50 protein-coding genes and 3 pseudogenes (1 of these 53 running past the window's edge) are annotated in these 57,671 nt (G+C 67.3%); 28 read left to right on the forward strand and 25 right to left on the reverse strand.

Annotated elements, in window-relative coordinates:
• On the forward strand, nt 1-5,256 hold a 5,256-nt coding region (locus tag B8W69_RS19415; protein ID WP_133058014.1), incomplete at its 5' end, for a non-ribosomal peptide synthetase.
• Between the two features lie 11 nt (nt 5,257-5,267).
• Here the strand turns inward: B8W69_RS19415 and B8W69_RS19420 are convergent.
• Nucleotides 5,268-6,185 carry a DMT family transporter gene (locus B8W69_RS19420; RefSeq protein WP_085291415.1) on the reverse strand — a complete coding sequence of 306 codons (918 nt, stop codon included), beginning with the start codon at nt 6,183-6,185 and terminating at the stop codon, nt 5,268-5,270.
• A gap of 112 nt (nt 6,186-6,297) precedes the next feature.
• Entirely contained in the window at nt 6,298-7,191 is an 894-nt protein-coding gene (locus tag B8W69_RS19425; RefSeq protein WP_085291416.1) for an oxidoreductase, read from the reverse strand.
• 185 nt (nt 7,192-7,376) lie between these two features.
• On the opposite strand from B8W69_RS19425, the gene B8W69_RS19430 reads away from it, so the two are divergent.
• From B8W69_RS19430 to B8W69_RS19470, 9 genes are all read left to right on the forward strand, one after another.
• Nucleotides 7,377-8,369 carry a diacylglycerol/lipid kinase family protein gene (locus B8W69_RS19430; protein WP_085291417.1) on the forward strand — a complete coding sequence of 331 codons (993 nt, stop codon included), beginning with the start codon at nt 7,377-7,379 and terminating at the stop codon, nt 8,367-8,369.
• A 429-nt stretch (nt 8,370-8,798) separates the two neighbouring features.
• Nucleotides 8,799-12,050, forward strand: a complete 3,252-nt coding sequence (locus tag B8W69_RS19435; protein ID WP_085291418.1) for a thioester reductase domain-containing protein — start codon at nt 8,799-8,801, stop codon at nt 12,048-12,050.
• A gap of 204 nt (nt 12,051-12,254) precedes the next feature.
• Nucleotides 12,255-13,163 carry a metal-dependent hydrolase gene (locus tag B8W69_RS19440; RefSeq protein ID WP_085291419.1) on the forward strand — a complete coding sequence of 303 codons (909 nt, stop codon included), beginning with the start codon at nt 12,255-12,257 and terminating at the stop codon, nt 13,161-13,163.
• Nucleotides 13,164-13,165: 2 nt separating this feature from the next.
• Nucleotides 13,166-14,086: an alpha/beta fold hydrolase gene (locus tag B8W69_RS19445; protein ID WP_085291420.1), complete on the forward strand. Its 921-nt coding sequence runs from the start codon at nt 13,166-13,168 to the stop codon at nt 14,084-14,086.
• 2 nt (nt 14,087-14,088) lie between these two features.
• Nucleotides 14,089-15,171, forward strand: coding sequence for a PDR/VanB family oxidoreductase (locus tag B8W69_RS19450; RefSeq protein WP_085291421.1), 1,083 nt, complete (start codon nt 14,089-14,091; stop codon nt 15,169-15,171).
• A 32-nt stretch (nt 15,172-15,203) separates the two neighbouring features.
• Complete coding sequence (locus B8W69_RS19455; RefSeq protein WP_085291422.1) at nt 15,204-16,400, forward strand: cation:proton antiporter; 1,197 nt, start codon at nt 15,204-15,206, stop codon at nt 16,398-16,400.
• A 3-nt stretch (nt 16,401-16,403) separates the two neighbouring features.
• The gene (locus tag B8W69_RS19460) at nt 16,404-17,690 is read left to right on the forward strand and encodes a hypothetical protein (protein WP_085291423.1); all 1,287 of its coding nucleotides are present in this window, start codon (nt 16,404-16,406) and stop codon (nt 17,688-17,690) included.
• Nucleotides 17,691-17,735: 45 nt separating this feature from the next.
• Nucleotides 17,736-18,026 (forward strand): YiaA/YiaB family inner membrane protein, encoded by a 291-nt coding sequence (locus B8W69_RS19465; protein ID WP_085291424.1) that lies wholly within the window; start codon nt 17,736-17,738, stop codon nt 18,024-18,026.
• A 128-nt stretch (nt 18,027-18,154) separates the two neighbouring features.
• Complete coding sequence (locus tag B8W69_RS19470; protein ID WP_085291425.1) at nt 18,155-19,471, forward strand: acyltransferase family protein; 1,317 nt, start codon at nt 18,155-18,157, stop codon at nt 19,469-19,471.
• Between the two features lie 51 nt (nt 19,472-19,522).
• On the opposite strand, the gene B8W69_RS19475 is transcribed toward B8W69_RS19470, so the two are convergent.
• Nucleotides 19,523-20,188 carry a response regulator gene (locus B8W69_RS19475; RefSeq protein WP_085291426.1) on the reverse strand — a complete coding sequence of 222 codons (666 nt, stop codon included), beginning with the start codon at nt 20,186-20,188 and terminating at the stop codon, nt 19,523-19,525.
• Complete coding sequence (macS, locus tag B8W69_RS19480; RefSeq protein ID WP_085291427.1) at nt 20,178-21,338, reverse strand: MacS family sensor histidine kinase; 1,161 nt, start codon at nt 21,336-21,338, stop codon at nt 20,178-20,180. Before macS ends, B8W69_RS19475 begins: the two co-directional genes overlap by 11 nt.
• A 141-nt stretch (nt 21,339-21,479) precedes the next feature.
• Here macS and B8W69_RS19485 point away from each other — a divergent pair, with 141 nt between their 5' ends.
• Nucleotides 21,480-22,454, forward strand: a complete 975-nt coding sequence (locus tag B8W69_RS19485; protein WP_085291428.1) for an Acg family FMN-binding oxidoreductase — start codon at nt 21,480-21,482, stop codon at nt 22,452-22,454.
• A 9-nt stretch (nt 22,455-22,463) separates the two neighbouring features.
• Here the strand turns inward: B8W69_RS19485 and B8W69_RS19490 are convergent, their stop codons facing one another.
• The gene (locus B8W69_RS19490; protein WP_085291429.1) at nt 22,464-22,880 is read right to left on the reverse strand and encodes a pyridoxamine 5'-phosphate oxidase family protein; all 417 of its coding nucleotides are present in this window, start codon (nt 22,878-22,880) and stop codon (nt 22,464-22,466) included.
• A gap of 219 nt (nt 22,881-23,099) precedes the next feature.
• Between B8W69_RS19490 and B8W69_RS19495 the strand changes: the two genes are divergently transcribed.
• Complete coding sequence (locus tag B8W69_RS19495; protein WP_085291430.1) at nt 23,100-23,768, forward strand: response regulator; 669 nt, start codon at nt 23,100-23,102, stop codon at nt 23,766-23,768.
• A gap of 59 nt (nt 23,769-23,827) precedes the next feature.
• Nucleotides 23,828-25,477: a sensor histidine kinase gene (locus tag B8W69_RS19500; protein ID WP_085291505.1), complete on the forward strand. Its 1,650-nt coding sequence runs from the start codon at nt 23,828-23,830 to the stop codon at nt 25,475-25,477.
• A 28-nt stretch (nt 25,478-25,505) separates the two neighbouring features.
• Here B8W69_RS19500 and B8W69_RS19505 read toward each other — a convergent pair whose 3' ends face one another.
• Both B8W69_RS19505 and B8W69_RS19510 read right to left on the reverse strand, forming a co-directional pair.
• Nucleotides 25,506-26,189 (reverse strand): PAS and ANTAR domain-containing protein, encoded by a 684-nt coding sequence (locus B8W69_RS19505; protein WP_085291431.1) that lies wholly within the window; start codon nt 26,187-26,189, stop codon nt 25,506-25,508.
• Between the two features lie 131 nt (nt 26,190-26,320).
• Nucleotides 26,321-26,770, reverse strand: coding sequence for an Hsp20/alpha crystallin family protein (locus tag B8W69_RS19510; protein ID WP_085291506.1), 450 nt, complete (start codon nt 26,768-26,770; stop codon nt 26,321-26,323).
• A 140-nt stretch (nt 26,771-26,910) separates the two neighbouring features.
• On the opposite strand from B8W69_RS19510, the gene B8W69_RS19515 reads away from it, so the two are divergent.
• Complete coding sequence (locus B8W69_RS19515) at nt 26,911-27,276, forward strand: MerR family transcriptional regulator (protein ID WP_085291432.1); 366 nt, start codon at nt 26,911-26,913, stop codon at nt 27,274-27,276.
• 65 nt (nt 27,277-27,341) lie between these two features.
• On the forward strand, nt 27,342-27,878 hold the full coding sequence (locus tag B8W69_RS19520) for a DUF1360 domain-containing protein (protein ID WP_085291433.1): 537 nt from the start codon (nt 27,342-27,344) through the stop codon (nt 27,876-27,878).
• A gap of 21 nt (nt 27,879-27,899) precedes the next feature.
• Here the strand turns inward: B8W69_RS19520 and B8W69_RS19525 are convergent, their stop codons facing one another.
• Nucleotides 27,900-29,210: an NAD(P)/FAD-dependent oxidoreductase gene (locus tag B8W69_RS19525; RefSeq protein WP_085291434.1), complete on the reverse strand. Its 1,311-nt coding sequence runs from the start codon at nt 29,208-29,210 to the stop codon at nt 27,900-27,902.
• Between the two features lie 310 nt (nt 29,211-29,520).
• Between B8W69_RS19525 and B8W69_RS19530 the strand changes: the two genes are divergently transcribed.
• A complete protein-coding gene (locus tag B8W69_RS19530; protein WP_085291507.1) occupies nt 29,521-30,228 on the forward strand; it encodes a GAF and ANTAR domain-containing protein in 708 nt (235 codons plus the stop codon).
• Nucleotides 30,229-30,268: 40 nt separating this feature from the next.
• Here the strand turns inward: B8W69_RS19530 and B8W69_RS19535 are convergent, their stop codons facing one another.
• Entirely contained in the window at nt 30,269-31,423 is a 1,155-nt protein-coding gene (locus B8W69_RS19535) for an NAD(P)/FAD-dependent oxidoreductase (RefSeq protein WP_245843305.1), read from the reverse strand.
• Nucleotides 31,424-31,497: 74 nt separating this feature from the next.
• On the opposite strand from B8W69_RS19535, the gene B8W69_RS19540 reads away from it, so the two are divergent.
• From B8W69_RS19540 to B8W69_RS19555, 4 genes are all read left to right on the forward strand, one after another.
• Nucleotides 31,498-32,679, forward strand: coding sequence for a zinc-dependent alcohol dehydrogenase (locus tag B8W69_RS19540; protein ID WP_085291436.1), 1,182 nt, complete (start codon nt 31,498-31,500; stop codon nt 32,677-32,679).
• A gap of 92 nt (nt 32,680-32,771) precedes the next feature.
• On the forward strand, nt 32,772-34,922 hold the full coding sequence (gene glgX, locus B8W69_RS19545) for a glycogen debranching protein GlgX (protein ID WP_085291437.1): 2,151 nt from the start codon (nt 32,772-32,774) through the stop codon (nt 34,920-34,922).
• A 226-nt stretch (nt 34,923-35,148) separates the two neighbouring features.
• Complete coding sequence (locus B8W69_RS19550; protein WP_085291438.1) at nt 35,149-36,903, forward strand: sensor domain-containing diguanylate cyclase; 1,755 nt, start codon at nt 35,149-35,151, stop codon at nt 36,901-36,903.
• Between the two features lie 92 nt (nt 36,904-36,995).
• On the forward strand, nt 36,996-37,763 hold the full coding sequence (locus B8W69_RS19555; RefSeq protein WP_085291439.1) for an SDR family oxidoreductase: 768 nt from the start codon (nt 36,996-36,998) through the stop codon (nt 37,761-37,763).
• On the opposite strand, the gene B8W69_RS19560 is transcribed toward B8W69_RS19555, so the two are convergent.
• From B8W69_RS19560 to B8W69_RS19570, 3 genes are all read right to left on the reverse strand, one after another.
• Entirely contained in the window at nt 37,760-38,731 is a 972-nt protein-coding gene (locus B8W69_RS19560; protein ID WP_085291440.1) for an aldo/keto reductase, read from the reverse strand. The genes B8W69_RS19555 and B8W69_RS19560 overlap by 4 nt on opposite strands.
• 94 nt (nt 38,732-38,825) lie before the next feature.
• Nucleotides 38,826-39,845: a sensor domain-containing protein gene (locus B8W69_RS19565; protein ID WP_085291441.1), complete on the reverse strand. Its 1,020-nt coding sequence runs from the start codon at nt 39,843-39,845 to the stop codon at nt 38,826-38,828.
• A 143-nt stretch (nt 39,846-39,988) separates the two neighbouring features.
• Nucleotides 39,989-40,234, reverse strand: a complete 246-nt coding sequence (locus B8W69_RS19570; RefSeq protein ID WP_085291442.1) for a hypothetical protein — start codon at nt 40,232-40,234, stop codon at nt 39,989-39,991.
• A 162-nt stretch (nt 40,235-40,396) separates the two neighbouring features.
• On the opposite strand from B8W69_RS19570, the gene B8W69_RS19575 reads away from it, so the two are divergent.
• Both B8W69_RS19575 and B8W69_RS19580 read left to right on the forward strand, forming a co-directional pair.
• On the forward strand, nt 40,397-40,957 hold the full coding sequence (locus tag B8W69_RS19575) for a hemerythrin domain-containing protein (protein ID WP_165762651.1): 561 nt from the start codon (nt 40,397-40,399) through the stop codon (nt 40,955-40,957).
• 67 nt (nt 40,958-41,024) lie between these two features.
• The gene (locus B8W69_RS19580; RefSeq protein ID WP_085291444.1) at nt 41,025-41,693 is read left to right on the forward strand and encodes a UdgX family uracil-DNA binding protein; all 669 of its coding nucleotides are present in this window, start codon (nt 41,025-41,027) and stop codon (nt 41,691-41,693) included.
• A 16-nt stretch (nt 41,694-41,709) separates the two neighbouring features.
• On the opposite strand, the gene B8W69_RS19585 is transcribed toward B8W69_RS19580, so the two are convergent.
• The 4 genes and pseudogenes from B8W69_RS19585 to B8W69_RS32025 all read right to left on the reverse strand — a co-directional run bounded on the left by B8W69_RS19585 (nt 41,710) and on the right by B8W69_RS32025 (nt 46,375).
• Nucleotides 41,710-43,503, reverse strand: a complete 1,794-nt coding sequence (locus B8W69_RS19585) for a thiamine pyrophosphate-requiring protein (RefSeq protein ID WP_085291445.1) — start codon at nt 43,501-43,503, stop codon at nt 41,710-41,712.
• 517 nt (nt 43,504-44,020) lie between these two features.
• Complete coding sequence (locus B8W69_RS19590; protein WP_085291446.1) at nt 44,021-45,076, reverse strand: DNA topoisomerase IB; 1,056 nt, start codon at nt 45,074-45,076, stop codon at nt 44,021-44,023.
• Nucleotides 45,077-45,205: 129 nt separating this feature from the next.
• Entirely contained in the window at nt 45,206-45,604 is a 399-nt protein-coding gene (locus B8W69_RS19595; protein ID WP_085291447.1) for a heme-binding protein, read from the reverse strand.
• Between the two features lie 230 nt (nt 45,605-45,834).
• Nucleotides 45,835-46,375: pseudogene (locus B8W69_RS32025) on the reverse strand (hypothetical protein).
• A gap of 191 nt (nt 46,376-46,566) precedes the next feature.
• On the opposite strand from B8W69_RS32025, the gene B8W69_RS19605 reads away from it, so the two are divergent.
• Entirely contained in the window at nt 46,567-46,851 is a 285-nt protein-coding gene (locus B8W69_RS19605; RefSeq protein ID WP_085291448.1) for a DUF3349 domain-containing protein, read from the forward strand.
• Between the two features lie 4 nt (nt 46,852-46,855).
• Here B8W69_RS19605 and B8W69_RS19610 read toward each other — a convergent pair whose 3' ends face one another.
• Genes B8W69_RS19610 through B8W69_RS19630 form a run of 5 tightly spaced genes read right to left on the reverse strand, consistent with a single transcriptional unit; the run spans nt 46,856 to nt 50,748 of the window.
• A complete protein-coding gene (locus tag B8W69_RS19610; RefSeq protein ID WP_085291449.1) occupies nt 46,856-47,620 on the reverse strand; it encodes an endonuclease/exonuclease/phosphatase family protein in 765 nt (254 codons plus the stop codon).
• A 59-nt stretch (nt 47,621-47,679) separates the two neighbouring features.
• Complete coding sequence (locus B8W69_RS19615) at nt 47,680-48,306, reverse strand: SAM-dependent methyltransferase (protein ID WP_245843307.1); 627 nt, start codon at nt 48,304-48,306, stop codon at nt 47,680-47,682.
• Nucleotides 48,303-49,076, reverse strand: coding sequence for a PIG-L deacetylase family protein (locus B8W69_RS19620; RefSeq protein WP_085291450.1), 774 nt, complete (start codon nt 49,074-49,076; stop codon nt 48,303-48,305). The genes B8W69_RS19615 and B8W69_RS19620 overlap by 4 nt, the downstream gene beginning before the upstream one ends.
• On the reverse strand, nt 49,073-50,026 hold the full coding sequence (locus B8W69_RS19625; protein WP_085291451.1) for an acyl-CoA dehydrogenase family protein: 954 nt from the start codon (nt 50,024-50,026) through the stop codon (nt 49,073-49,075). Before B8W69_RS19625 ends, B8W69_RS19620 begins: the two co-directional genes overlap by 4 nt.
• Entirely contained in the window at nt 50,023-50,748 is a 726-nt protein-coding gene (locus B8W69_RS19630; RefSeq protein WP_085291452.1) for a glycosyltransferase family 2 protein, read from the reverse strand. The genes B8W69_RS19625 and B8W69_RS19630 overlap by 4 nt, the downstream gene beginning before the upstream one ends.
• A 91-nt stretch (nt 50,749-50,839) precedes the next feature.
• On the opposite strand from B8W69_RS19630, the gene B8W69_RS19635 reads away from it, so the two are divergent.
• Complete coding sequence (locus tag B8W69_RS19635) at nt 50,840-51,415, forward strand: nucleotidyltransferase family protein (protein ID WP_085291453.1); 576 nt, start codon at nt 50,840-50,842, stop codon at nt 51,413-51,415.
• Here B8W69_RS19635 and B8W69_RS19640 read toward each other — a convergent pair.
• From B8W69_RS19640 to B8W69_RS19650, 3 genes and pseudogenes are all read right to left on the reverse strand, one after another.
• The gene (locus B8W69_RS19640; protein WP_085291454.1) at nt 51,412-51,669 is read right to left on the reverse strand and encodes a DUF7218 family protein; all 258 of its coding nucleotides are present in this window, start codon (nt 51,667-51,669) and stop codon (nt 51,412-51,414) included. The two genes, B8W69_RS19635 and B8W69_RS19640, sit on opposite strands and share 4 nt — an antisense overlap.
• Before the next feature lie 74 nt (nt 51,670-51,743).
• A pseudogene (locus B8W69_RS19645) lies at nt 51,744-51,950 on the reverse strand (hypothetical protein); the annotation flags it as partial.
• Nucleotides 51,938-52,087: pseudogene (locus tag B8W69_RS19650) on the reverse strand (catalase); the annotation flags it as partial. The pseudogenes B8W69_RS19645 and B8W69_RS19650, both read right to left, overlap by 13 nt.
• A 73-nt stretch (nt 52,088-52,160) precedes the next feature.
• Between B8W69_RS19650 and B8W69_RS19655 the strand changes: the two are divergent.
• Genes B8W69_RS19655 through B8W69_RS19665 form a run of 3 tightly spaced genes read left to right on the forward strand, consistent with a single transcriptional unit; the run spans nt 52,161 to nt 55,822 of the window.
• Nucleotides 52,161-53,177: a chemotaxis protein CheB gene (locus B8W69_RS19655; protein WP_085291455.1), complete on the forward strand. Its 1,017-nt coding sequence runs from the start codon at nt 52,161-52,163 to the stop codon at nt 53,175-53,177.
• On the forward strand, nt 53,170-53,928 hold the full coding sequence (locus B8W69_RS19660; protein ID WP_181447443.1) for an STAS domain-containing protein: 759 nt from the start codon (nt 53,170-53,172) through the stop codon (nt 53,926-53,928). The genes B8W69_RS19655 and B8W69_RS19660 overlap by 8 nt, the downstream gene beginning before the upstream one ends.
• A 52-nt stretch (nt 53,929-53,980) precedes the next feature.
• The gene (locus tag B8W69_RS19665; RefSeq protein ID WP_085291456.1) at nt 53,981-55,822 is read left to right on the forward strand and encodes a CheR family methyltransferase; all 1,842 of its coding nucleotides are present in this window, start codon (nt 53,981-53,983) and stop codon (nt 55,820-55,822) included.
• Here the strand turns inward: B8W69_RS19665 and B8W69_RS19670 are convergent.
• A complete protein-coding gene (locus B8W69_RS19670) occupies nt 55,819-56,727 on the reverse strand; it encodes a chemotaxis protein CheB (RefSeq protein WP_085291457.1) in 909 nt (302 codons plus the stop codon). The two genes, B8W69_RS19665 and B8W69_RS19670, sit on opposite strands and share 4 nt — an antisense overlap.
• Nucleotides 56,728-56,917: 190 nt before the next feature.
• Between B8W69_RS19670 and B8W69_RS19675 the strand changes: the two genes are divergently transcribed.
• On the forward strand, nt 56,918-57,671 hold the 5' portion of the coding sequence (locus tag B8W69_RS19675) for a glycosyltransferase (RefSeq protein WP_085291510.1). 455 nt of this gene lie beyond the right edge of the window; the window shows 754 of its 1,209 coding nt (coding positions 1-754); the start codon lies at nt 56,918-56,920; its stop codon lies beyond the right edge, outside the window.

The following is a 57,671-nucleotide window of genomic DNA, read 5'->3' on the forward strand; positions in this document are numbered from 1 at the left end:
CGGCCCGCGCCGGAAGGCGTGGTCGGCGAGTTGTATGTGGCCGGCCGTGGCGTCGCCACCGGGTATGCCCGCCGGGCATCGTTGACCGCGTCGCGATTCGTGGCGTGCCCGTTCGCGGGGCCGGGAACGCCCGGCGTCCGCATGTATCGCACCGGTGATCTGGTGCGGTGGCGCGCAGATGGGCAGCTGCACTATGTGGGGCGTGCCGATGAGCAGGTCAAGATCCGCGGCTATCGCATCGAGCTGGGCGAAATCCGCACTGCGCTGGCCGGTTTGGCCGGCGTGGACAGTGCAGCCGTCGTCGTCCGTGAGGACAGTCCCGGCGACAAACGTCTCGTGGGGTATGTCACCGGCACCGCGGACCCGGCCGTCGCACGCGCCGAACTTGCCAAGCAGCTGCCGGCCTACCTCGTTCCGGCCGCGGTCGTGGCGATCGATGCGTTGCCGTTGACGGTCAACGGCAAGCTGGACAGCCGCGCCTTGCCGGCGCCGGAATATCGCGACTCCAGGTACCGCGCGCCGGGCAACGCCATCGAGGAAGTCCTGGCCGACGTCTACGCCGACGTCCTGGGACTGGACCGCGTCGGCGTCGATGACTCCTTCTTCGACCTGGGCGGGGATTCGCTGACCGCGATGCGCCTGATCGGCGTCGTCAACAAAGTCCTGAACACCCGCCTGGGCGTGCGCACCCTCTTCGACGCACCCTCCGTCGCCCAGTTGGCTCCGCGGGTCCGGACGGACGGCGGCGGACTGGAGCCGTTGGTGGCCGCCGAGCGGCCCGCCGTCATCCCGTTGTCATTCGGCCAGAGCCGGCTGTGGTTCCTCGACCAATTCCATGGCCCTTCACCGGTTTACAACATGGCAGTGGCGTTGCAGCTGACTGGGCGACTCGATGTCGACGCCCTGAGCGCGGCGCTGGCGGACGTGGTGGCCCGCCATGAATCGCTGCGCACCGTTTTTCCGCATAGTGACGGCGTGCCATACCAGGAGGTGGTGGCGGCCGAGCGTGCCGACTTCGGCTGGGAGGTGGTCGATGCCGCCGCGTGGTCGCGCGCCCGACTGGACGAGGCCGTCGGCGCCGCGGCGCGTCACACGTTCGAGCTGGGAACCCACATTCCGTTGTTCGCAAAGCTTTTCCGCGTCGCCGCGGACGAGCACGTCCTGGTCGCGACCGTGCACCACATCGCGGCCGACGGCTGGTCGGTGGCCCCGCTGGTGAGTGATTTGGGGGCCGCTTATGCCGGCCGGTGCGCGGGCCGGGCCCCCGGGTGGGCCGCATTGCCCGTGCAATACGCCGATTACACACTGTGGCAGCGCGACCAGTTCGGCGATCTCGAGGACAGCGGCAGTCCCATCGGAGTCGAGCTGGCATATTGGCAGGAGACGCTGGCGGGGATGCCCGAGCGGTTGCAGCTGCCCGCCGACCGGCCCTACTCCTCGGTTGCCGACTACCGCGGGGCGAGTGTGGCCGTGGAATGGTCGGCGGAATTGCAACAGCGGGTCCGCGCGGTTGCTCGTCAGCACAGCGCCACCAGCTTCATGGTCATCCAGGCGGCCCTTGCCGTACTGCTCTCCAAAATCACTGCGACCAATGATATTTCGGTGGGATTTGCCGTCGCGGGCCGTAGTGATGCCGCCCTCGACCAGCTGGTGGGCTTTTTCGTCAACACTTTGATCCTGCGTGTTGACGTGGACGGAGACGCCACCGTCGCCGAGCTGTTGACCCAGGTTCGCACCCGCAGCCTGGAGGCTCTCGAACACCAGGATGTGCCCTTCGAGCTACTGGTGGAGCGGCTCAACCCGATCCGGTCGCTCAGCCATCACCCGCTGGTCCAGGTGTCGATGACCTGGCAGAACCTGCGTGAGCACGGCAACGACCCGACCGCGGACCTGGACCTGGGCGACCTGCGGGTCACCCAGCTGCCCCTTGAGACCCGCACCGCCCGCATGGATCTGACATTGTCGCTCGGCGAACGCTTCACCGAGGACGGCGAACCCGACGGCATCGGCGGCGCGGTGGAATTCCGAACCGATCTGTTCGACGCGAAAAGTGTTGAGGCGCTGGTAGGCCGGTTGGAGCGGGTGTTGGTGGCGATGACGGCCGATCCGTCGGGGCGGCTGTCCTCGGTGGACGTGCTCGATTCCGCCGAGCGAGCGCGGCTGGACGTGTTGGGGAATCGGGCGGTGTTGAGCGCGCCCGTGGAGGGGGCGTCGATTCCGGAGCTGTTCGCCGCGCAGGTGGCTCGTACCCCGGAGGCGGTGGCGGTCAGTTGCGCCGGTACTTCGATGACGTATCGGGAGTTGGACGAGGCTTCTCACCGATTGGCGCACTTGCTGATCAGTCACGGCGCCCGTCGTGGTGAGTGCGTGGCGGTGTTGTTCGAGCGCTCCGCGCAGGCGATCGTGGGGATTTTAGGGGTGCTCAAGTCGGGCGCGTCGTATTTGCCGATGGACCCGGCGGTCCCCGACGCCCGCATCGAATTCATGATCGGTGATGCCAGGCCGGTGGCGGCGGTGACCACGGCGGGGTTGGCCGATCGGTTCGCCGGGTCCGGAGCGCGAGTCATTGATGTGAATGACCCTACGGTACAAGCCCAGCCGTACTCCGGGTTGCCGATGCCGGAGGCCGAGGACATCGCTCACGTCATTTACACCTCGGGCACCACGGGGGTGCCCAAGGGGGTGGTGACCACGCATCAGAACGTGACGCAGTGGTTGGGGTCGTTGCACGTGGGGCTGCCGTCGGGCCCGGGCCAGGTTTGGTCGCAGTGGTATTCGTATGCCTTCGATGCCTCCGTGGAGGAGATCTGGGGCGCGCTTTTGCACGGGTCGCGGTTGGTGATCGTGCCTGAGTCGGTAGCCGCGCTACCAGAAGACTTGCAGGCCTTGTTGATTGACGAGCAGGTCACCGTCTTGCATCAGACCCCCTCGGCGGTCTCGGCGCTGTCGCCGCAGGTGCTGGCGTCGTCGGCGTTGGTGGTTGCCGCCGAGGCGTGTTCGGCCGAACTGGTGGATCGTTGGGCGCCGGGTCGGGTGATGACCAATGCCTATGGGCCGACCGAGACCACGATGTGTGTGGCGGTCAGTCGACCCCTGAGCCTTGGGGCGGGCACACCGCCGATCGGTGCGCCGGTGCCCGGGGCGGCGTTCTTCGTCCTCGATCCGTGGTTGCGGCCGGTGCCGGTGGGCACCGTCGGCGAGCTGTACGTCGCCGGGCGCGGGCTCGGTGCCGGTTACCTGCGCCGGGCCGGGTTGACCGCATCGCGGTTTGTCGCCTGCCCGTTCGGCGCAACCGGACAGCGGATGTATCGCACCGGTGATGTGGTGCGCTGGGGCCCCGATGGACAGTTGCAGTACCTCGGCCGCATCGACGAGCAGGTCAAGATCCGCGGGTACCGCATCGAGCTCGGCGAAATCCAGGCGGCGTTAAGCGGTTTGGATGCGGTGGATCGGGCCGTGGTGATCGTGCGTGAGGATCGTCCCGGTGACAAGCGCCTGGTGGGTTATGTCACCGAGTCGACCCCGGGGGCGCTCGATGTGGTCACCGCGCGGGCCCAGCTGCGAGAAGGGTTGCCGCCCTACATGGTTCCGGCCGCCCTGGTGGTGATAGATGCGTTGCCGCTGACGGTCAACGGCAAGCTGGACACCCGCGCCCTGCCGGCACCGACCTACCGTGACGTCGACTACCGCGCCCCGGGCAACGACATCGAAAACCTGCTCGCCGACACCTACGCGGAAGTTCTGGGCCTGGACCTTGTCGGGATCGATGACTCCTTCTTCGACCTCGGCGGCGACTCCCTGTCCGCAATGCGCCTGATCGCCACCCTCAACAAAACCCTGCACACCCACCTGACCGTGCGCACCCTCTTCAACGCCCCGACAGTCGCCGGCCTGAGCCGGCACCTGGGCGAGCACGCCGACGATCCGCGCTTCGTGTCCGTGCACGGCCCCGAGGCCACCGAGGTGCATGCCGGTGATTTGAAGCTGGACAAGTTCATCGATGCCGCGACGCTGGCCGGTGCGTCGTCGTTGCCGGGGCCCGGCGCCGCGGTGCGCACGGTCTTGTTGACCGGCGCAACCGGCTTCCTCGGGCGGTATCTGGTGCTGCAGTGGCTCGAGCGGCTGGAACTGGCCGACGGGATGCTGGTCTGCCTGGTGCGGGCGGCCTCCGACGACCAGGCCCGCGCACGCCTGGAGAAGACCTTCGACAGCGGCGACCCGCAGCTGCTGCGATACTTCCAGGAGCTGGCCGCCGATCATCTCGAGGTCATCGCCGGCGACAAGGCCGAGCCGAACCTGGGCCTCGACGAACAAACCTGGCAGCGGCTGGCCGAGTCCGTCGATCTGATCGTGGATCCCGCTGCCGTGGTCAACGGCGCGCTGCCCTACAGCGAGTTGTTCGGGCCCAACGTGGTGGGCACCGCCGAGCTGATCCGGCTGGCTCTCACCACCAAACTCAAGCTCTTCACCTATGTGTCGACAGTAAACGTGGGCGATCAGATCGCGCCTACGGCGTTCACCGAGGACGCCGACATCCGAGTCATCAGCCCCAGCCGCAAGAACGACGGCAGCCGCGTCAACGGCTATGGCAACAGCAAGTGGGCCGGTGAGGTGTTGCTCCGAGAGGCCAACGATTTGTGCGGGCTGCCGGTCGCGGTGTTCCGCAGCGGAATGATCTTGGCGGGCACCACTTATGCGGGCCAGCTCAATCTGTCAGACATGGTCACCCGGATGGTGCTCAGTGTGGTGGCCACCGGTGTCGCGCCGCGCTCGTTCTATCGGCTTGACGCCCAAGGTGATCGGCAGCGCGCGCATTACGACGGCCTGCCCGTGGAATTCGTCGCCGAGGCGATCGCCACGTTGGGCGCTCAAGTTGTCGAGGGGTTTGAGACCTATCACGTGATGAATCAGCACGACGACGGTATCGGGCTCGACGAGTACGTCGACTGGCTGATCGAGGCCGGCTATCCCATCGAGCGCATCGATGACTTCGGCGAGTGGCTGCGCCGGTTTGAGGCCGGGCTGCGTGCCCTGCCGGATCGAGCGCGCGAGCATTCGATTCTGGGGGTGTTGCTGTCGACGAATTCGCTGCAATTGCAGCCGGCGGAGCCGATCTCGGCTTGCGTCGTGTCGACCGATCGGTTCCGTGCCGCGGTGCAAGACGCGAAAGTGGGTCCCGATAACGACATTCCGCGCGTCTCGCCGACCGTCATCGTCCAATACGCCACCGGCTTGGAGCTACTCGGTCTGCTGTAGGCGCCGGCCGCTCAGGCTTGGGAGGGGGCCTTCGGCCTCGCGCTGGCCTTCACGTCACGCCCCGCCCCGGCCGACATGGAGGCGGCCTCGCCGCGAGCCAAGCCGACCGTCGCAACGATCACCACGACGAGCGTCACCGCGAGGACGAACCACTCCCAGCCGCCGGCTTCCAACGTCTCAGCGAGCACGACGATGCCGAGGATTCCACCCACCACGGGCTTCGCCACGATGATCGTCGGCAGCGAGGCGGTGAGCGCGCCGGCTCGATAAGCCGATTGGTGATAGATCATTCCGGCGCCCCCGCAGAACACCAGCGCGTACAGCTCGAAGGTTTGCCACACGTGGCCGGGCTGGTGCTCCAGGATGTCGACGACGCCCTTCATCAGGACCGCGAACACTGCCAAAAAGGTGCCCGCCACCGCCGCCAGCAGCAGCGCCGCGACCGGGCGATCCGCCCAGATACGCGCGCCCAGCAAACCCAGCAGCAGCAGGGGGCCGATCACCACGGCCACCACGATCCACGTGTGCAGCGGCGCCCGCTGCTGGCCGCCGGTCGGGTCGCCGACCGCGATGAGCACGGCCAGCGCCACCGCCAGCACCAGCGCCCAGCTCCACTCCCGCCGGGTGATGGGGTTACCGGTCATCCGCGTGTAGATCGGCAGGGCGAACAGGAGCGCCGTCACCTGCAACGACATCACCAGCAGAACCGAGCCCTTGTCCAGAGCGGCGGCCAGCAGCACGTAGCTGCCGATATCGCCCAAACCGCCCAGCCACCAACGCTTGTCGCGCAGCAGCATGCCGAACAACGTCAGGTGGCCCACCCGTTTGTCGGTGACCTCCTGCGCGGAACGTTGCCGCACCACGTTGCCGATCGCGGACGCCAGCGCAGCGCACAGGGCGAGAATGGCCGCCAGATGCACGTCCGACATGCCATTACCTCCTCGCTGGGTGCGGTTGCGCTACCCATCCAATCTAGCCGCGCCCCGCGCGGTGGGCGCGCCACAGGGTTGCCGGGGCCAGGGGCGAGGCTGCCGGGACGCCTCAGAGCGGAAATTTCGTCCCGGTGAGCCGCTCGGACAGCTCCCAGAGGGCGGTGGCGGTGCCGGCGCGCTTTGCCGGCCAGTTGCGCCACGTCGGCTGGGTGCGGCCGTACAGTCCGAATCGCGGGCCGACGAAGGTGTCGCCCGGCAAATCCTGCGACACCGCGTACAACGTCTGACGGGCGCCGAAGTCGGCGTCGGTGGACACGATCCGGTCGACCGCCAGGACCGCCGCGTCGCCCAGCTTGCGGCCGGAATTTCCCTGCAGGTTGGTGTGCGACCAGCCGGGGTGCGCGGCCAGCGCGCGCAGCGATGTGGGGACGCCGTCCAAGCGCCGCTGCAGCTCCTTGGTGAACAGCAGGTTGGCCAGCTTCGACTGGCTGTAGGCCAACCAGGCCGAATACGGTCGGGACTGAAAGTTGAGATCTTTGAGGCTGACGTAGCCGAAGTGGTGCATCAGCGAGGACACCGTCACCACGCGGTCGGTCAGCTTGGGCAGCAGCAGGTTGGTCAACGCGAAGTGGCCGAGGTGGTTGGTGCCGATCTGGCCCTCGAAGCCGTCGACGGTGACCGCGTGCTTGGTGGCCATGATGCCGGCGTTGTTGATCAAGACGTCGACGGATTCGATGTCCTCGGCAAAGCGCCGCACCGAGGACAGGTCCTGCAGGTCGAGCCGGCGCACCTCGGCTGTCCCGGCCGTCTTTCCGGTTGCCGACCCGGTCATGCGCGCGGCGGCGGCCCGGCCCTTGTCGGTGTTGCGGACGGCCAGGATGACGTGGCCGCCGACCCGAACCAACTCGCGGGCGGTGACCTCGCCCAGCCCGGCGTTGGCCCCGGTGATGATGACGGTTCGTCCGGCGAACGAGGGCAGCTTCGCTGCGGTCCAATCGGGCATGGCAAACACCCTAACTTCGCAATTACGACGGGGGTCCTCGGGCCGCGGCGCCGTGCGGCTGTGTGCGGGAGCATTACTGGTGCACTGGTACGCCCGGGTATCGTGCCTGGGATGACCAGCGAAATCCCACCCGAACGGTTGCCCGGCGGGCGGATTTTTGTCGGGTACGCATCGGGGATCGCCGGATGTATCTAGGCGTCATCGTCAATCCGAAAGCGCGGAAGAATCGCGCCGCTTCCGCCGACCGCATCGCCGAACTGCGTCGCATCGTCGGCTCCCGCGGCGAGGTGCACGAGACCAACTCGATCGAGGAGCTTCGCGACGCCATCCGGCAGCTCGCGCCACGGGTCACCCATCTGGTGGGCGACGGCGGCGACGGCGCACTGCACTGGTTGATCAACGAGATCGAGCGCTGCATCGGCGATCCGCAACGCTGGCCCGCGTTCGTCCCAACCAATGGCGGCAGCGTCAACGCCGTGGCACGCAAGGCCCGGGTGCGCGGGCGGCCCGAAGCGATCATCCGTGCGCTGACGGCCGCCGCCGAGGCGGACCGACCACCACCCGTAGTGAGCCTGGACACGTTGGTGCTCGACGGTGACACCGCCGACGGCGCGGCGTTTCACCGGCTCTGCTTCGGGCTGGCGGCCGGGGGCGTCGGAAACCGGTTCTACGACCGGTATTACGACTCACCCGATCATGGTCGGCTGGCCGTCGCCCGGGTGATCGGCCGCAGCTTCGGCGACTACATCACCTCCAAGGTCGCCCCCGGCCGCGTGAAGACGCCGAATTACGCCTCGATCCTGTTCACTCCGACGCGAGCGCGCGTGGTGATCGACGGCGACGAGGTCCCCTCGCGCACGCACAGCCTGCTGCACGCCGGCGCGATCGACCTGCGCATCGGTGGCCCACTTCGGTTGTTCCCCAAGGCTTCCGAGCCCGGTGCGCTGCATTTTCAGGCCGGAAACCTGCGGCCGTCCAGGATTGTGGCGCAGCTCCCGACGGCCCTGACCAACGGCATGCTGCGCGGCGAAGGGCTACGCGACGTCATCGGCCACGAGATGATCATCGAAGCCGAGGACGAGCCGCTGTCGCCCATCATCGACGGCGAGCGTTTCCTCGGCATCGTGAAATTGGTGGCCCGCGCGGGCCCGCGCATCCGCATCGCCCACCCCGCGTAGCCGGCTACGGCCGGCGCGCGGATCGGCGCCGACGGCCCCGTAGACATCGTCTGAAATTGGCGTTTTTCGCTTTGCGATGACGTCAATGGGTGTGACGAAGATAAAGGTGTTGTTTTGGGTACGGCCGCGCGCTTGTCCGGGAATAGTAAATGCGTGAATTCGTAGATACGTAGTTCAGTATTTCATGCCGAAGATCGGCCGTAATGCCTGGTTATCGGCCACTGAGATACTGAAGTACGTATGCGCGTAGATCAGCATCCGCGCAATTAATTTTGACTTCTAAGTTTATCCTGTGAATGTAGTGTGCGACGGCCATTAATGTCGCTCGAGGCTTTGCTCAGGGCGGGTGTGCGGCGCTACATTGGATTTATATTTACGACGGACGTCATTCTCGGGCTATCCCGACCTGGAAGGGGGATCACTCCTACGATGGAGACGCTGATCGATTACCTGCAGATGTGGGAAGCGCAGAGGCCGGACCAGACCCTTTTCCGGTTTGTCGACGCCGACGGCCGCGAACTCGAGCACTACACCTACCAGGCCTTCGCCGAACGCACCCGCGAGCTGGCCGCCTACTTGTCGCAGGAAGCCGGCCTCAAGTCAGGCGATCGTGCGCTGCTGGTTTACCCGCCCGGTCTGGAGATGATCGCGGCGCTTTATGCGTGCGCGCGCATCGGGGTGATCGCCGTTCCGGTCAGCCCGCCCTTGCCGATGTCCTTCGATTCCGGGCTCGCCAAGCTCAGCTTCATCGCCCGCGACTGCCAGGCCGCGGCCGTCCTCTCGACGAAACAGTTCGAGTACGACTTCCGCCAGCTGCTGGGCCAGCGTGACGGCGAGCAGGTCTGGACGGGCGGGTCCCACGCCGGCCTGCCGGACCTGCCGTGGTACGCGACCGACGGCGCGCAGGACTTCGGCGGCGCGCCCGTCGCGGACACTCCCGGCGAGGTGCTTTTCCTGCAGTACACGTCGGGCTCCACCAGCGACCCCAAGGGCGTGATCGTCACCCACGCCAACGTCATCGCCAACGGGTTCGCCTTCACCGGCGACGTGGTGCTGGCCTCGTGGCTGCCGCAGCACCACGACATGGGGCTGATCTCGGCCTACATGTTCATCGTGCTGCTGGGCGGGTCGACGCACGCGATGTCGCCCCTGGACTTCCTTGCCCGGCCGTCGTCGTGGCTTCGGCTCATCAGCGACGTGCGCGCCACCCATACACCGGGCCCCAACTTCGCGCTCGAATACTGCCTGCGCGAGGACAAGCTGCCCACCGCCGAATTGGCCGGCGTCGACCTGAGCAGCCTCGAATGCATCGTGGTGGGCGCAGAGCCGCTGCGCGCCAACACCTTCGCCCGCTTCCGGGAGCGGTTCGCCGAGTGCGGCCTGCGGCCCGAGGCGCTCACCGGCGCCTACGGGATGGCCGAATCCACCCTGATCGTGTCCATCCGCGGCCGCCAGACCATCGCGGTGAACAAGCGTGGGCTCGAGAAGAACGTCGCTCGCGTCGAAAAGGCGATGCCGGAGAACAGCAACCAGGTCCCGTTGGTCAGCTGCGGCAAGCCCATCGAGGGAACCCTGGTTCGCATCGTCGATACCGAATCGTGGCAGGCGTTGCCCGAAGGGCGGGTCGGCGAGGTCTGGCTGGCCGGGCCCTCCAAGGGTGCCGGTTATTGGAACCGTCCGGAGCTCACCGCGGAGATGTTCGGCGCCCGCGTCGCAGGCGATGACGAGCACACCTATCTGCGGACCGGCGATCTGGGCTTCCTTTACGAGGGCGAGCTGTTCGTCTGTGGCCGCAGCAAGGACCTGATCATCGTCCGCGGCGTCAACTGCTACCCCTCCGACATCGAAGCCGTCGTCGAGCGCACCGCCGCGCACGTGCGTAGCGGCTGCGTCGCCGCCTTCTCGGTCGAGCACGACGAGTCCGAAGCGCTGATCGTTGTCGCCGAGGTGCGCGATGAGCACAACCTTCCGGACGCCAAGGCGATGGCGCGTGCGATCCGGCGACACTGCCACATCGACCCGCACGCGATCGTCTTCGCACCGCCGCGAAGCATCCCCAAGACCACATCGGGGAAGATCCGGCGCGCATCGACCCGTCAACTGTGGCTGGACGAAAAGCTGCCCGCCTTCTCGAGCTGGATCAACCAGTCGGCCAACCGGACTCACGATGGTCTGGCCGGCGGTCCGCTGGAGCGCTTCCGCCACCTCATCGAGAGCTACGACCTCACCGGCGACGAGGACTGCTCGTTCGCCGATCTCGGCATCGACTCGCTGGCGCTGGCCGAACTCCGCACGGACCTGCAGGCGCTGCTGGAAGAGAACGGCGCTGGCGATCTGGCCGAAGAGGTCAACACCCGCCTGTTGCAGCGGCTGACCGTGTCCGAATTCTTCGGGCTGATAAGCCAATTCGGCGAGGGGTCCGGGCAGCCGCTCGACGCCCTGCGCCAGGCGCTGGATCAGATCTCCGCCGAGTACGAGGCCAACGAAGCCGCCCAGATGCGCGCCGACGCGGCACTGCCGCTGCCGGAACTGGCGCCCGCGCGGCCGGGTGAGCCCACCGACCTCCTGCTCACCGGGGCGACCGGATTCCTCGGGCCGTTCCTGGTGAGCAGCCTGCTGACGCGCACCTCCTACACGGTGCACGCACTGGTGCGCGCCACGGACGCCGCGCACGGCCTGGACCGCATCGTCGCCTCACTGCGCCGCGCCCAGGTGTGGACGCCGGCGCTGGAAGCCGATGTGCGCGCACGGGTCCGCATCATCTGCGGCGATCTCGCCGAGCCCGCGCTGGGCATCGGCGAGGCGGCCTTCCAGAAGTTGGCGCAGGAGGTCGATGCCGTCGTGCACAACGGCGCCCTGGTCAACTACATCCGCACCTACGACGCCCTGCGTCCCGCCAACGTGGAGGGCACCCGCGAGCTGTTGCGGCTGGCAATGACCAACCACCGCAAGGCCTTCCACCTCGTCTCCAGCACGTTCATCTACGGCTGGAGCACCGAGCCGGTGGTCGGGGAGTGGGACGCCAACGAAAAGATGGCCGGCCTGGACTTCGGCTACTCGCAGACCAAATGGGTCGGCGAGCAGCTGGCACTGGCCGCGCAGCGCAAGGGACTAGACGTTCGCATCTACCGGCCCTCGCTGATCTCGCCGACCCGCGCGGGCTTCGGCAGCCAGGACGACATCCTGGTGCGGCTGACGGCGTTCATGATCGAGCACGGCGTCGCCGTCAACGCGCTCAACCAGATCAGCCTGCTGCCGGCGGACTTGATCGCGGATCACATCGTCACGCTGATGGGCCTGCCGGACGAGTCGGGCAGCGTCTTCAACATGACCGCGGACGACTACTACAACCTCACCGACGTCACCCGGATCCTGTCCGAGCGGTACGGGTATCGCTTTGACTACCACGACATCCCGTCGTTCACCGAGCAGCTGAACCGCCGCTGCACACCGAACGACCAGATGTACCCGCTGGTCGACTTCCTCACCCGGTCGGCGGACAAGATCGCGGCGATGCGAGACAAGCGCTACGACAACACGCAGTACCGCCACCGGCGCGGGCTGACCAAGGTCCGCCTGCGCGAGCCGGCCCTGACCGAAACGGTCGACCATCTGGTCCGGTTCTTGCGCAGCGAACGTTTGATCACTGAGGTGGAGGACGAGGCGCAGCGCAGCGCCTAGCCTTACGATCTGGGGACGGACGCGGCGATCGCAAGCGCGGCGAAGCCGGGCGCAGCGGGTCGCCGCAAGACGGAAAAGGGCGGCGATCGCGAGCGCGGCGAAGCCGGGCGCAGCGGGTCGCCGCAAGACGGAAAGGGGCGGCGATCGCAAGCGCGGCGAAGCCGGGCGCAGCGGGTCGCCGCAAGACGGAAAGGGGCGGCGACGATGTTCACCGTCGATGACAAGGCAACCGGCCCGCACGACGCGTCGCTCGACCACGAGCGGATCGTCCTGCAGGCGCGCGACGTCGACTTCGACTGGTCGACGCTGCCGTTCTACTACGTGCCCAACGAGCCCTTCACCACCCACTTCTGCAACGTGCTGCACCTGTTGCTACCGGCGGGTGAGGAATTCATCGTCGACGCCTTCAAGGACACCTTGCCGCTGATCAAAGACGATCAACTGCGCCGCGATGTGCAGGGATTCATCAGCCAGGAGGCCATGCATTCCCAGGCGCATGCGGGTGTGCTCGGACACTTCGCGGTCAAAGACATCGACGTGACGCCGTTCACGGACCAAATGCGTTGGCTGTTCACCCAACTCATCGGCGACCGGCCGCGGTGGAGTCCGCGGCGCCGCCAAAGCTGGTTGCTCGAGCGGGTATCGATGGTGGCCGCACTCGAGCACTACACCGCCATCCTGGGCGAATGGATTCTCGACACCCCGCAGCACGACGCCATGGGCACCGACCCGGTGATGCTTGACCTGTTGCGCTGGCACGGCGCCGAGGAAGTCGAGCACAAGGCGGTCGCCTTCGACACCATGAAGCACCTGCGCGCCGGGTACTGGCGGCAGGTACGCACCCAGCTGTTGATCACACCGGCGCTGCTGTGGTTGTTCGTCCGCGGCGTGCGGTTCATGTATTCCGTCGATCCCTACCTGCCGCCAGGGACCAAGCCGCGCTGGCGGGACTACTTCCGCGCTGCACGCCGGGGTTTGGTGCCCGGGCCATTCCAGTTCCTGCGGGTCATCGGTGCCTACTACACCCCGCGTTTCCATCCCTCCCAACTGGGCGGGGTGGGGCGCGCGGTCGACTACCTGGCCCGCTCACCCGCCGCCCGCGCGGCGCACTGACGATGACGACCGAAGTGGCTTCAACCACGGTCGCCGCCTCCGACGGCGTGCGACTGGCGGTGCACACCTATACCGACATCGATCCCGGGCGGCCGACCATCCTGGCCATCCACGGCTACCCGGACAACCACCACGTGTGGGACGGGGTGGCCACAACATTGGGTCGCCGATTCAACGTCGTGGCCTACGACGTGCGTGGCGCCGGCCAATCCTCAACGCCGGCAGACCGTTCGGGGTATCGGCTCCCGCAGCTGGTCGCCGACGTCGGCGCGGTGATCGAGCGCCTGGGCGTGGAGAACGTGCACCTGCTGGCCCATGACTGGGGGTCGATCCAGGCCTGGGCGGCGGTCACCGACGATGCGGTGATGGGCAAGATCGCCTCGTTCACCTCGGTCTCTGGGCCCCACCTGAATTACGCGGGCAAGTTCTTGCGGTCAGCGCGCACGCCGCGGGCGCTGTTGGACGTGGCCAAGCAGATCCTAGCCTCGTCCTACATCTGGTTCTTCCTCTGCCCGCGCATACCGGAGCTCGCGATCCGGTCCCGCGCGACGGTGAAAGTCTTTGAGGCGGTTGAGCGCATCGGTGGATCGGGCGCGCGCGGTGCGGCGTACCGCTCTGCCGACGACTACCTCAACGGGCTGAATCTGTACCGCGCCAACATGCCCGCACCGATCCTGTCACCGCCTGAGCAATTGCCGCAGACCCCCGTTCCGGTGCAGGTGCTGGTCGCGCGCCAGGATTATTTCGTATCGCCTGCCCTGCAACGGTTTACCGGATCCATCCCGGAGGGCAGCAGGGTCGTCCCGATCGAGGGCGGCCATTGGGTGGTCAGCGCGTTTCCCGACGTCATCGCCCGGCTCACCGGTGAGTGGGTCGACCTGATCGCCCAGCCCACCGAGCGTCGCGGCCTCGGCCAGATGTGAGGATGATCGTGGCACAGACTATTTGGGACGGCATTCCGGCCGACTTGTACGGCCGCCGCAAACGTGACCGGATGTACACCGCGTTGTACGGGGTCGGTACGTTGTTCGGCGGCCTGGCGTCGGCGTCGCGGTGGACGTCCTCGCGGGTGCAGTCCGTGCGGCGCACCACCACCGCGGTCGTCACCAACCGCGAACTGCTGGTGCCCGATGTGGTCGCGTTGACGCTGGCCGACCCGGCCGGGGGATTGTTGCCGTCCTGGACACCCGGCGCGCACATCGACGTTCGGCTGCCATCGGGTCGCCGCCGGCAGTACTCGCTGTGTGGTGCGCCCGGCCGGCGCACCAACTACCGCATCGCGGTGCGCCGCATCGCCGAGGGTGGCGGTGGCTCGATCGAAATGCACGACACCTTCGAGGTGGGTGACAAATTCGAATTCGAAGGGCCGCGCAACGCGTTCTATCTCGTCACCGACGAGCGCGAGGTGTTGTTCGTGATCGGCGGCATCGGGGTGACACCGATCCTGCCCATGATCCAGACGGCCCAGCAGCGCGGAATCGATTGGCGCGCCGTGTATGCCGGTCGCGGCCGGGAGTACATGCCGCTGCTCGACGAGGTGGTGGCGGTGGACCCGGACCGGGTCACCGTGTGGGCCGACGACGAGCGCGGCCGATTACCCAGCGCGTCCGACTTGCTTGCCGACGCCGGGCCGGCGACGGCCGTTTACGTGTGTGGCCCGACCGCCATGCTGGAATCGGTGCGCATCGCGCGTAACGAACACGCCGATGCGCCGCTGCATTACGAACGGTTCGGCCCTCCGCCGGTGGTCGGCGGGGTTCCCTTCGAGCTGGAGCTGGCCCGCTCGCAGCGGGTGCTCAGTGTTCCCGGGAACCGGTCGGCGCTCGACGTCATGCTCGACCGTGATTCGACCACCGCGTACTCCTGCCAGCAGGGGTTCTGCGGCACCTGCAAGGTGAAAGTGCTTGGCGGGCAGGTCGATCGCCGCGGGCGTACCGCAGAGGAAGATGACGAAATGCTGGTCTGCGTTTCCCGCGCGAAATCCGGGCGCGTGGTGATCGACGCCTGAGCGCTCAGATGAACCACGTTTGACCCCGGACCGTGCAAAATGGCCACGTGCAGGGATTCGGCTTTCAGACGTTGGCGCTGCTGACCGCGGTCGGTTTCGCCGGCCCGGTGCTGGCCTCCGTGCCGCGCCTGCGGGTACCGGTGATTGTCGGCGAACTCATCGCGGGTCTGGTCATCGGCAAGACCGGTTTCGGCATCCTCGATGCCACCGACCCGACCTTCCAATTGTTCGCCAACATCGGCTTCGCGCTGGTGATGTTCGTGGTGGGCAGCCACGTCCCGGTCCGCGACCCCGAGATGCGTTCGGCGGTGCCGAAGGCGTTGGCCCGAGCGCTGCTGGCCGGCGCCGCCGCGGCGGCCCTGGGGTTCGGGCTGGCCACGCAGCTCGGCACCGGACACGCGGCGCTCTACGCGGTGCTGATGGCCTCGTCGTCGGCGGCCGTGACATTGCCGATGATCGACTCGCTGCGCTTGCGCGGCCCGCAGGTGCTGTCCGTGACCGCACAGATCGCCATCGCGAACGCAGCCTGTATCGTGTTGCTGCCCTTGGTGATCGACTTCCGTCACGCGGCGACGGCGGCGGTGGGCGGGTTGGCGATCACGGGCTGCGCGGTGCTGCTTTTCGTGGTGCTGCGCTGGGTCGACCGCCGGGGCTGGCGTCAGCGCATGCACGACTACTCGCACCGGAATCGGCTGGCGCTGGAATTGCGGATCAACCTGCTGGTGCTGTTCGGGCTGGCGATGCTGGCCGTCACCACCGACGTGTCGATCATGCTGGCGGGCTTCGCGCTGGGTCTGGTGATCGCCATGGTCGGCGAGCCGAGGCGGTTGGCGCGTCAGTTGTTCGGCATCACCGAGGGTTTCTTCAGCCCGGTGTTCTTCGTCTGGCTCGGCGCCTCGCTGCAGGTGCGCGAGCTGGGATCGCAGCCGAAATACATCCTGCTCGGTGTCGGCCTCGGGCTGGGCGGTGTGCTGGCGCATTGCGTGGGAAGGTTGCTCGGCCAGCCGCTCACGTATGCGGTGATGTCCTCCACTCAGCTCGGCGTGGCGGTGGCCGCCGCCACCATCGGCACCCAACAACACCTGCTTGCGCCGGGCGAAGCGTCGGCGTTGATGTTCGGCTCCCTGCTGACCATCGCCTGCACATCGATAGCGGGCGCGATCGCGGCGCGCGGCCAGGGCGCAACCGAACCGGAGGAAGCCGTCCAGGCTCCGTTGGGTCATGCTTAGGCAATGCCGAAGAACATGCTGCGGGCGAGTCCACGGCCGGGATCCGGGGCGAAGAAGGCTTCGCTGGGGACGTGGCAAGCCGCCGGCCTGAGCATGGCCGTGATCGTGTCCGCGGCGGTGCACGGGTTGGGCGCAGTAATCGGGGCGGCGGTCGTGGTTCCGGTCATCTACGCATTAACGCGGCTGCACGCCTACGCGCCAAACGCGCGCAATACCGCCGAGTTGATCGGCGCCACCCTCGGCCGGCGCGCCGGGACGGCCGCGGGCATTCTCCAGTTGTGCGCCTACCTGGTGCTGGCCGCGAAGTTCGCCACTACCCTCGGATTGGAACTGCTGCAGCTAGTTTCACCAAGCGAAGATCTGGCGGGGATCCTGTCGTGGTTACCGATTGCCGCCATGGGGGCTGCGGTCGTCGTCGGTGCCGCCGCCTGTTGGTTTCCAACTCGGGGCGTCGCGTCGGTGGTGGCGCCGCTGGTGTTCGTGGGCCTGCTCGTTTATGTCTATCTCGCCGTGGCGGTCACCGCCCGCATCGCCGCGGGCAGTGACGCGGTCGTCATCGGAACGGCTGCAACGCAGGCCCAGCTGTCCGGCCAGGTCGTCGGCTTCGGCCTCGGGATGGTGGGCGTTGAACTCATCACGGTCCGCAGCGCGCGCATAGCCAGGCCGGGGAGATCCATGTCGCTGGCCGTTGCGTTGGTGGCCGTGGCGGCGGTGGTGCTGTGGGTCGGTGATCACCAGGGGGTGGTGGGGCCGTGGCGATGGAGCGCCAAACACCTGGCCGAAGCGGTGCCACAATTCTATGCCGACCCCGGTCAGAAATGGATGGCTATCGCGGGCGTCAGCCTGGCCGTGGCCGCGGCGCTGTCTTCCGGGTGGGCCGCGGTGCGCGCCGCCGCGGGCCTGGCGGTCATGCGCGAGGCGACACCGAACGCCGGTCTGCGACTGGCGGTGGTGGGGCTCGTCGGGGTGGTTGCCGTCGTGGTCTCGGCGCACGGCACGCGCTGGATCGGGCTGGTCATCCTGGGCGCGGCGCCCTTGCTGCTGATGGCGTTGTATGTGTTTGTCACAGAGGCTAATTCGCGGATTCCCGACGACAGTGTGGTGGCCTGGTGGGTCCGGCCGCTGATGCCCGCGGTGGGCGTGGTGGCGGTGGTCAAACCGCTGGTGGACTCCGAGTTGGCCTCGGTCGAGGTGGCGACGGTGGTCGCGGCCGCGATCGGGGTGTGCGCCGCGGGCGCCGCGGCGGCGCTGCTGGCGCGGTCCCGCGATCGCACCGCCGAATCTGAGTAGTCTTACGGATCCCCGCCAACGGCCCGCTGCCGCAGGCTTATTGGTATGACCGTTCCCAACAGCATGTCGAAAACCACCGCCGCCTTCTTCGTTCAGGCCGCCGTCGCGTTCGCGATCAGCTTCGTGGCCGCACTCGGCGGGATCTACTTCCTCCCGCTTGACCCGTGGCCACGATTGTTCCTCGGCGTCACCTTCCTATTCCTGGTGTCGAGCGCGTTCACCCTGGCCAAGGTGATCCGTGACCAGCAGGAGGCCGCCACCGTGCGGGTACGACTCGACGAGGCCCGCATCGAACGGCTGCTCGCCGATTACGACCCGCTCAACGCCGCGAACTGAGTAGTACTACTCAGCCTCAACGCGTAGAAGCGCGCAGGTCCACGCCCGTGCCATCGGCGATGCTTCTCTCATCGCATGACTGCCTCTCCACCACAACGCATCCGCATCTACAGAAGGGCTTCGCTCTTATGACAACTCTTGTGAGATTTCCCGACGTCGCCGAGGTGGCCGCGAGCACGCCGGCCGACCGCGATCGCGTCCTGGACGTCATCCGGATCACTTCCCTGGTCGGCGTGGTGCTCGGTCATACCGTGATGGCGGCCAGCATCATTCGCGACCACGTCTTGATCTGGGACAACCTGCTTACCACCTCGGTGCTGTTCCAGGCGATGACGTGGCTGCTGCAGATCATGCCGCTGTTCTTCTTCGCCGGTGCGGCGGCCTGCGTGTCCTCCTGGGTACCCGGGACCAACTGGGGAGACTGGCTGATGAAGCGCTGCACCCGGCTGTTCCGGCCGGTGTTCTACTACCTTGCATTCTGGGCCGTCACACTGACGGTGCTGTATCGGGCGCTACCGCAACACATCTACGAGCCGATCGCCGGCGTCAGTACGCAGCTGCTCTGGTTCCTGGGGGCCTACGTCCTGGTGCTGGCCGCCATGCCCGTGCTGTACCGCATTACCACGGCGGGGCGCCTGGCCGCCGGTGTGGCCACGGTCTACGGGGCGATCGTGCTGATCGACGTGATCCGGTTGCACTGGCCGGCGATGATGCCGCTAGGTTACCTCAACCTGGCCGTCTGGCTCATTCCCGCCATGTTCGGCGTGGCTTACCGTCGTGGGCTGCTCGACGGCCGCGCCGCGCTCGCCGTCGCCGCCGCCTTCTTCGCCGTGGATGTCGCCCTGGTGCACTGGGGTCCGTATCAGATCAGCATGGTCGGCACCGGTGACCACCACCTGTCCAACACCAGCCCGCCGTCCCTGCTGCTGGCCGGGCACGCAATCATCCCGAGCGCGTTGGCGATCGCGGCCGCACCGGCGATCGCGCGCTGGGCACAGCGGCCGCGGGTGTGGTGGTGGACCGCCATCGGCAACTCCGGCGCGATGACCCTGTACCTGTGGCACATGCCGGTACTGTTGGGCGTGCACCTGGTCTTCGATTACCTTGGCTGCCCGCGCTTTCCGGGCGCGCCGGATTTCCTTGCCGTCAGCCTCGCGCAGCTGCTCCTCGTGGCCGTCGCGGTGGCGGTGCTGTTCGTCGCGCTGCGGCCGCTGGAGAACAATCCGCTGTCCGGTTGGGATGGCGCGCCCGCGGTGACGTCGCGCGGGTGGGGTGCGGCCGTCGGTACCCTGCTGTGCGTGGCCGGCGTGGCGCTGCTCGCCGCGATCCGCTGGGGGCTCAAGGACGATGGGCTGGTGTGCATGGCCGTGGTGGTGACCGCACTGGTGGCCGCGCGGATCGTGGCTCAGCACAACGGCAAAGTCCCGGCGCGGCTGACGCGGTAGCCGCGGGATCTGTTGGCCCGCGGGGCAAGGGCTATCCGCCCGCCCCGCGGGTCACGGGTCTCCGTCGAGACCGTGCTCGATGGCGTAACGGGCCAGTTCCACCCGGTTGGCGACCTGGAGCTTGCGAAACGTCGCCTGCACGTGGTTTTCCACCGTGCGGTGGCTCAACGAGAGCCTCTCGGCGATCTGCTTGGCGGACAGGCCTTTTGCGACATAACGCAACACCTCCGTCTCGCGATCGGTGAGGCTGGGACGGGCTGGGCCGTCGTCCTTGCTCTGCGCGATGCGCCGGTATTCGCCCAGCACCAGACCGGCCAGGCTCGGGGTGAACACGGCGCGCCCGGCCGCGGTGGCCGTCACCGCCTGTGCCAGTTCGGCTTTCGAGGCGCTCTTGACCAAATACCCCGTGGCGCCAGCCTTGACCGCCTCCAGGACGTCTTCGCGTTCGTCGGAGGCGGACAGCACCAACACCCGCGACGAGGGCGAGACCGCCAGCACCGCGGCGGTTGCCTGGGCACCGTCGCCGTCGGTTAGCTGCATGTCCATCACCACCACGTCGGGCTTGACCACGCCCGCCCGCCGCTGGGCGGCGGCCACACCGTCGGCGGTGGCGACCACGGTGAACCCGCCCTCAGCCAGGTCGCGAGCGACCGCGTCACGCCAGATCGGGTGGTCGTCGACCACCATCACCGTCGTCGGCGTCGCGTCACCCGTCATGGCGCCCCTCCCGGCGGGGCACGCACAGCTCCCACTCGGTGCCGTCCCCCGGCTCGCTGTGCAATTCGGCACTGCCGCCCAACGACGTCAACCGTCCTACGATCGATTGGGAGATGCCAAGGCGCCCCTGACGCGTCGCTTCCTCGAGCCGGCCGGTGGCAATCCCGACGCCGTCGTCGCGGACGCTGACCAGAACGGAATCGCCGAGGTCCTCGACGAGTACGAACGCGTGCGCATCCGGGCCGGCGTGGGCGACCACGTTGTCCAGCGCATTGCCCACCGCGGCGTCGAGTTCGGTTGCCGCCCAACGTCCCAACGGCACCGGGGTCCCGGGCAGGCTGATCGACACCTGATCGGATTCCCGGCACCGCAGCAGCGTGCGCAGGTCGACCGTTGCGCCGTCGGCGTCCTGATCGATGACCGTGCACGCCAGCCAGCGCCGCAGCGCGCGTTCCTGCTCGCTTGCCAGGTCGGCGAGTTGGGCTGTGGCGCCGCCGATCTCGTGCCCCTTCTTGGCGACCAGTGCCAATACCTGGATGGCTCCGTCGTGGACCTGGCGGGACAGCCTGTCGCGTTCTTGCACCGCCGCCGTCAACTGGGCCGCGCGTTGCAGCTCGTCGTGGACGCGCCGCGCGGTCTGCGCGGCCATCCCGATGGCCATGCCGATCGCCAGTTCGATGATGACGGTGGCGTTGTGCCCGAGGTTGAGCGCGAAATAGTCCTTGACGGCGAAATTGGTGGCCATCACCGCCAAGCCCGTCAGCATGCCGCCCGCGGGGCCGAACTGTATAGCGGCCGAAATCGTGGGATTGCTGGCCCACAACGTCGTCGGCCAGGTCTGGTTGTCGGCCGCCCAGTGCGGGCTCGCGACGAGGTTGTTCGACCACATCAGCAAGACGACGATCACGAGCTCGGCGAGCACCCACGCCGGTTTGCGGCCGAAGCCCCGCAGATAGGCGAACGCGCAGGCCGCGCTCCAGCCGATCAGCCCGGCAAAAAGCACCCAACCCAGCACGGGCCGAACCAGATCCGCGTTGATTGCGATCTGAAAGCCGGTGGCGTAGATGCAGCTCAGCAAGCGGAACACTTGCGCCGCGCGCCACAGCGGCGTGGTGGGATCGGGGCCGTGATTCGCCATCGTGGTCAGCATAAAGGCGGATGGCCCCGCGGCGGACCGGCCACGGATATTGGTCAAAAGTCCTTTGAGCTAGAGCCGTCGTGCCCTCGCGGGGCCGCCGAGAATGCGTGATCGTGGATACCGGCAAGGCGCTAGGCGAGAGGGGGACCCGATATGGACACCCGATTTCCGGACGCCGGAACGATCCGGACGGCCCTGACTTTGGCATCGCGCGCCCCGTCGGTGCACAACACCCAACCGTGGCGGTGGCGCGTCGACGCGACGAGCCTGCAGCTGTACGCCGATCCCGGTCGTCAATTGCCCAACACCGACCCCGAGGGCCGCGACTTGATCCTGAGTTGCGGCACGGCGCTGCATCACTGCGTTGCGGCGTTCGCGGCGGTGGGATGGCGATCTCGGGTGAGCCGGCTGCCGGACGCCGACGACCCCACCCACCTCGCCACGATCGAGCTCTCCCCTCAGGTCGCCGATTACGTCGACATCGCGCTGGCGGCCGCCATCCCGCGCCGGCGCACCGATCGCCGCCACTACAGCTCCTGGCCGGTGCCCATGGGTGATATCGCCCTGATGGCGGCGCGCGCCGCCCGCACCGGCGTCACGCTATGCCAGGTGGAAGACATCAACAGGTTGCACGAAATCGTCGCCGAATCCGTCCGCGATCACCTGACCCAGCACTATCTCGCCGAGCTCACTGAGTGGAGCGGGCGCTACTTCTCAGTCGCGGGCGTTCCCGCCCGCAATACGCCGATATCCGATCCGGACGCCAAGATCCCGAGTCGCCTCTTCGCCGGCGCGGTCCTGCCGATGGCACCGGATTCGTCCCCGGCCGACGACAACGCCGTTGTGCTCGCGCTCGGCACCCGCCACGACGACCGGCTGGCGCAGTTGCGTGCCGGGGAAGCCACCAGCGTCGCGCTGCTCACCGCGACGTCGACGGGCCTGGCCAGTTGCCCGGTCACCGAACCCCTGGAGATGGCCGCAACCCGCGAAGAGGTCCGCTCCGACATCTTCGGCGACAACAACTACCCGCAGATGCTGCTTCGGGTGGGCTGGGCGCCGATCAACGCCGACCCGCTGCCGGCGACGCCGCGACGCGACCTCGGCGACTTCGTCGAGTGGGCGAACTGATCGCGGGCGCTAAACGTCATCCGGCGGTGACCCGAACTGAAACCGGCGGCCGGTGATGCTCTGGGGAACGATGCGTACATAGTGCGTCTTTTCCGGCCTGGTCCACGGCAACACCTGCGCGCGCTCGGCCTCCTCGAGTTCCTCGGGCGTGCGCAGCGACCGCGCGGTGCCGCGGACGATCACGCTCCAGGCCTCGGCGACGTTGTGGTCGTCGACCTCGAAGAGCACCCGATTGTTGATCGCGGAGCTGACCAGCTTGGTTCCCGCCGCGGTGCGGAACAGCACGGTCCGGCGCTGGACGACGTAGTTGACCGGGAAGATGTCGGGCTGACCGTCGGCGTAGGTGACCAGCCGGCCCAGCGCCAGGCTGCCGAGGAGCTCCCAGCACTCGTGCACCGGCAGGATGGTGACTCCGTCATCGGTCATCGAGATTCCTTCCCGCGAACGCGACCGGCGCCCGCAATAGGACACTGCCGCAAGGCTATTGACGCGCCGCCCGCCAGAGCATCGGCCGAAGGTCCTCAGCCGTGGGGACCAAAGTCGTTGAACCCGTTGCTTCCCGATGGTTCCCGTCGAGAATATGGGATATTGGTCTGGTCTGTCGCAAATCTTTCCAGTTGCGAGACCGGCAGGAAAGGGCCCGCCATGGTCAAGGTGTTCCTGGTCGACGACCACGAAGTGGTCCGCCGCGGTCTTTCCGATCTGCTCGCTTCCGACCCCGATCTGCAGATCGTCGGCGAGGCGGGCACGGTGGCGGAGGCGAAAGCCCGGATACCGGCGTTGCAACCCGACGTGGCCGTGCTCGACGTACGCCTGCCCGATGGCAATGGCATCGAACTGTGCCGCGACCTGGTATCGGATCATCCCGACCTGCGCTGCCTGATGTTGACGCCGTTCACCTCCGACGAGGCGATGCTCGAGGCGATCCTGGCCGGTGCCAGCGGGTTCGTCGTCAAGGACATCAAGGGCATGGCGCTGGCGCACGCGATCAAAGAGGTGGGCGCGGGTAAGTCGCTGCTGGACAACCGGGCGGCCGCGGCGCTGATGGCGAAGCTGCGCGGCACGACCACGCGCGAGGACCCGCTGTCCGGACTGACCGAGCAGGAACGCACGCTGCTCGGACTGCTCAGCGAGGGATTGACCAACCGGCAGATCGCCGCGCGGATGTTCCTCGCGGAGAAGACGGTGAAGAATTACGTGTCGCGGTTGTTGGCCAAACTCGGCATGGAACGCCGCACCCAGGCGGCGGTGTTCGCGTCGAAACTCAATCAGCGGTCGGGCCCACCGTCGACGCCACCGGACTGGTCTGGGTGACCGGCGGCGAAAAGGGCTCGGCGTTCGCCGGACTCGGACAGCGCGGGCTGGTCAGCAAGATGCACGCCCAGCTGAACGAGCTGCTGACCGCGCGCGATCAGATGGAGCAATTGCTGCGGATGATCGTGGAGATCGGTGCGGGCCTCGACCTCGACGCCACGCTGCACCGGATCATCAGCGCGGCAAGGGAATTGACCTCCGCCCCGTACGGTGCGCTGGCGATCCGCGGTCGCGACGGCAACTTGATGTCGTTCGTCCACGAGGGCATGGACGCCGAGACGGTTCGGCGCATCGGGCACCTGCCGGTCGGCAAGGGTCTGTTGAGTTTGTCGCTGCTGGATACGCCCGCGCTGCGGATGGACGACCTGACCACGCACCACGCCGCGGTCGGATTTCCCGAACACCATCCGCCGATGCGCGCCTTCCTCGCTGTTCCGATCACCATCCGCGGCACCGTGTTTGGGAATCTGTACCTCACCCACGTCGATCCGGCGCGGGTGTTCTCCGAGTCCGACGAGGTTGCCGCGCGCGCGTTGGCGTTCGCGGCCGCCGTCGCCATCGACAACGCGCAGGTCTTCGAACGCGAACGGACATCGGTGAAGTGGATCGAAGCCAGCCGCGAGATCACCACCGCGCTGCTGTCGCGACCCGAACCCCACCGGCGTCCCTTGCAACTGATCGCCGAGTGCGCGCGCGTATTGACCGACGCCGAACAGGCCATTGTGCTGGTGCCTGCCGACGCCGATGCACCCGACGACGAGGTCGACACGCTGGTGGTCTCGGCCGCGGTGGGGATACACGCCTCCGATGTGCTCGGTCAGCGAGTCCCGGTGGACGGGTCCACCAGTGGCGCGGTGTTCAAGTCCGGCGAACCGCTGATCACCGAGGAGTTGCGGTACCCGATCCAGTCCTTCACCGACGTCGGGCAGCGGCCGGCGATCCTGATGCCGCTGTGCGCCCGCGACGAGGTCGTCGGCGTGATCGCCATCGCCCGCGGCGCCGAGCAGCCGCCATTCGACGAGAGCTATCTGGACCTGGTCAGCGATTTCGCCACGCACGCCGCGATAGCGCTGGCGCTCACGTCGGCGCGGGAGGACGCGCGGCAGCTGACCATTCTGGCGGAGCGTGAACGCATCGCGCACGACCTGCACGACCACGTCATCCAGCGGCTTTTCGCGGCCGGCATGAATCTGCAGGGCACGCTGGCCAGGGCGCGCTCGCCGGAGGTGGCCGACCGGCTCAATCGCACGCTCGACGACCTGCAGACCATCATCGAGGAAATCCGCACCACGATCTTCGCGCTCAAATCGCCGCTGGCCGCCAGCGGCGATTTCCGGCAGCGCATCCAGCGGGTGGTCGCCGACCTGACCGAAAACCGTGATCTCGTCACGACCGTGCGCCTGGACGGGCCGATGACCGCCGTCGGCGCCGAGCTCGCCGACCATGCCGAAGCGGTCACCACCGAGGCTGTGAGCAATGCCCTGCGTCATTCGGGAGCGTCGCGGCTGACCGTCGAGATCAGCGTCGCGGATATGTTCATTCTCAACGTGATTGACGACGGATGCGGCCTCCCGGCCGGCAACGCGCGGCAGAGCGGCCTGGCGAATATGAAGCGGCGCGCCGAGCAACTCGGCGGCACCTGTGAGATCACCAGCCCGCCCGAGGGTGGCACCCGGGTGCACTGGGTCGCCCCCCTGATCGACCACTGAGGGCGAAAGACTTTGGCCTGCAGGTGGTTTACTCGTGACCGTTCGTGGAGCGGACGCGCTGGTGCGCCGTCAGCATCAGGTGGTCGAAGTCGGACTGCGTGCTCAGCGGCAGGCCGGCGCGGCGAAAGTCTTCGGCGATCTGCTCGGCCAGCGGCCGCAACTTGATATTCGCTTCCTGGGACAGCCACTTGAGCAACTCGAAGGCCGCGCGTTCGCCGATGCCGTAGATCAGCATCAGCATGCCCTTGGCTTGTTCGATGCCCGCGCGATTCTCGCTGATCTCAGCGAGTTTCGCGCTCATCTCGTCCTCGCGCATGCGCTCGTGGGGGCCGGAGACGTCGATGTAGAACCCGTGCGTTCCGATCACGTCGCCGTCGTCGTCGAAGATTCGGTCACCGACCACGACGACGTGGTGCACATTGCCCCGGGTATCGACGATGCGATGGCGCATGCTGAAAGCCTGGCGCGTGTCCACGATTTGCTCGATGGTGGCTGCGACGTGTCCGCGGTCCTCGGGATGCTTGTGTGACAGCACCAATTCGGTGGTCGGGGTGACGCTGCCGGGCTCGTACCCGTGCATGCGTTGCACCTGCTCCGACCATTCCCAGCGCTGGTCGGTGAAGTAGAACCGGAACCAGCCCGCCGGTTGCGCGGCGCCGCCGGCCAACGCCTGTTGCACGTCGGCTGTTTGGCCGTTGAGTTCCCATTTCATGGTGTATCCGGTCTCCGTGACACGGGGGCGAGACGTTCGCACCGGTGGCCTGGGGCCGGCGGCGGGCGGCGGTCGGGGGAGTCGGCACGCGGGCGCGCGCCGGAGGGACCGCCGCCCGGCCCGCCGGTCGGTCAGGCGTTGATGACCTCGCGCTGGGCGGCGCTGTCGCGGACGGCCCGCGGTGCGTCACCGCGGCCCACCGCGATCTTGCGCGGCTTGGCCTTCTCGGCCACCGGAACGTGCAGGCGCAGAACGCCTTCGGCATACGAGGCCTCGATCTTGTCGGTATCGAGGTTCTCGCCGAGCACCAGCTGGCGGCTGAACACGCCGCGCGGCCGCTCGGTGGCCAGCATCTCGCGGTTGGGATCGACGGCCGGTCGTTCGGCACGCACGGTCACCACGTTCCGCTCGATGTCGATGTCCAGCGAGTCGGCGTCGATGCCAGGCAGGTCGAACTCGACGACGAACTTCTCGCCTTCGCGCCAGGCATCCATGGGCATCACTGCCGGTCGGGCGGCGGTGCCGAGGACCTGGTGGGCGAAGCGGTCGAGTTCACGGAATGGATCTGAACGCATCAGCATGGTGGTCACCTCTCACTCCAATCTAGGCTGTGGGTCGGCAATTCCTATGTCTAATGACATAGATTTGATATATCATCATCGACAGAATCACGCAAGTGTGCTAGACAGATTTTTCGAGCCGGTAGTGAAGGAGATGCGTGATGGCCGACCGCCGTGGCGACGTGAGTGCCCCCTCGTCCGACCATGGTGTGTACGGCATCTCGGTGGCCGCCGAATTGTCCGGGATCGCGGTGCAGTCGCTGCGGCTCTACGAGCGCTACGGATTGATCACACCGGCCCGCAGCCGGGGCGGAACTCGCCGGTATAGCGCCGACGACCTGATGCGGCTCAGGCGCATCAGTGAGCTGGTCGAGTCCGGGGTCAACCTGGCCGGCGTCGGGCGCATCCTCGATCTGGAGGACCACAACGCCACGCTGTCGGCGGCGAACACAGACCTGCGGTACACCAATCGCACCTTGCGAGAAGCCGCGAAAACGGCCGAGCCGGTCGACCCGGGCACCCTATAGAGCCCATCGGCGGATTGCACCGGCCGACGCCGGGTACCCGTCCCGCTATGCCTTTGAGAGAAGCGATGGGTGAGTTGACGGAAGCGGGTGCTCAGGTCGCGGGCAGCGCACGCCAGGAAGCGGACGCTTATCGCGGCGACAACGACCGGCCGCTGGGCGGCTACCTGGTGGTGATGGTCGTCTACGGCGTCGTCGTGACGGTCGCGGTGCTGGCCGCGCTGGCCAGCGGCCGCAGACTGCCGGCCCGGTGGCGCGTCCAAGACCTGCTGCTGCTCACCCTGGGCACCCACAAACTGTCGCGCACCTTGACCAAGGACGCGGTGACCAGCCCGCTGCGGGCGCCCTTCACGCACTACAAGGGCACCGGCGGCCCAGCGGAGGTCCAGGAAGAGGTCCGCGAGCAAAGCCAGCTCCGGCACAGCCTGGGGGAGCTGCTGACCTGCCCGTTCTGCCTGGACGTGTGGGTCGCGACGGGGTTTGCCATCGGCCTCGTCTTCGCGCCCCGCTTCACCCGGCTGGTCGCGGGCGTGTTCAGCGCGCTGGCCGGCGCGGACTTCCTGCAGCTCGCCTACGCCATGGCGCAACAGTCGGCCGAGGGTTGAGGCCCGCCGAATTGCGCCGCGTCAGCCCGTCTTCGGCATCGGAATGCCTTCGCTGGCGGTGAATTGCGCGTCGTCCTCGGAGGACAAGCCGATCGAGACGACCGAGCGGGTGAACAGCGCGTCGGTCAGGTAGGCCAGCGACACCGCCCACCGGTTGACGCCCCGCGGGATCGCATACAAGTGATAGGACCGGGTGACCGCTTTGGCGGGTAGCCCGGACAGACGGATGTTGAGCGGGTTGGCCACCGCGTAGCGCGGTCCGAGGTCGACCACCAGGCCGAGGTTGCGGTGCTTGTATTCCTTGCTGCTGCCGCAACCGAGGCTGGCCGCGACGTTTCGGGCCAGCGCCTTGCCCTGCCGGGTCGCGTGCTGGGCGGTCGGCGGTGTGACCTTTCCCGGCTGGGTCAGATCGGGAACGGCGGCCGCGTCACCGGCCGCGAACACCTCGGGGTGATCGGGCACCTGCAAGTCGGCCTGAACGGTGAGCCGGCCCTTTTCGGTCGGCAGTCCAAGGTTCTGAATCAACGGAGCGCCCGTCACTCCCGTCACCCAGGCGATGGTTCGCGTCTCGATGCGCGAATCATCGCTGAGCACAACGTGATCGGCGTGCGCCTCCTTGAGGGTGATACCGAGCCGGACGTCGATGCCGCGCTTGCGTAACACCTTGAGCGCGGCGTCGCCCAGCTTCTTGCCCACCTCGGGCATCACCTGATCGGCCAGATCGAGCAGTAGGAACCGCACCTCCGCGGGGTTGAAGCCCATCTGCTTGGCCGCCGCGTCGGCCAGCGCCCGCAGCTGGACCACCAGCTCGGTGCCCGAATACGACGCGCCGACCACCACCACGGTGCGCCGGGCCGCGGCCACCCGGGGATCGTCCTCGATGCTGGCCAGCTCTAGCTGTTCGACGAAATGGTCTCGCAGGTAGAGGGCCTCGGCGGTGGTCTTCAATCCGCGTGCGTGTCTGGCCAGCCCCGGGACATCGAACAACCGGGTCACCGAGCCCGGCGTCAGCACCAGCCGATCCCACGACATGGAATGGCTGCGCTCTTCGGGATCACAATAGGTCAGCGTGCGTTGGTCGAAGTCCACGGCGTCGACCCGGCCGCGTACCGCGCGGACGCCCTTGAGCGAATTGGCCAGTGGGACAGCGACAAAGCGGGCATCGACGGCGCCTCCGGCAACGTCCGGCAACAGCGGCGTGTACAGCATGTAGTCGACCGGCGAGATCATCGTGATGTCGACGGGTGCGCGCCGTCGGCGCAGAGTTCGGGCCAGCCGACGGGCGCAGGTGAATCCGGTGAAGCCGCTTCCCACGATCACAATGGAGGTCACTGGCTCGAGTGTAGGCGGCGTTCGGGGGTGGATCGAAACCCGCTTACCGCGTTCGTGAGGCCATCTTCACGAAAAGCATTGTTCGATAATGTGTTTGAGGCCACCTGGGTGATACGAGCCCTCGGGGCGTCCCTTCTCGGCGGCCGGGTCCCGCCGCATGCCTGGACGCATTCGTTATCTGGCCTTGTGCTTCGCTGAATGGCTCATAGAATTCTTGTTGGGCGTTGGGAATCGCAAAATTGTCAATGTCACCGTGATGCCCGTGGGAACAGGGGCTCCGCGGCCGGGATGGCTTTCGGAGGTGATGTTTATGCAAGACGGCACTGTCACCATCGCCAGTCAGCTCGTGGAGCTGGTGACGAATCTGGAGCGCGACGAGCGCGACACCGCGGCTGGGCTGCACGAGCTTATCGAAAACGGGGTGCACCACGTCACCGGCACCCAATATGCGGGGATCACGCTGGCCGAGAAGAGCAGGTCGCTCTGCAGTGTCGCCGCCACGCATCGCTACCCGATGATTCTGGACGCGATTCAGAACAGGTTCAGCGAAGGGCCGTGCCTCGCCGCGGCCTGGGAGCACCACATCATGCACATCGCCGACCTGAATGCCGAACAGCGCTGGCTGCGCTACCGCCGGTATGCGCTCGAGCAGACCCCGATTCGCTCGATCCTGTCGTTCGAGTTGTTCGTCGACGGCAGCAGCATGGCCGCGCTCAACTTCTATGCCGACACCCCAAACTCATTCAGCGGGGAGTCCGTGGAGCTGGGCACGGTGTACGCCACCCATATCGCATTGGCCTGGTCGATGATGCGCCGCCAGGACCAATTCCGCAGTGCCCTGGCCTCGCGGGACGTCATCGGCCAGGCCAAGGGTGTAATCATGGAGCGCTTCAGTCTCGATTCCGTCGGGGCTTTCGAACTGCTCAGGCGACTCTCACAACAGTCCAACACCAGGCTGGTGGACATCGCCGCCGCCCTCATCGACAGCGAACATCCGCTCAAACACCGTCGGCGCTGAATCGCTGAAGATGGCTGTCGGCGGGCGGTTTTCGCGGTAGTCAGTTCATCGGAACGGGCGCGGGCCGACCCTCGGCGATGAGTCGCTCGCCGAGGTCGTAATCGTCGTCGGCGTTGTAGGTCAGCACTCCGACGACGGTATCGCCCGAGTCGTACCACACCGTGAAGCCGTCGCCGTGGTCGAGCATCCGGCTGCGTTCGTACCCGTCGCCCCAGGCGTGGTACTTCACCGTCGCATCACCGATGGTGGTCCAAAACCCCGGCACCTTATCCCATTTCATCTGCTGTCCCGTCGCGCAGGCGCCGGCGATCGTGCCCTGGTCGGCCGCGTCCTGCCAATGCTCGGTGGCTACCCGGCGACCGGCGACCTCGTGGTGGGCGAGGGCGACGTCGCCGGCGGCGTAGACACCAGGGACAGAGGTGGCCATGTCGGAACCCACCACGACGCGGGACTCGTGGACCCGCAGACCTGCCTCGGCGGCGATCTTGCTCTGCGGCGACACACCGGTTGCCGCGAGCACCAGGTCGCAGTCGATGGTGACGCCGCTGTCCAGGCGCACACCCGCATCGGTGATTTCCTGCACGCTCACCCCGCCGACGTGGCGGGCGCCGGCCTCGGCTACCAGGTCGCGTAACCGCGCCGCGGCCTCGCCGCCAAGCCGCTTTTCCTGCGGAAGTGGTTCTGGGGCAACCAGAGTCGTCGGAATGCCGCGCTGCGCCAACGACGCGGCCGCCTCGCAGCCGATAAACCCGGAGCCGATCACCACCGCGGAGCCGGCGGTGCCCGCAGCGTCGCGCAGCGCGCGGGCGTCGGCGAGCGAGCGCAACAGCAGCGCACGGCGCCCACCGGGAAATGGTGGTGGTTCCGGTGCTGCGCCGCAGGCCAAGATCAAGGTGTCGAAGACATGGCGCTGGTCGCCGACATGCACGGTGCGCTCGGCGATGTCGATGCGATCGACCGGTGCATCGCAGCGGAATTCGATCGCCCGTTCGTCAAACCACCGTTGGGCGTGTAGAGCGACGTCGTCGGTCTCGCCGCGCAGGTACTCCTTGCTCAACGGCGGTCGGGCGTAGGGCAGGTCGACGTCGGCACTGAAGATACGCACCGGTGTGTCGGCGTCGTGGTCGCGGAACGACTCTGCTGCGGCCACTCCGGCCGGCCCGCTGCCCACGATGATCGCTCCAGGCTGGGTCACCAACGGGTGGTACCCGCACTGCGCGGACTCAACACGCCGTTTCGACGGGTGCGAGACGGGTATGTGCCTCTCACATGAAGGCTGTCACGTGGCACGGTAAGCGCGATGTGCGGGTGGAATCGGTGCCCGATCCGAAGATCGAGCAACCTACCGATGCCATCATCGAAGTCACCTCGACGAACATCTGCGGGTCCGATTTGCACCTATACGAAATTCTCGGGGCGTTCATGAAACCGGGGGACATCCTCGGCCACGAACCCATGGGTATTGTGCGTGAGGTCGGCGCGGAGACCGGCGATCTGCGGGTGGGGGACCGTGTCGTCATTCCCTTCCAAATCTCCTGCGGGAGTTGCTATATGTGTGATGAGCGGCTCTACACCCAATGTGAGACCACCCAGGTACGCGACCAAGGCATGGGTGCGGCGCTGTTCGGCTATTCGGAGCTTTACGGCGAAGTCCCCGGCGGGCAGGCACAGCTGTTGCGAGTCCCTCAGGCTCAATTCACGTACATCAAAGTACCTGTGGGGCCACCGGATTCACGGTTTGTTTATTTGTCGGACGTGCTGCCCACGGCGTGGCAGGCGGTGGCGTATGCCGACATCCCGGACGGTGGCTCGGTCACCGTGCTCGGGTTGGGTCCCATCGGGGACATGGCGGCGCGGATCGCCGCTCACCTGGGCTACCGCGTCATCGCCGTCGACCTGGTGCCCGAGCGGCTGGGCCGCGCGGCAAAACGCGGTATCCACACCATCGATTTGAGCCGACTCGACGGCTCGCTCGGTGACGCGATCCGCGACCTGACCGACGGCCGGGGAACCGACTCCGTCATCGATGCGGTCGGCATGGAGGCGCACGGCTCTCCGGCGGCCAAACTGGCGCAACAGGTCGCCGGGTTGTTGCCCGATGCGCTCGGCAAAAGGGTCATGCAAACCGCAGGCGTGGACCGACTGTCCGCCCTGTACTCCGCCATCGACATCGTGCGGCGCGGCGGAACGATCTCACTGATCGGCGTGTACGGCGGCATGGCCGACCCGCTGCCGATGCTCACGTTGTTCGACAAGCAGGTGACCTTGCGGATGGGGCAGGCTAACGTGAAGCGCTGGGTCGACGACATCATGCCGCTGCTGACCGATGAGGACCCGCTCGGCGTCGACAGCTTCGCCACCCACGTGCTGCCACTGGATGAGGCCCCGCATGGCTACGACATCTTCCAGAAGAAGCAGGATGGTGCGGTGAAGGTCATACTCAAGCCGTGATCGGCTATGCCCCAAAGCTTTTCGGTTAGCCCCGGCAACACGGGGCGCGGCGCACAGTTTGACGGCTGTGTAGGCAGGGTATTGAAAGCGCCATGACCACTGCAGACGCCCTCGCTCCCACGCCCACCGGAGAGGTGTGGCCGGGTAGGGCCTACCCGCTGGGCGCGACCTACGACGGCGCGGGCACCAATTTCGCCGTGTTCAGCGAGGTGGCCGAGCGGGTGGAGTTGTGTCTGTTCGACGCCGAGGGCGTCGAGAGTCGCGTGACGCTGCCGGAGGTCGATGGCTTCATCTGGCACGCGTACATCCCCAACATCGAACCGGGCCAGCGCTACGGCTACCGCGTGCACGGTCCCTACGACCCGGCCGCGGGGCAGCGCTGCAACCCGAACAAGTTGCTGGTGGATCCGTATTCGAAAGCCATCGACGGCTCGTTCGAGTGGAACCAGTCGCTGTTCAGCTACAACTTCGGCGACCCAGACAGCCGCAACGACGACGACTCGGCGGCCAGCATGCCCAAGTCCGTGGTGATCAACCCGTACTTCGACTGGGGCAACGACCGGCCGCCGGACCACCAATACGCCGACTCGGTCATCTACGAGGCGCACGTCAAGGGGCTGACCCAGACCCACCCCGACATCCCCGAGCCGCTGCGCGGCACCTACGCCGCGGTGGCGCACCCGGTGATCATCGAGCATCTCAAGAGGCTCGGCATCACGGCCATCGAACTGATGCCGGTGCACCACTTCGCCAACGATTCGACCCTGGTCGACAAGGGGCTGTCGAATTACTGGGGCTACAACACGATCGGATTCTTCGCCCCCGACTTCAAGTATTCCAGCGCCACCACGCCGGGCGGGCAGGTCCAGGAGTTCAAGGCCATGGTGCGCTCCCTGCACGAGGCAGGCATCGAGGTCATTCTCGACGTGGTCTACAACCACACGGCGGAGGGCAACCACCTGGGCCCGACCCTGTCGATGCGCGGCATCGACAACGCCGCCTACTACCGGCTGGTCGAAGACGACAAGCAGTACTACATGGACTACACCGGCACCGGCAACAGCCTCAACGTCGGGCATCCGCACGCGCTGCAGCTGATCATGGACTCGCTGCGCTACTGGGTGACAGAGATGCACGTCGACGGCTTCCGATTCGATCTGGCCTCCACGCTCGCGCGGGAGTTTTATGACGTGGACCGCCTGGCTACGTTTTTCGAACTCGTGCAACAGGATCCGACGGTCAGTCAGGTCAAGCTCATCGCCGAGCCGTGGGACGTCGGGCCGGGCGGCTACCAGGTGGGCAACTTCCCGCCGCAGTGGACCGAATGGAACGGCAAGTACCGCGACACCGTCCGCGACTTCTGGCGCGGCGAGCCCGCCACCCTCGACGAGTTCGCCTACCGGTTGTCCGGATCGGCCGACCTCTACGAACACACCGCGCGCCGGCCGGTGGCCTCGATCAACTTCGTCACCGCCCACGACGGGTTCACGCTGCGCGACCTGGTGTCCTACAACGAGAAGCACAACGAGGCCAACGGCGAGGACAACAACGACGGCGAGAGCCACAACCGGTCCTGGAACTGCGGAGCGGAGGGGCCCACCGACGACGAGCAGATCAACGACCTGCGCGCCCGCCAGCAGCGCAACTTCCTGACCACCCTGATGTTGTCCCAGGGCGTGCCAATGATCTCCCACGGCGACGAGCTCGGTCGCACCCAGAACGGCAACAACAACGGCTACTGCCAGGACAACGAGCTGACGTGGATCGACTGGGACAGCGCCGACGCCGGGCTGCTGGAATTCACCCGGACTGTGTCGGCCCTGCGGGCCGAGCACCCGGTGTTCCGCAGGCGCCGGTTCTTCTCCGGCAAGCCGTTGGGCCGCCGCGGTCAGGACGGGCTGCCGGACATCGCCTGGTTCACCCCAGAGGGCGCCGAGATGACCGACGAGGACTGGGGCGCCGGATTCGCCAAGTCCGTCGGGGTGTTCCTCAACGGCCACGGCATCCCCGACCGCGACGCGCGCGGCCAGCGGGTGCTGGACGACTCCTTCCTGTTGTGCTTCAACGCCCACTACGAGCCGATCGAATTCACGTTGCCGCCAAAGGAATTCGGCGCTTCCTGGCAGCTCGTCGTGTACACCGGTGCCGAAGAGACGACACCCGCCGACGAAGTGCCCGGCGGGGGCAGGCTCAACGTGGAAGCGCACACCGCGGTGGTGCTGCGCGCCCTTCCCTCGGATTGACCGACTGACGCCGGGCAACCAAAGCCCGGCGGCCGGCTTTCCACGACACCTGTAAGCCGCCCCGGTGGCATTCCCCCGTTTCTGCGGATCGAGCGGATTGCTCGCGCCGAATAGGCGACACCGGTTAGCTTTTTGCGCACAATGTCGATGCCGTCGCGCCGCGGCTCCAACCCGGGACGCGCAGTGAGTCGACTGCCGGGAACGCGGGAAACGAAAGGGACAGCCGATGGACAGGCCCGGCCCCGGCGCGAGCCTGGAATCGGCGATGGACCGCTCGGGGCGGACTGGCGCGGTAGTGGTGCTCGTGGTCACCGCCGTGACCTGGGTGGGCTGGTCGACGGGGGTCGACGGGCTGACGCGGATCGCCCCGGGTTGGCCGCCGATGACGCCGTGGACGGCCCTGTGGCTGGCCGCACTGGCGGCCGCGATTGTGGCGCAATCGGGCCACCCGACGCGCACCCGCGTCTGGGTCGGGCGTGTGCTGGCGGTCCTGGTGGGCGTCATGGCCGTCGTCATCCTGCTCGAATACACGCCCGTCGGGTCGCTCGGCGTCGACCAGATGCTGTTCGGGGAAGCGGTGCGCGGGAAACAGACATCATGGCCGGGGCGCCCCAGCCCGCAGACCGCCGCGCCGGTCCTGTTGCTGGCCGCCGCGGTGGCGCTGATCCGGGTGGACCGTGGGACCCGGGCGGTCTGGCCCGCGTGCCTGGCGAGCAGCGGGGCCATCCCGTTCGTCACGCTCGGCGCCTACCTGTTCGACGCGCTCGCGCTCGTGGGCGTCTCGCCCTCGACCGGCCAGGCGCTCTCGACGGCCTCGGCACTGCTGTTGCTGATCACGGCGGCGTCGCTAGCGCGCCCCGACCGGTTCCCGGTCGCGTGGTTGCTCGCGCGCCCCGACCGCCGATCACTGGTGCGATTGACCGGTATCCTCGCCGGCTTTCCTCTGGTAACCGCGCTCTCGCGGCCGGCGTTTCTCGCGTTCGGTCTGGGCGAGCACGCGGAGTGGACCTTCTCGATACTGTTCAGCACCCTCATCGTCGGGGCGGTCACGTTCTATTTCAGCCAGCGCGAACAGCAACTGCTGATCGCGAAGGAACTGGCCAGCAATGAACGCGCCGAGGCCGAGGCGCGGTACCGCATTCTCGCGGACAACGCGGTGGACGTCATCGTGCACTTGCGCGGCGGTGAGATCGCGTGGGTGTCGCCGTCCGTGCAGGGCGCACTGGGGGGACCGCTCGAGCACTGGACCGGCACGGCCTTCGCCGATCGCATCCACCCGGAGGATCGCGACAAGCTCGTCGCCGCGGTGCGCAGGATCCTTGGCGGAGAACAGGTTCTCCAACGGTTCCGGGTGTGCTCGGTCGACGGCGATTACCACTGGGTCGACGGTCACGGAAAGCCCTACACCGACGCGTTGGGCGACACCGATGGGCTGATCGCGGCGCTACGCGTGGTCGACGATCAGGTCGAGGCGGAACAGCGGCTGGAACGATTGGCGCGGTTCGACACGCTGACCGGGCTGGTGAATCGGGCCGAGGCGCTCAGCCGGCTCGAGTGCGCGCTGCGCGAACCGCAACCCGCCGGGACCCACGTCGGCGTCCTGTTCTGCGACGTCGACCACTTCAAGGCGATCAACGACACGTGGGGGCACGGCATGGGGGATTTCGTGCTCGCGACGCTGGCCGCACGGATCCGGGCGAGCGTGCGCCGCGGCGACACGGTCGGGCGGACGGGTGGCGACGAAATGCTGGTGCTGTTGCCCGGTGTCCGCCGCAGCGCCGAACTCGCCCAGATCGCAGAAAAGATCCGCTCGCGCGTCGCCGAGCCGATTCATTTGTCCGGCAACACGATTCACGCGACCTTGAGCATCGGTGCCACGCTCGCGCTCTCCGCCGAGTCCGTCGACGCCGTCACGGCGCGAGCGGACGAGGCCATGTACCGGGCTAAGGCGTGCGCGCGGAATACCGTCGTTCCGAATTAAGCGGCCGGTGATCACCACGCGACACGTCGCATCCGGTAGGTTTCTCGCGACAGCGTCTTGCGTTACAAGAGAGGGCGAAAATGTCAAGGACAGTGGTGGTCGGCGCCTCGAGTGGGCTGGGGCGTTGCATAGGTGTCGGTCTTGCGCAGCGCGGCGATCAGGTCGCGTTATTGGCCCGGCGCCGGGAGCGCATTGAGGCCGCGGCCAAGGACGCCGGCCCTAACGCGATCGCCGTCGAGTGCGACGTCACCGACCAGGCGTCCTGCCGCTCGGCCATTGACCGTGCCGCCGAGGCCCTCGGCGGCATCGACAACCTCGTCTACACACCCGCCGTCGGGCCGCTGGTCCGCATGGTCGACACCGACGCCGACACGTGGCGGCGCATCTTCGACACCAATGTCATCGGCGCATCGTTGGTCACGGCCGCGGCGGTGCCGCACCTGACCGCGTCGGCCGGCAAGGCGGTGTACTTGTCGTCGGACGCCGGCACCTTCGGGCCGCCGTGGCCGGGTCTGGGCGCGTACGGCGTTAGCAAGGCCGCCCTGGAACGGCTCGTGGAAGCGTGGCGGGCCGAACACTCCGACATCGGTTTCACCAACCTGATCGTCGGGGAGTGCGCGGGCGGCGAAGGCGACGGCCAGACCGGCATGAACGAGGGCTGGGACATGGACCTCGCGATGAAGGCGGTCCCGCTGTGGTCATCGCGCGGCTGCATGCCCGGCAAGCTGATGCCCGTCGAGGACCTCATCGACGTCGTGCACACCATCCTGCGCACCAACGCCTCGACGTCGATGCCGCTGGTGGTGGCCCGCGGCGCGCCGGCCAGCCCCGCCGCGTTCGCCGAGGCCAACCAGTCTTAACGGCGGGCGAGCTTCTCCTTGGCCAGGTCGGTGAGGAAACGCGCCGGCGACGTGGGCCGGAACGCCAGGGCCGCCTCGGTGAGCGCGTCACGCGATGCGGTGGGCAGTTCGATGTCGGCGGCGGCGACGTTGAATTCGAGCTGCTCCACGCTGGACGCGCCGGGAATGGCCACCACGCCCGGGTAGCTGATGAGCCAGGCCAGCGCCACCTGTGCCGGCTTGGCGTCGACGTCCTTCGCGACGTCGCGCAACAGCTGCAGTAGCGGCTCGACGCGGCGCAGGTTTTCGGTGCCGAACAGCGAGTTCACCGCGCGGACGCCGCCCGGCCGGTTGTCGACGCCGTATTTGCCGCCCAGCAGCCCCTGTTCCAGCGGGCTGTACGCGATCACGATGCGGTTCTCCCGCTCGGCGAACGGCACCAGGTTCTTCAGCGCCTTCGGGTAGGCGAGCGAGAAGTGCACCTGGTTGCTGATCACCGGACGGCCCAGCGCGGCGTCGGCCTTCTGCCACCGCTGCAGCGAATAGTTCGAGACGCCGGCCGCGCCGATCTTGCCGTGCTCCAGCAGGTCGCGCATGCCCGGCATGATCACCGAATCGGGAAACACCGGGTTGGGCTGGTGGATCTGGTAGAGCGGGATGCGGTCCAGGCCCAGCCGCTGGGCGCTGGCGCGGGCGCGCTGCTTGACTACGGCGGGGAAGGGGAGGATCGGCATGATCTTGCTGGCCACCACGACGTCGGCGCGCTCGTCGCCGAGGGCCTCGCCCAGGATCCGCTCGCTCTTGCCCAGGCCGTACACCTCGGCGGTGTCGAACAGCGTCACCCCCAGGGCGCGGGCGCGACGCACGATGTCGCCCGCGGCGCCGGCGGCGTAGCTGTCGCCGTAACCCCACTCGCGTGAACCGAACTGCCAGGTGCCCAGGCCGATTCGGCTGACCCGGCCGAGCCCGTCGACGTCGACAAATTTCATGAGCTCAAGCCTAGTGGCGATCGCAAGCGCGGCGGGGCCGGGCGCAGCGGGTCGCCACCATCGATCCAGTGGCGATCGCAAGCGCGGCGGTCGGTCAGCCGGGGATCTTGCCGAGGATGTAGTTGGCGATGCTGACCGCCGCCGCGCGGGGCGGCGCGCTGTCCGTGGTGCCGCTGGCGGACACGTTCAGGTCGATGACGACGTTCGCCTTGGCCGCGATCGCCCGTGCCGAGCGCACCTGGATGCCCTTGGGCGTCAGGTCCAGGGTGGTGATGCCGTTGCCCGCGTCGGCCGGCGCGCTCACCGACATCGGAATCGGCTGCCCGCCGGGAGCGCTCACGGTGACGGTCGAGCCGCCGCACTTGTGCCATCCCGACAGCAGGGTGTTCAGCTGCGCCTGGGCCGCGCCCGGATCGCGAAACGCCGCCACGCCCTGGATGACCTGCATGGACTTCATCATGCTGCGCGAGTCGGTGAATTCGCCGGCGTGATAGCCGGCCAGCGCCCCGGGCGTGTAGGCGTCCGGACTGCCTGCGGCGATGCTTTCCCAGCACTCCGGGCGGTCGATGCTGCCGTCATCCGGGGAGCGGCCGGGGCTGTTCCAGGTCGGGCCGACGTCGAGGTTCGCGTCGGCGGTGATGTTGCGCAACGCGTCGAGCCCCGGCAGAAGGGTGGCGATGGTCTCCGGTGGGACCGTGGGCGGCGGTGGCCCGGCGGCGGAACTGGAGCCGGGGGAGGCCCGGTGTGACGAGGTGGAACCGGCCAGCGTGGCCCACCCCGCCAGGGCGACGACCGCCAACATGATGAAGATGTACGACAGCGTCACGCCCACCAGGGCACGGTCCCGGCCGAGTTCACCGGTGCGGCGGATCTGCGCCAGCCCGAGATGTCCCAGAATCGCTCCCACGGGCGCGAACAGGAACGCGAAAACCAGCGACAGCGTCGCCATGGTGTTGACCGGCGGGCGGTAGGGCGCAGGTGCGGTCGGCGGCGTGAACGGCGGCGGCTGCATGGCGGGCGGCGGCGCGGGCGGTTCCACGTCGGGCGGCGGGACGCGGCCGAGCGGGTCGTAGCTCAGCGGGTTTTGCCAATACGGGTCCTGCGGGTTGGTCACCCCAGTGCCTCCTTATCGGCCGAACCTGCCCGAAATGTAGCCGACGAGGGCCCTCCCCTAAACCGGGGCCGTCACAGCCGCGGCTTGGCGATGCTGACCACATGCTCCTCCAATCCCTGTCCGCCGCGTGCGGAGAACCTCGTCTAGGCGTCGCCGCCGCGGTCGCCTGCGGTGACCTCGGCCAGCCGATGATCGTCGGTGAGCGCGACCAGGGCGTGCATGCGGTAGGACCACACCGGCTCGTGCAATGCGACACCGGCTCGCCAGAGTTCGACGTCGGGCGCGGATTCCAACGACGCTCCGGGGTGCGAACACCCGGTGGTTATCGCGGCCGCCGCGACCGCTCCGACGATCCCGCAGCGCGCAGCAGCGCCCGCGTGCGCTGGCACATTCCGGCGCCCATCGACCGGGTGCTCTTTTCGCTGTTTGTCCAGGACATACCCCCTGCTGGCAAGGCCACACCCCGTTTGACGGCCGGAATCGTCGGGTAGCCGTTTCAGCGAGCGCGAACAGTCCTGCGCGCCGAACCAAAGTAGATGGGAGGGGACACTTTGGCACCGACCGCCATCAAGTCGCCCACCGACGTGGTCGACTTCCTCGTCAGTCAGCACGAGCAGATCAAGACGATGTTCGCCGAAACCCTTGCGGCGTCCGGAAAGGCCCGAGAGAAGGCCTTCGTCGAACTTCGGCGGATGCTCGCCGTGCACGAGACCGCGGAGGAAGAGATCGTTCACCCCCGCGCCAAGCGCAAGATCGCCAACGGCACCGCCGTGGTGGACAAGCGCCTGCACGAAGAGCACGAAGCCAAGACCGTTTTGCAGAAGCTGGAAAAGCTCGACGTCAACAGCGAGGAGTTCACTCGCGAATTGACGAAGCTGCGCGACGCCGTCGTCGAACACGCCGAGCACGAGGAGCGCGACGAATTCGCCAAGCTGAATGAGGAATTGAGCGGCGAAGAGCTCGAACGCATGGGCCGCGCCGCCAAGCTCGCCGAGGCGATTGCCCCCACCCGCCCGCACGCCGGGGTGGAATCCCAGGTGGCCAATCTGGCCGCCGGGCCGTTTGCGGCGATGCTCGACCGGGCCCGCGACGCCATCATCGGCAAGGGCTGACGCAGCCGTCTAAGGCGTGGTCCCCCCGCTCGGTGGGGAGCGGGGTACCCACCCCCTTCGTCTCATCATGGCCGCAACATCGAACGCACCCGGGGCCGCCCGCTACCTTCCAGTGGAGCGCGATCTGGACGCGCTGCGCGATGCGGCCGAAACCTGCCACGGCTGTTCGCTTTTCGAGGATGCCACCCAAACGGTGTTCGGCAACGGGCATCCCGGGGCCCCGATCATGCTGGTGGGCGAGCAGCCCGGTGACCAGGAGGACCGCGCCGGTGAGCCGTTCGTCGGCCCGGCCGGACGACTGCTCGCCCGCGCCCTCGAGGACGCCGGCATCGACCCGGCGATGGTCTATGAGACCAACGCCGTCAAGCATTTCAAGTTCACCCGCAAGGGCGGCAAGCGACGCATCCACCAAAAGCCCGGCCGCACCGAAGTGGTCGCCTGCCGACCTTGGCTGATCGCCGAGATCGAGGTGGTGCAACCGCAGGTCATCGTGTTACTGGGCGCTACCGCCGCACAGTCGTTGCTAGGAGCCGCATTTCGGGTGTCCACCCAGCGCGGCCACCAACTGCGGCTGCCCTCAACCGTCGACGTGCACCTCACGCCCGAGCCGACCCTTGTCGCGACGGTTCACCCCTCGTCGGTGTTGCGCGACCGCAGCGACCGGCATGACGAGGTCTATAAGACGTTCGTCGACGACCTGCGCAGCGCGGGTGCGGCGCTGGGCAGGCGCGGGTGAGTTGACCTGCTGTAGGTCAACTCTTCTTGTGCGGCAACAACTCCTGGGCCTTGGTCTTCAGGCCGACCTTGACGAAGCCCACGCGATCCTCATCCCCGGCGAGCACCGCCGCGGTCGCCGACTTGAACTGCTCCCAGGTCGCGTGCGGCGGGATGGGCGGCATGTCCGGGTCGGTGTAGACGTCGAGCACCGTGGGACGATCCGCCGACAGCGCCTTGCGCCAGGCGTCCGACAATTCCTCCGGATCCTTGATGGCCACGGCGCTCAGGCCCAGGCTGGCCGCGAACGCGGCGAAGTCGATGTCCGGAAGATTCTGGGACTCGGCGAATTTCGGCGCACCGGCCATGGCGCGCATTTCCCAGGTCACCTGGTTGAGGTCGTTGTTGTGCAGGATCGCGATGATCAGGCGGGGGTCTTCCCATTCGGTCCAGTACCGCTTGATCGTGATCAGTTCGGCCATGCCGTTCATCTGCATGGCGCCGTCACCGCTGAATACGATGACGGGCCGGTCCGGGTGGCCGAACTTGGCGCCGATGCCGTACGGAACCCCGGGACCCATCGTGGCCAACGTGCCCGACAGCGAGCCCCGCATGCTGCCGCGGAAGCGCAGGTTGCGCGCATACCAGTTGGCCGACGAGCCGGAATCGGCTGTGACGATGGCATTCTCGGGCAGCTGCGGCGACAGCTCGGAGAACAGCCGCAGCGGATTGACCGGGTGGGCGCTGACCATCGCTTCCTTCTCCATGGTCTCCCACCAGCGGGCCACGGTCTTCTCGATGCCCTCGCGCCACGAGCGGTCCTCCTTGCGGCGCAGGTGCGGGATCAGCGCCTGCAACGCGGTCTTCGCGTCGGCGACCAGGTTGACCTCGTACGGGTAGCGCATGCCTATCATCCGGCCGTCGACGTCGATCTGCACCGCGCGGGCCTGACCGAATTCCGGCAGGAACTGCGTGTACGGGAAGCTGGAGCCGACGGTCAGCAGCGTGTCGCAGTCGCGCATCATCTCGTAGCTCGGCCGCGTCCCCAGCAGTCCGATCGAGCCGGTGACCCAAGGCAATTCGTCCGACAAGACGTCCTTGCCCAACAGCGCCTTCGCCGCTCCCGCGCCGAGCAGGTCGGCAACCTGGGCTAGCTCTTCGTGGGCGCCGCGGGCGCCGGTGCCCACCAGGATGGCGACCTTCTTGCCGGCGTTGAGCACGTCGGCCGCGCGCGATATGGCGGTGTCGTCGGGGGCGATTTTCGGGAACTCGATGCCGAGGCTGGAAGGTACCATCTTGAACGCGTGCTCGGGCGGCGAGTACGGCAGCTCCTGGACGTCACTGGGAATGATCAGCGCGGTCGGGGCCCGCTGCGTCATCGCTATCCGGATCGCGCGGTCCAGCACGTTGGGCAATTGTTCGGGGACGGTGACCATTTGGACGTAGTCGCTGGCGACGTCCTTGAACAGGTTCAGCAGGTCGACCTCCTGCTGATAGTTCCCGCCCATGGCGCTGCGGTTGGTCTGACCCACGATGGCCACCACCGGAACATGGTCGAGTTTGGCGTCGTAAAGCCCGTTGAGTAAGTGGATCGCGCCGGGCCCGGATGTGGCGGCACAGACGCCGACCCGGCCGGTGAATTTTGCGTAGCCGACCGCTTCGAAGGCGCTCATCTCCTCGTGGCGGGACTGGATGAACTTGGGCTTGTTGTCCGCGCGACCCCACGCCGCGAGCAGCCCGTTGATGCCGTCGCCGGGGTACCCGAATACATGTTCAACGTCCCACGCCCGCAAGCGCTCTAGCAGATAGTCGGAAACCTCTTTTTTGGACATGTTCTCCCTCCTCGGCAGACGGTTCTAGAGTGCTGACGGATGGGCATGTGGGCTATTGTTTGAACCACCCGCATGGCGGCGCCGTCGAGTCGCGGGCCAACCGATGGCGGACGCCGCTGACAGACGTGACCCATGCAGGCTGCCGCCGCGAGGGCGGCTTGGGCACTTCCCACACGAGCCCGGTTACCCGCATTCGCCGTTGTTATTCGCGAAAACCGGCGGGTCAGGCGACTCTCAGCCAGTTTTCAGCTGGCGATTGTGCAACGGCCGATCGGGTGCTGAACCAGGTCTTCTCATAGCGGTCAAAATGCCTGCCGCACAGAATGTCCCGGGTAGGCGACGCACCATGTCCGGATCAAGTCAGAGGTCGCCGGCGCCCACCGCGTCGACGAGGGGTCTCTCCTCACGTCGTCTCTCCAGCCGGCTGGTGGGCAGGATGCGAATCGCCGGGAACGATCGGCGAACGCTGGCGGGCTCCGAGCCGGTTTGCCCGTAGGGCGCCCCGCGCGACGGTGGTTCAGGCGGTCTTGGGCAGGACGGATGATCCGGAAGCGCTGTGACCCTTGGCCACTCGCCGGATCAGCATTCGGGTCGCCTTGTCCAGGATCTCCTGGGCCACATCGGGGTTACGGGCGCGTTCAGCGCGGCGCGCCGCCGCGGCGATGGTGAGTCCTTGCTCGTAGCCGGTGACGACGCGCGGGTCCACGTAGGAACCACGCGCGACGGCCGGGGTGTTGCCCAGTTCCTCGGCCACCTCCTTCATCACCGCGGATTCGACGCGCTTGGCGACGCGGCCCGACACCGGCGGGTCGGCGTCGGCAAACGCCGCGGCCGCCAGCACCGTCCCATGCCACGTCCGCAGGTCCTTGACGGTGTATTCGTCGCCGACCAGCTCCTTGAATCGGTCGTTGAGATCAGCGGCGCGCACATCGAGCCACCCGGATGCGGCGCGGCACACCAGCAGTCGCTCGGTGCGGTTAGGCCGGCGCATCAGCGCACGCACAGCCCGCACCACTTCGGGGTCCTCGACCGCCACGGTACGCCGGACCCCGCTCTTGGCCGGAAAATCGAAGTCGACCGCGTCCCGCCGGACCACCACGTGCTCACACAACAGGGTGGACAGCCCGTAGGACTCGTTCTCCTCGGCGTATTGCTCACCGCCGGCGCGAAAGTAGCCGCGATCGAGCAGTCGCAATGCGAGCGCCAATACCCGCTTGCGAGTCAAGCCCTTTCGCGTCAGGTCCTTGGCGATCTCGGTGCGCCACGCCGGCAGCCGCGTGGACAGTTCCAGGACGCGGTCGAACTTCTCCTCGGCGCGTTCCTGGCGCCAGGCGGAGTGGTACAGATACTGCCGGCGGCCGGCGGCGTCGACACCCACGGCCTGAATGTGACCGTTGCTATACGGCGAAATCCACACCCTCTTCCAGGCGGGTGGAATAACCAGATCCTTGATGCGCTGCAGGGTTTCCGGATCGGTCAGCGCCTTGCCGTCCGGCCGGTAATAGGAGAAGCCTTTGCCGCGTCGCTTGCGTGCGATACCCGGCTTGCTCAGCACGCTACGGCGCAGCCGCATTCTCGCCCTCCGGTTCTGGTAGCTGATTGCACAATTACCCGCCGGAGAAGTTGTTCACACGGTGGAAAAGGCACGCCCGACGTGAAAACGACCCGCCACAGCGTCGTGGCGGGTCGTCTCGGACCGGAATCAGCCGGCCATGAACTCCTGGTAAGCCGACTCCAGGTAGGGCGGCAGCGCGGAAACGTTGCACTGCCGTTCGGTGTCGCCGATCGGTGCCAGGATGCCGCGCAGGTCGTTGTACTCCTGCGGGTGGCCGGTGAAGTAGCCGCGCAGGCTCGATTCGGCCTGCGGCCGCGGCTGCCCGTAGGCGGCCGTCACCACCTGGTTGGCGCCCGGGTGCGCCGCCAGATACTGCTGGGCGGTGCCCTCCACAGAGGAGACGGTGTTGTTCACGCCGCCCGGGCTGCAGTCGGGTGCTGCGGCCGCCGATGGCGCTCCGACGATGCCCATCGCCATTCCCCCGAGCAAGCAGCCGGCACTGATCCCGGCAACTTTCCGGCGCGCGACAATATTGCTGATTTTCATGATGGTTGTTGTCCTTCGAAACGAAAATGATTTCTCTCGCCAGAGGCTCCCGATCCTCGAAATCCAAAGTAGCGGAAGTCAACAGTGGCGGTGTTCGCTGACGACGAACGTCGGGCGGCGCTAGGGGCGTTCCCGGGGTCTTTCGCTAAGCGAACGATCAAACGATCCCCGAATTTTTAAGAAAAGGGTCCGGTTCCTAAGGAATTGCGGTTGTGATCGTGACAGAATTGTTATCCGGAGCGAGGGTTGGAGTCGTCCCCGTCCTCTGCACGATGCCCGTCGGTGCAGGGCGGAGCCAGGGTCCGCGGCCAGGTGTCGATATCGGGGCCGACGACTATCGCCCGACCCGAAGCGAGCAGCGCTCCGGTGCCCAGCGCGGCGACCGCGGGTTCTACGGTGCGCACCTGTCGGCTATCGCCTTGCTGGGCAAGCAGTTTCGTTGTCAGGTCGGGGCTGAATCAGCCAGTCCTCGACGACCACCTCGTCGGCGCTGCAGGTCACCGCGTCGTGGTTGGTCGCGAACGCGTACCAATGCGTCGACTTGACGATCGTCGTCGGTACCGGACCGTCAAGCAGGATTTGCTTGGCTTCTCGCTTGGCTTCGTAATAAGGGAAGCCGTACGTCGACGCCCGTGAGCGCTTGCGAAAGGTCGCGCCCGTTGAACAGGTCGACGCCGTGCTCGCGCGAGATCTCGACGATCGCGACGTCGCGCGATTTCAGTCTGGCGACAACGCGGGATCCGGCTGTCCGGTTGCTCCTATGACGGCGATGGTGGTCGATTGATCTTCCCGTAGGCCACCCGGAAAGGGGCCCGGTCCGGTGTTCGGGCCGGGCCCCTTTCGCGCGTAGGGTATTCCGACGGTGTTGACCGCCGATCGATGGTTTCAAGCCGTTCTACCGGGTAATCCACAGCTTGAGTCGCCTTCGGCATGTGGCGTGCGGCGGATGAGCGAGGTGGAGGATGGGCCTGCGAGATCGGGTATTCAGCGTGGTCGCTTTTCTGCGAGCCGGCTACCCCAGGCGCGCGCCCGAGGTGGGTTACGCACCGCTGCTGGCGCTGCTGCCCCGGCGAGTGTCCGACGACGAGATCATCGCCATCGCTAAACGACTCCTCACGCCGCGCCGGCACACCATCGACAGCGCCGATGTCGGCGTGGAGATTATCGGCGTCACCGATGAGATGCCGTCCGCCGACGACATCGAGCGCGTTCTGGTCGCGGTGCAAGCGGGCCGCCACGACGGCTGAACCGTCAGCCCCGTTGCAGATCCACCACCAGCGGACGGTGGTCGGAAATGGTCATGAGGTCGGATTCCACGGGGCCGCCGCGCAGTCGGTGATCGTCGGTCAGGATGTGGTCGAGCTGGCGGTTTGGCAGGTCCGCGGGAAACGTCCGGGCGGCCGCCAGCGCCCGCATCCCCGACCAACGGCGCACGGTCTTCGGGGTCATGTTCAGGTCCCCGGTCAACAACCGCGGTCCCGGGAAACCGCGCAGGTCGTGAATCAGTCGGCGCAGCTGGCGCCGGTTCCAGCCCGGGACAAACGACAGGTGCGTGTTGGCCACCGTGAGCCCGCCCAAAGGGGTCCGCATTTGCGCGATGACCGCCGCCCGCGGCTCCTCGTCGACGATCATGATCCGGTTGGGTCCGGGGAGGTACATCGGAAAGCGCATCGGGATGCGGGGTAACCGCACCACCTGCCAACTGTCCACCGGATATCGGGACAGCAGCGCGATTCCGTATGCGGCGGTGCCGGGTTGCTCACGGCCGGTCGCGGCCATCCATGTTGCCCCGGGCGTGCCCGAAATGGCCGCCACGAACCGGTGTTCCACCGCCCCCATGGCTTCGGCCGCCGCGGCGGTCAGGTCCGCGCGCTCGGAGCGGGGCTGATCACAGTCGACCTCCTGCAAGCTGAGCACGTCCGGGTCAAGGCGTTGCACGCAGTCGCGCAGCCGCCGGACGACGACACCGTCACCGACGGTCCGCCCATGCAAGATGTTGAACGTCGCGACACGCATAGGTTGCCGCCTACCCACTTTCCGCCGCGTGCAGTCGCCGCGGCATGCCACTCGGCGGATCAGCGCGCGCCGGGTACCCCCTCGCGAGCCGCCACCGACCGCCCGTCGCCGGTATCGAACACGTCGATGACGACATCGCTGTCGCGGTAGCGGCCCGTCGGCGTCAGCCCAGGTGTTTGCGCGATGACCTCGTGGGCCGCGTCGCCGGTGAGCGGGTAGTCGGCCACCGGGTGACGCCAGTGAGCGGCAACGATATTGGCGCCCGGCGCCATCTTCGGGCACTCCCGGCGCAACACCTCGGTCAGGGTGTCGGCCTCCAGGTAATAGGCGACCTCGCTGAGCACCAGCAGGTCGAAGGGTCCGGGCGGCCACGCCGCGTCCAGCGACGAGCGGGTCAACGTCACCCGATCGCGGCAGCCGGCCTCCCGCAGCCGGGTATCCGCGCTGCGTAACGCCGCCTCGGCGACATCCACCGCGGTCAGGTGGTCACAACGGCGCGCCAGCCGTGCGGTGAGTGTTCCGATCGAGCAGCCCGGCTCGAATCCGTGTCGGTAGCGGCGCCGTGGCAGCAGCCCAAGGGTGATCGCGTATTTGCGCTGTTCGTACCACCGGGTCGCCAGCTGCCAAGGATCTTCCGTGCCGACGTACATCTCGTCGAAATAGGCGTCCGGCAGGCGTGCGGTCACCGAAATACGACCTCGCCCACCGCGAGCAGTCGCGGAAGCACGTAGCCGGGCAAGACGGGAGCCGATTGGCTTCCATTGCGCTCGAACTGACTTCGATAGAAGTGCGCGGCGCGGCGCTTGCGTTCCGTCGGCCAGCCGGGCGCGGGTACGGAATAGGCCTGCTCCCACGGCACCGCCGGGTCGCCCGGAACTGCCCAGTGCCACAGCCACACTGGGTATTCCAGCAGCGCGGCGCCGCTGTGCGCACACGCGGCCGCGGCCGCCCGTCCGACGGCTTCGTGATCGGGATGGCCGTCGCCCCGCCACGTCGCCGCGCACCACGTCCCACGCCCCGCAGCCTCGAGGATTTCGGTCAGCCTCTCGGTGAGTCTGTCTTCGTGGTCCGTCAGCTCACCGTCCGGAAAACCCAGGGATATCGGGGGAGGGGTACCCAAAAAACCTGTGGCCCGCCGCAATTCGTATCTGCGGGTGGTCTCCATCCGAAGCCGGTCCGAGGCCGACACGCCGGGACGCGCGGCCCCGCCATCGCTGACCGAGACGACCTGAACGGCAACTCCCGTCGCGGTCAGTTGTGCAATCGTCGCGCCCAGGCCCAGGGTTTCGTCATCGGGGTGCGGGGCCACCACGATCAGGCGTGGGCACTCCGCCAGATCCAAGGCCGGCAGCGGCTTCTCGGCAAAAGCCGCCAGCCACAACGGAGCCGGCGTGCCGCCGTGGGTCAGCGGCTTGACCGCAAACCTTGCGCAGTTGCTCGCCGGCAAGGTCTTCATGGGGCCCTCATCGCCTGCTGGCCCGCCAGCCGTCCGAGCTCGGCCAGGTCCCGTTCGGCGTGGCTCTGCCGGATGTAGATGCTCAGATCCGCGACCCGTTGCGCGTGCCGGCCGTCCTGGCACAGTGGGCCGGGGCCCAACGCCCGTCCGGTGCGGGTGATGGCTTCGTCGACGGCGTGTTCCACCACCGTGCGGACGCGGCGGGCAAGCAGTTGCGCCCTACCGGACTTGTCGAACGGGTCATCGTCGACCTGGCTCGCGGCCGCGGCCAGGATCGCGTCGCTGGCGGCCAGCGCGGCGTCCACCGCGCCCAGGTGCGCCAGGGAGTAGGCGTCGGCCGATTGGCTTGCGGCGCAACGGTATAGCGGATCGGCAACCCTGCGTGCCCCGCCGAGCCAGCAGGCGGCCACGCCAATTGCGCCGTGCCAGAATCCGGGTCGGGTCAGATAGTCGCCGGGGTCGCCGACGGCGACCGCGTGGGTGTTGGTGAACTGAACCGGCCTGGTGTCACTGCCGGCCATCCCGGCGTTCCACCAGGTGCTGGGCAACGCCTTGACCGTCGGGTCCGTCGCGGTGACCGCGAACAGGCCGCGCGTTCCGTCGTCGAGCCGCGCGGTGACCAGCGCATGGGTGCAGAACCCCGCGCCCGAACACCACACCTTGGTGCCGTTCAGGATGAAGGCACCGTTGTTGTCGGTGGCGGTCAGCACCGCGTCTGGGGCCTCGGCCGCCCACACGCCCCAGAGCTGTCCGGGTTCGGGCGGCTTGCCGCCCAATTCGTGAAGTATCGCGACCGCATCCACATGCGCCTCGGCAACCCTGGCGGCCACGATGTTGTCCTCGGCCAGCTGGGCCAGCCGTTGCCAGCGCTCGGCGGTACGCCCTGAGGCGGGCAGCGGAAGCTCGAGTCGTTCCGACTCCAGCCAGTGCTTGACCAAACCCGCCGTCACGCGCAATCACCCGCCGCCGATCTCCCCAATTGCCGGAGGTGATGGGCGAAACCCAAAGGGGCCCGAGCCTGGGTTCGCGCCGACGTGATCACCGACAATTCGGTGTCACGATGTATGCAATAGCCGGCGGCGTCGAACCGCTCGACCAGGTCGACGTCCTCGCCCGTGGGCAAGGGGCGGAAACCGCCCACGCGCCAATATGCCCGAGCGCTGAAGCCCATGTTGGCGCCGTGGATGTGTTCGTGATCCTCGTGTCCATGTGCGGTATCGGCTTGGTAGCACCGCATGTAGCGGTCGACGACGTCGGCATTGTGCTGGCGCCAGTCGGTGACGCGCACGACACCCAAAACCATGTCGGCGCCGACGCCCAGCTGATGGACCAGCCAGTCCGGGTCCACCCGGCTGTCGGCGTCGGTGGTGGCAAACCAGCTTTTGGGGCCGTCCCGCAACAGCGATCGGGCGTAACCGAAGCCGACCGCACGGGCCGCCCCGACGTTGTGCACGTCGACGCTGATGAAGTGCACGTCGGGCCCGTATTCGCCGGCCAGCTCGTCGCTGCCGTCGTCGCAGTTGTCCAGCACCACCACGATCGTGACGGGGATCGGAGCACACAGGGCGGCGGTCAGCACCGCGCGCAGGCAGGCCGGCAGCTTTGCCCGCTCATTGTGGGCGGGGATCACTACGGCGGCAGCGTCATAAGCGCATTGCACGGCGGTTGACATAACCCGAAGATTTCCCAACTTGCCACAGGTTAAAACAGCTTGCCTCCGTTGCAGGTTGCTTCCACCGCAGGCCGGGTATGACCTATGCACCATGGCAGCCACCGACGCCCAGCCCGACGCACCCGGGTGTGCCACGCGGTTGCGGGATGCACTGCGTGGGGCGGCGTCGGCGCTCAAGGAGAACGGACCGCGTTTCGCCTTGGCCGGCAGCTACGCGTTATGGGCTTACGGGGCACCGGAACCCAGCCACGACGTGGATCTGGTGGTGGCGGAGTCCGATGTGGAAGCGGCCGTGGCGACCCTGGCCGACGCCGGGTTCGTCATCGAGCGCCCGCCGGAGGATTGGCTGTTCAAGGCCCGCATCGCCGACAAGCTCGTCGATGTCCTGCACCGGCTCAACGGGGTACCGGTCGATACCGGCACCCTGGACCGCGCCGAACCACACGACGTGTTGGCCATCAGCATGCCGGTGCTACCGCCAACCATGGTGCTCGTGCAGCAGCTGCGCGCGTTGCACGAGCACTATTGCGACTTCGCCAAGTTGCTGCCCGCGGTGCGCGCGGTGCGCGAACGGATCGACTGGGAGGCCATCAGGACGCTGACCGCCGACAACGATTACGCGGTCGCGTTCTTGGTGCTGGTCGACCGGCTCGGCCTCACCGGCTAGTGATTACGCAGTTTTACCACCAGCTTGTCTTTGCTCAGGCTTGAATAGCCCGACATGCCAAGCTCTTTGGCGCGTTTCTTGAGTTCCGGCACTGTCCAGTCCTGGTACGAGCCGGACTTGCCGCCCCTGCGGGCGACCTTCGACTTACCCTGTCCGGCGGCCGCATTCGAAATCCGTGCGGCCTTTTCCTTTGAGTCGCCCTCCTTGCGCAAATCCTGGTACAACTTTTCGTTCTTGATCGACGAACGCGGCATGGTTCACCCTCCTGTCCACGATGAGACGCCCTAACTCTCCGAATGCCCGCCCCGGGCGGATAAAAAACCACGTCCTAGGCGGGAACCGGGTCTGTGCGCCGCTCCCAGCACCGGTGCCGTGCGAGAGCGGCGGCGAATTCCTCGACGAAGCGGTCCGGGAACTCGTCGGCCGCGGCCTTGGTGGTGATGACGGATTGATCGTTGAGCACGTCGGTGTCCTCGGCCAGGCGGTCGGTGATACCGGCGGTGCGCAGCAGGTCAACGTCCGCATCTTGCCCACCGGCCGCACCGGAACTTGTTCCTTGGGAATGATTTTCGTTGCGTCGAGCAGGTCGAAATCGAACTTGAACTCGTCGGCCTCGGCGACGAGCTGCACGCCGAGCTCCCACTCCGGGTATTGGCCCGACTCGATGGCCTCCTCCGGCAAACGGCACAAATGCGGCCCTATTCATCAGGTGGGGGTTGCCTACCATCTATAGGGGTAGTCGAAAGTGGTGGTTCAGACGGCTGAAGTCGGCGCCCTGCAAGGTGTGGTAGGAATCGGTGCGTCGGCGGGTGGAGTCGAAGCGCTGTCGAAACTCGCCGCAGGGTTGTCGGCGGACGTGCCTTACGCCTATCTGATGGTTCTGCACGTGCCCGCGGGGGCGCCCAGCGTCCTGGCTCGCATCGTGGATCGCAGCGGTCCGTTGCCCGCGGTCGCCGCCGAGGATGGCACGGCCCTCGAGCCCGGCCGCATCTACGTCGGCATTCCGGACCGCCATCTGCTGGTCGCCGACCATCACGTGCTGCTGTCGCAGGGACCCACCGAGAACGGGTACCGGCCCGCGATCAACGCCTTGTTCCGCTCGGTGGCTTTGACGTTTGGGGCTCGCGCGGTCGGTGTGCTGCTCTCCGGTGTGCTCGACGACGGCGTGCTGGGGATGGCCGCCATCCGCTCGCGCGGCGGCGTCACCATCGGCCAGTCACCCGAGGACGCGTTGTTCCCGGCGATGCCGACCAACGCCGTCGACGCGGGCGTGGTGGACAAGCAGGCTACGGCGGCCGACATCGGCGCGGTCCTCAAAGAGCTGTCGCACCGAGAGATAGAGGAACCCGACATGGAACGCGACGCCGCGATGGAATTGGAGAACCGCATCGCCAAGACTTCAAGGTTCTCGACCGATTTCGACACTGAACAACTGGGCACGCCTTCGGGCTACACCTGCCCGGACTGCAACGGCTCGCTGGTATCCATCAGCGACAAGAATTTTCGTTGCCAGGTTGGCCATGCCTGGACGGCGGAGCCCCTGCTGACCGCCCAGGAGAAAGAGGTCGAAGGCGCGCTGTGGGTGGCGCTGCGCAGCTTGCAGGAGAAGGCCAGGTTGGCCCGAGACCTGGCCGGTAAGACCCGACCCGGTCTGCTCGCCCGCCGCTATGCGGCCGTCGCCGAGGAAACCGAACATGCGCTGGGTGTGCTCAGCGAGCGGCTGTCGGCCACCGCTGCGCACGGCGGTGAGCCCGGTGACTGACTTCGGTCTCGCCGTCCAGATCGAACTGGACTCACAGCGGAGCGTACCCATCCTGATCGTGGAGGGCCTGCTGGACAGCTCGACCTATCGAACCGTCCGCGACACCGTCATCAAGGTCGCGATCGACGAGCCGCGCGCGGTCATCGTCGACGTCAACCGTCTGCACGCGCCGTCGGCCTCGGCGTGGACGGTGTTCACCAGCGCGCGCTGGCACGTCAGCGTGTGGCCCGACGTGCCGATCCTGCTGGTGTGCGCCGACCCGCGGGTGCAGCGGGAGATCAGCGCGGCCGGTATCACCCGGTATGTGCCAGTGCATTCCACCCGGGAGCTTGCGTTCGAGTCCACACGGGGCCACTCCTTCAAGGTTCGGCGGCGGGCGCGCACCGAGTTGGCGCGCAACATCAGCAGCGTCGATGTCGCCCGCAGCGTGATCGCCGATTGGCTCACCCAATGGGGCCTTGCCGAGACGGTCCGGGTCGCGGCGACGGTGGCTACCGTCTTCGTCGAAAACGCGCTCGACCACACCGAGAGCGCACCCGTGTTGCTTGTCGAGAGCTATCAGGACAGCGTCACAGTCGCGGTGGAGGACGGCAGTTTCCACCTTCCTGGGCGGCATGAGGACGCCGACCACGGCGCCGACATCGTCTCCGGGCTGGCCATCGTTACCGCGCTGTGCCGGGTGTGGGGCGCCACCCCCACGTCGTCGGGCAAGACGGTCTGGGGATTGATCGGACCGGAAAACCAGCTCTGACGCCGCGAGTAATGTTCAAGTCCTTCAGTGAACGCTGATTGGCGGGACTTGGATGGAATCCACGACAGACGAGGCCTTCGAGGCCCTGTTGCGCTACATCCGGGATTCGCGCGGCTTCGACTTCACCGGTTACAAGCGCACGTCCCTGATCCGCCGCGTCAAGCACCGGATGGATCAGGCGGGCTACACCGCGTTCGACGAGTACCTCGATTTTCTGCAGGTCAGCTCGGACGAGTTCACCGCGCTCTTCAACACCATCCTGATCAACGTCACCTCCTTCTTCCGCGACCCGGACGCCTGGGAGTTCGTCAGCACCGAGGTCATTCCGCGGCTGCTGGCCGAGCGCGGTCCCGGCGATCCGATTCGGGTGTGGAGCGCCGGCTGCGCCTCGGGACAGGAGGCCTACACCTTGGCGATACTGCTGGCCGAAGCGCTGGGACCCGACGGGTTCCGGCAGCGGGTCAAAATCTACGCCACCGATGTCGACGATTGTGCGCTCGCCGAGGCGCGTAGCGCCTCCTACGACGCCAAGGCGGTCGAACCCGTACCTGCAGACCTTTTAGGTCGCTACTTCGAACATGCCAACGGCCGCTACCTTTTTCACAAGGACCTGCGCCGCGCGGTCATCTTCGGCCGTAATGACTTGGTCAAGGATGCGCCGATCTCGCGTGTCGATCTGTTGGTGTGCCGCAACAGCCTGATGTATCTCAATGCCGAGACGCAGCGAAACGTGTTGAGGCGCCTGCATTTTGCGCTTGTGCCGCAGGGTACGCTGTTCCTCGGGCACGCCGAGATGCTGCTGAGCCACGGCGACCGATTCTTACCGCTGAACTTGAAACACCGGATTTTCCGCAAGTCGGTCGGATCCCTCGGTGGTATAGAACGCTACGACCCGAATTCGGCGATCCACGAGCGCACTGTGGACCGTTCGGGGTTGACGACAGTGCGCGACTTGGCCTTTCGCGCCAGCCCGGTGGCCCAGATCGTGATCACCGGCGAGGACACCGTCGCGATGATCAACCAGCAGGCGGAGACCATCTTCGGGCTCTCGGCCCGCGACATCGGCCGGTTGCTGAGCGACCTCGAGGTGTCATACCGTCCCGTGGAGCTGCGCGCCTACCTGGAGCAGGCCAAGGTGGAGCGGCGCTCGGCACGAATCCAGGACGTCAAATGGCAGCGGCCGGGTGCCGATACGGTGTGGTTCGAGATCCACGTCAATCCGCTGGTCGACGCCGAGAACGGCCTGCTCGGTGTGTCGATCGTGTTCTTCGACGTCTCGGCGACCCGCGCGCTGCTGGACAAGGTCGTCCAAACCAACCGCCAGTTGGAGGCGGCCTACGAGGAGCTGCAGTCCACCAACGAAGAACTCGAAACCACCAACGAGGAACTGCAATCCACCGTTGAGGAACTCGAGACCACGAACGAGGAGCTGCAGTCCACCAACGAAGAACTCGAGACGATGAACGAGGAGCTGCAGTCCACCAACGATGAGCTGCACACCATCAACGACATGTTGCGCGAACGCAGCCTGGAGCTCGACGAAGCGAAGCATTTCCAGGATTCGCTGATCGACTCGGTCCGGATGGGCATGGTGGTGGTCGACCGCGAGATGAAGGTCGTCCTTTGGAACCGCGGCTGCGAAGAGCTCTGGGGGCTGCGCGCGGACGAGACGACGGGATCCGGCCTGACCAGTCTGGACATCGGCCTGCCGCTCGACGCTGTGCGGCCCCTGATCGGCAACGCCTTCGTCGACCCGGAGAGCTCCGGTGACGTCGTGGTGGAGGCGGTCAACCGGCGCGGCCGCCCGGCCAGGGTGCGCATCATCTGCACGTCGTTCCGCTCGAGCGAGGGCACGGTCGGCGGGGCGCTGCTGCTGATGGAGGTCGTGGGCTAGTCGGCCGCGATGCGGCCCGACGACCTGTCCGGCCATCGGGTGGAGGCTTCCTCGGCGGCCTGATGAGCCAGTTGCGCGCGGCAACGCGACTCCTCGGCCCGGCGCCGTGCCACGGCCACCGTCTCCTGTGTAACACCGAATCCCGCCGTCAGTTCCTTGCGGCGGCGTTCAAGCTCGGCGGCGCGCAGCCGGGCGAGCTCACCCCGCGCCGCAGCACTGTTCGTGCTGAAACTCGGCGGCAGCCGGTCGAGAACGTCGTACGTGGTGATGGTGGCATCGGACCGGTCCAGCGGAGGTTGTGCCGGCGGTTCTCGCCGCGGGGGAAGCGCCGCCCCTCCGACAATGGCGGTCAGGACGCCGGCGATTTCGCCGACGTCGAGTACCAGATCGGCGCCGGCCCGTGCGGCAGCGATCGGCATCGACGGGTACTGCGCGGTCCCCGGGCTTTGGGCGATGACGACGGCACCGGCCCGCTTCATCGTGACGGTGCCCTCCGCGCCGTCGTGTCCGGAGCCCGACAGCACCACGGCGACGCTGCGCGGGCCGTAGGACCCAGCGATTGATGCCAGCAGGACGTCGAACACCAGCACCTGATGCCGCTGCGCATCGCGCAGGCGACAGCGGCCCTTCGCGCTCAGTTGCAGCAGCACGCCCGGTGGACACACGATCACTTGTCCGGGGTGCACGACCAGCCCGTCCTGCGCCCAACCGATCGCGCGTCCCGTTTGCCTGCGCAGGATCGTGGTCAGCAGGCTGTCGTGACCGCCAAGGTGTTGCTGCACGACGACGGCGGCGGGAAAGTCGGAAGGCAGATTTCGCAAAACAGTCGACAGCGCTTCCAAACCACCCGCCGACGCCAGCAGGACCACCAGCTGAACGCCTCGGCCGTGCCCATCAGTCGTCACCTCATCAAGTCTCCACCTTGTCGACCCGCCGCCATAGCCTCGCGGTATCCGAGGCCGCCCCGGCTCGTCTTGGCAGCTCACATGGGGTCCGATAGACGAATCCCCGGGGCAACATGCGAAGAGGCCGTCCGGTCTGTTTTGCGGGTATCGGCGAGGGTATGCCAGCTGCTATTGGTGGAGGGAATTGCAGTTGAGGATTGCAATCGTCAGCGGCGACGACGTCGTCGGAGAGGACCCGGAGCAGGTGTGTGCCGCGCTGGCGGCCCACGGCCACGACGCCACCGTGTGTCTCCGACGAGCCGGTCGGCGCTCGGTGCAGGCAGCTGACGACGGCTACTACCACTGTCTGTCGGTTCCGGTCGGCCCGCGCAAGGCCGAATCACCCGTCGACGTCCTGCCCTATGCGGGGGACTGGGCCGCCAAACTCGAGCGGGCCTGGTCGAGAGGGCAACCCGACGTCGTGCACGCCTACGGCTGGCTGGGTGGCCTGTCCGCTCAGTTGGCCGCCCGCCGTCAGCGTATCCCGGTCGTGCAGACATTCCTGGGTCTGGCCGCTACCTCGCGTGGCCAGGCCGAAGCCGAGCGCGCCAGCGAACGCGAGCGCATCGAACCGCTCCTGGCGCGCAGCGCGAGCTGGGTAACGGGCGAAAGCAGCGCGGACGTCGAAGTGCTGGCCCGGCTGCGTCGCCGCCGGACCCGAGTGTCCATCCTGACCTGCGGCGTGGACGCCGAGCGCTATTGCCCGACCGGCCCGGCGGCCTCGCGAAACGGCCTGCGGCGCGTTCTGTGCGCGACACCGAATGCTCTGTGGCGCAGCGGCGTCGATATCGCGATCCGCGCTTTGCCCAAGGTGCGTGGCGCCGAGTTGGTGATCGCGGAGAGTGACGCCACGAATGCTGACCACAATGAGGCGCGGGCCCGGCTGCAACATCTCGCGGCGCAGT

The organism is Mycolicibacterium vulneris, from assembly GCF_002104765.1.
Classification (GTDB): domain Bacteria; phylum Actinomycetota; class Actinomycetes; order Mycobacteriales; family Mycobacteriaceae; genus Mycobacterium; species Mycobacterium vulneris.

Coding starts and splice junctions, on each gene's coding strand:
- B8W69_RS19475 (WP_085291426.1), bottom strand. CDS start 20,188: ATGACGGGTGACGCGACGCCGACGACGGTGATGGTGGTCGACGACCAC.
- B8W69_RS19490 (WP_085291429.1), bottom strand. CDS start 22,880: ATGACCGATGACGGAGTCACCATCCTGCCGGTGCACGAGTGCTGGGAG.
- glgX (WP_085291437.1), top strand. CDS start 32,772: ATGACCACTGCAGACGCCCTCGCTCCCACGCCCACCGGAGAGGTGTGG.
- B8W69_RS19610 (WP_085291449.1), bottom strand. CDS start 47,620: ATGCGTGTCGCGACGTTCAACATCTTGCATGGGCGGACCGTCGGTGAC.
- B8W69_RS19550 (WP_085291438.1), top strand. CDS start 35,149: ATGGACAGGCCCGGCCCCGGCGCGAGCCTGGAATCGGCGATGGACCGC.
- B8W69_RS19620 (WP_085291450.1), bottom strand. CDS start 49,076: ATGAAGACCTTGCCGGCGAGCAACTGCGCAAGGTTTGCGGTCAAGCCG.
- B8W69_RS19435 (WP_085291418.1), top strand. CDS start 8,799: ATGGAGACGCTGATCGATTACCTGCAGATGTGGGAAGCGCAGAGGCCG.
- B8W69_RS19540 (WP_085291436.1), top strand. CDS start 31,498: ATGAAGGCTGTCACGTGGCACGGTAAGCGCGATGTGCGGGTGGAATCG.
- B8W69_RS19635 (WP_085291453.1), top strand. CDS start 50,840: ATGGCAGCCACCGACGCCCAGCCCGACGCACCCGGGTGTGCCACGCGG.
- B8W69_RS19430 (WP_085291417.1), top strand. CDS start 7,377: ATGTATCTAGGCGTCATCGTCAATCCGAAAGCGCGGAAGAATCGCGCC.
- B8W69_RS19500 (WP_085291505.1), top strand. CDS start 23,828: ATGCACGCCCAGCTGAACGAGCTGCTGACCGCGCGCGATCAGATGGAG.
- B8W69_RS19445 (WP_085291420.1), top strand. CDS start 13,166: ATGACGACCGAAGTGGCTTCAACCACGGTCGCCGCCTCCGACGGCGTG.
- B8W69_RS19530 (WP_085291507.1), top strand. CDS start 29,521: ATGCAAGACGGCACTGTCACCATCGCCAGTCAGCTCGTGGAGCTGGTG.
- B8W69_RS19560 (WP_085291440.1), bottom strand. CDS start 38,731: ATGAAATTTGTCGACGTCGACGGGCTCGGCCGGGTCAGCCGAATCGGC.
- B8W69_RS19485 (WP_085291428.1), top strand. CDS start 21,480: ATGGACACCCGATTTCCGGACGCCGGAACGATCCGGACGGCCCTGACT.
- B8W69_RS19510 (WP_085291506.1), bottom strand. CDS start 26,770: ATGCTGATGCGTTCAGATCCATTCCGTGAACTCGACCGCTTCGCCCAC.
- B8W69_RS19470 (WP_085291425.1), top strand. CDS start 18,155: ATGACAACTCTTGTGAGATTTCCCGACGTCGCCGAGGTGGCCGCGAGC.
- B8W69_RS19595 (WP_085291447.1), bottom strand. CDS start 45,604: ATGAAAATCAGCAATATTGTCGCGCGCCGGAAAGTTGCCGGGATCAGT.
- B8W69_RS19450 (WP_085291421.1), top strand. CDS start 14,089: ATGATCGTGGCACAGACTATTTGGGACGGCATTCCGGCCGACTTGTAC.
- B8W69_RS19640 (WP_085291454.1), bottom strand. CDS start 51,669: ATGCCGCGTTCGTCGATCAAGAACGAAAAGTTGTACCAGGATTTGCGC.
- B8W69_RS19665 (WP_085291456.1), top strand. CDS start 53,981: ATGGAATCCACGACAGACGAGGCCTTCGAGGCCCTGTTGCGCTACATC.
- B8W69_RS19440 (WP_085291419.1), top strand. CDS start 12,255: ATGTTCACCGTCGATGACAAGGCAACCGGCCCGCACGACGCGTCGCTC.
- B8W69_RS19505 (WP_085291431.1), bottom strand. CDS start 26,189: ATGAAATGGGAACTCAACGGCCAAACAGCCGACGTGCAACAGGCGTTG.
- B8W69_RS19460 (WP_085291423.1), top strand. CDS start 16,404: ATGCCGAAGAACATGCTGCGGGCGAGTCCACGGCCGGGATCCGGGGCG.
- B8W69_RS19425 (WP_085291416.1), bottom strand. CDS start 7,191: ATGCCCGATTGGACCGCAGCGAAGCTGCCCTCGTTCGCCGGACGAACC.
- B8W69_RS19630 (WP_085291452.1), bottom strand. CDS start 50,748: ATGTCAACCGCCGTGCAATGCGCTTATGACGCTGCCGCCGTAGTGATC.
- B8W69_RS19495 (WP_085291430.1), top strand. CDS start 23,100: ATGGTCAAGGTGTTCCTGGTCGACGACCACGAAGTGGTCCGCCGCGGT.
- B8W69_RS19585 (WP_085291445.1), bottom strand. CDS start 43,503: ATGTCCAAAAAAGAGGTTTCCGACTATCTGCTAGAGCGCTTGCGGGCG.
- B8W69_RS19520 (WP_085291433.1), top strand. CDS start 27,342: ATGGGTGAGTTGACGGAAGCGGGTGCTCAGGTCGCGGGCAGCGCACGC.
- B8W69_RS19590 (WP_085291446.1), bottom strand. CDS start 45,076: ATGCGGCTGCGCCGTAGCGTGCTGAGCAAGCCGGGTATCGCACGCAAG.
- B8W69_RS19580 (WP_085291444.1), top strand. CDS start 41,025: ATGGCCGCAACATCGAACGCACCCGGGGCCGCCCGCTACCTTCCAGTG.
- B8W69_RS19465 (WP_085291424.1), top strand. CDS start 17,736: ATGACCGTTCCCAACAGCATGTCGAAAACCACCGCCGCCTTCTTCGTT.
- B8W69_RS19605 (WP_085291448.1), top strand. CDS start 46,567: ATGGGCCTGCGAGATCGGGTATTCAGCGTGGTCGCTTTTCTGCGAGCC.
- macS (WP_085291427.1), bottom strand. CDS start 21,338: ATGCTGACCACGATGGCGAATCACGGCCCCGATCCCACCACGCCGCTG.
- B8W69_RS19515 (WP_085291432.1), top strand. CDS start 26,911: ATGGCCGACCGCCGTGGCGACGTGAGTGCCCCCTCGTCCGACCATGGT.
- B8W69_RS19420 (WP_085291415.1), bottom strand. CDS start 6,185: ATGTCGGACGTGCATCTGGCGGCCATTCTCGCCCTGTGCGCTGCGCTG.